We start from the raw sequence: 56,855 nt of genomic DNA, 5'->3' as shown, positions 1-56,855 counted from the left end.
CGTAGGCGGCGTCCAGGTATTCCGGACGCACCTCCAGCAGCGGCCGGGCCACCGCCGGGTCCAGGTCCGGCCGGCGCTGGATCATCGCGGACAGCAGCACCTCGCGCAGGCTCTCGGTCAGCTCGTTGTGCACCAGGTAGTCGGCGCGGATCGCCTCCTCCTGCACCCCCAGCGCGGTCAGCAGCACCACCGACAGCCAGCCGGTGCGGTCCTTGCCGGCCGAGCAGTGGAACAGCAGCGGCAGGTTCGGCCCGTCCGCGGCCAGCCGCACCGCCGCGCCGAAACCGGCCCGCGCCGACTCCCCGGTGACGAACCAGCGGTAGATCGCCGTCATCGCCCCCGGCATGCCCTCGCGGGCCAGTGCCGCGTACGCGTCCAGGTCGTGGCCCTGCAACACCGCCGAGACGTACGTGAACACCGGGTGGGCCGCGTCGTAGACCGGCAGGTGCACCGTGCGGGGTTCCCCCACCAACCGGTCCGGCGGGGCCACCGCCTGCTCGTGGACGTCGCGCAGGTCCACCACGCAGGCCGGGCCGAGCTTGCCCAGCACCGGCAGGTCCTCGTCGGTGAGACGGCCCAGCGCGGGCGTGCGGATGAGCCGCCCCGCCCGTACCCGCCGCCCGTCGGTCGTCGGCAGTCCACCCAGGTCACGCGCGTTCGGCGCGCCCACCAGCTCCCATTCCCGCCCGGCCATCGGCCCTCCCCTGCTCGCCGCCAGTTGGCTATAGGGTGCCCCACATGACGATCGCCGCGGTACGCACCCACCGGCTCTCGGCCCCCTTACACACCCCGTTCGTCACCGCGCTGCGCCGCACCACCACCGTGGAGACGCTGGTCGTGGAGGTGATCGACGGTGACGGGCGCCCTGGTTTCGGGGAGGCACCGCAGGTCTGGCAGGTTACCGGCGCGTCGGTGGCGGGCGCGGAGGCGTGCGTACGCGAACTGCTCGCCCCGCTGCTGATCGGCCGCGACGCCGACGACCTCCAGGCCGCCTGTGCCCTGGTGCGCCGCGCCGTGGTGAGCAACGAGTCGGCGAAGGCGGCGGTCGACGTGGCGCTGCACGACCTGGCGGCGCGGCGGCTCGGCGTACCCCTGGTGCGTCTGCTCGGCGGCACGGCGCTGCGCGTGCCGACCGACGTCACGCTGGCCGCCGGCGACGCGGTGGACCTGGCCGCGACGGCGGCGCGGCGCGGCGGCGAGGGGTTCACCGTGCTCAAGCTCAAGGTCGGCACCGATGCCCGCGGCGACCTGGACCGGGTCCGCTCGGTGCGGGCCGCGGTCGGCCCGGACGTGCGGATCCGGCTGGACGCCAACCAGGGCTGGACGCCCCGGGAGGCGGTGCGGGTCATCCGCGCGATCGAGGACGCGGGGCTCGACGTGGAGCTGGTCGAGCAGCCGGTGCACCGCCGGGACCTGGACGGGCTGGCCTGGGTCTGCGACCGGGTGGACCTGCCGATCCTGGCCGACGAGTCCGTCTTCGACGTGCGCGACCTGGTCGAGGTGATCCGGCGGCGGGCCGCCGACATGGTCAACGTGAAGCTGGCCAAGTGCGGCGGCCTGCAGCCGGCGCGCACGCTGCTCGACCTGGCCGCCGCGCACGGCATGGGCACCATCGTCGGCTCGATGATGGAGGGCCCGGTGGGGGTCGGCGCCGCCGCCAGCCTGGTCGCCGCCTACGGCACCACGGCCGTGTCGGATCTCGACGCCGCCTGGTGGCTGGCCTGGTCGCCGGTCGCCGGGGGCATCCGGTACGAGGGCGCGAGCGTGCTGCTGCCGGACGCGCCGGGCCTGGGCGTCACCGGACTGCGTGAAGCTAAAATTCAGACACTTGCTTGAGCATTGTCAGAATTTTTCATATCGTCGCCCCGACGACCACCGCAGAGAGGGGTACGCGTGGCGCCTCTGCCCGGCCACCGGGCCGTCGTACGGGTACCGGTGGCGACCCTCTGGACCGCGCCCGAGGCGGTACGCCCGATCGACTGCCCCGCCCTCGCCGGCTCCCCCGACGTCGCCGCCTGGATCGCCGGCATGGACCGCGACCAGCTCGTCGGTGACTGCGTCCTGACCCAACTGCTGCTCGGCGAGCCGGTGCGCGTCACCGAGACCCGCCCGGACGGCTGGGTGCGGGTGGTGGCACTGGGCCAGCCCGCGGCGAAGCTCGGCGCCGACGGTTATCCGGGCTGGCTGCGCGCCGCCCACCTGGCCGACGCCGACCCGACCTCCCCGGTTCCGGCCGACGTCGCCTCAGCCGGCTCCGCTCCGTCCGGCACCGCTCCGGCCGGGCCGGTCGGTACCGGCCCATCCGATCCTGGTCCGTCCGGTTCGAGCCCGTCCGATACCGGTCCGTCCGATACCGGTCCGTCCGATACCGGTCCGTCCGATACCGGTCCGGCCGGTACCGGTCCGGCGGCCGCCGACGGCCCGCTGACCGTCGACGTCGCCCGCACCGCGTTGCGCGCCGGGCCGGACGGCGACGCCACGCTCACCGGCGTGGTCCTCGGCACCCGGCTCACGCCGACCGGGCCTGCGGTGGACGGCAGGCGTCCGGTCCGCGTACCCGGGCGGGCCGACCCGCTCTGGGCCACGGAGGACGACCTGGTGCCGCTGCCCGCCGAGCGCCCCGAGGCCGAGAACGTGCTCGCGGTCGCCGAGCGGCTGCGCGATCTGGTCTACGTCTGGGGCGGCATGTCCACCGACGGCATCGACTGCTCCGGGCTGGTGCACCTGGCCTGGCGGCGGTACGGGGTCACGCTTCCGCGCGACGCCGACGACCAGGCGGCGGCGACGTCGCGGGTGCCACTGGACGCCGAACGCCCCGGCGACCTCTACTTCTTCGCCCGGCCCGGCCGGCACATCCACCACGTCGGGATCGTGTCGGCGGAGCCGCGCGGCGGCCGACGCCGGATGCTGCACGCCTGCTACCTGACCCGCCGGGTGGTCGAGGAGGAACTGCCGGCCGACCGGACCGCCACCCTCGTCGGCGCCCGTCGCGTCTGACCCCGGACGCGCCGAGGGGCGCCCCGGGAATGGGAGCGCCCCTCGCGGTGACGGGTGGGTCAGCGTCGGGCCTCGACCAGTGCCCGGCGCCGGTCCCGGGACGACTTCGCCAGGCTGGCGGCCGTGGCCACGGCCAGGGTGCCGAGGATGACGGCGAGCGAGAGCCAGATCGGGATGTGCGGGGCCCACGCCACGTGCTCCCCGCCGTTGATGAACGGCAGCTTGTTGTCGGCAAGCGCCTCCAGCACCAGCTTCACGCCGATGAAGCCGAGCACCACGGCCAGCCCGTAGCTGAGGTAGATCAGCCGGTCCAGCAGGCCACCGAGCAGGAAGTAGAGCTGCCGCAGCCCCATCAGCGCGAACACGTTGGCGGTGAAGACCAGGTACGGCTCCTGGGTGATGCCGAAGATCGCCGGGATCGAGTCCAGCGCGAAGATCAGGTCGGTGGTGCCGATCGCGATCATGACGATCAGCATCGGGGTGAACAGGCGCCGCCCGTGCTCCTGGGTGGTGATCTTCGCCCCGTCGTAGTCCCGGGACAGCGGCAGCGCGCGGCGGCTCCACCGGATCAGCACGTTCTCGCTGAACTCGTCCTCGTCCGGCTCGCCCTGCCGGGCCAGGTTCACCGCGGTGTAGATGAGGAACGCGCCGAAGATGTAGAACACCCAGGAGAACTGGGAGATCAGCGCCGCGCCGGCCGCGATGAAACCACCGCGCATGACCAGGGCCAGGATGATGCCGACGAGAAGCACCTTCTGCTGGTACTGCCGGGGCACCCCGAACCGGGCCATGATGATCACGAAGACGAAGAGGTTGTCGACCGAGAGGCTGTACTCGGTGAGCCAGCCGGTGTAGAACTCGCCGGCCACGCGACCACCCGCGGTCAGCCAGAGCGCGCCGCCGAAGATCAACGCCAAGCCGACGTAGAAGCCCACCCACAGGCTGGACTCACGGACGCTGGGCTCGTGGGGTCGTCGGCCGATGATGAACAGGTCGGCGAGCAGGATCGCGATCATCGCGATCAGCGTTACCGCCCACACCAATGCGGACACGTTCAAATTCATCCTCCGGCAGACACGCTGCGTCGGAACACACCGAACGCCGGGTGGGGTGCCGGGGTGCGTCGACACTGACAGGGGTGACTGACGGAGGTCTCTTCCGCCGGAGCCCGGTGACCGGTTCCGACCGCGGAGCCGGGTCGGGCGACCGGGGGTGCCGGGCGCTCTTCCGTGCTGACGACTCCGTCGCGGGGGAATACTCCCCTCCTCGATCGCCATTGTTCACCATCGCACCGAGGTGGCGCATCTCCGGACCGCTCGTCGATCTCCCGACGTGCTGCGGCTCACGTTGGGCGGGGCGTCCTAGGAGGCTAGCCACCCGATCCCGACGCGGCTCTCCCGACGTCACCCGGGACGTACCCGCGATGCGACGGCATGGCAGGCTGCCAGCATGGTTCTTGAGGTCGCGCTGATCGATGTCACGCCCGGACACGAGGACGAGTTCGCCGCCGCCTACACGCGGGCGCGCCCGATCCTCGCCGGCGCCGAAGGCTGCCGCTCCGTGCGGATGACCCGGGGCGTGGAGTCCCCCACCCGGTTCGTGCTGCTCGTCGAGTGGGACTCGGTCGAGGCGCACGACGTGAACTTCCGCCAGACCGAGCGGTTCGCGCAGTGGCGCGGCCTGATCGGGCCGCACTTCGCCGGCCCGCCGCTGGTCGAGCACTTCATCGACGTTCCGGCCTGAACTGTCGTACCCCTGCCATAGCCTGCGCGCTGCGCGGCCACCGGTCCCGACGGGCATCGGGGGCACCGGGCCCGGTGGCCGCGCCTCGCCGGGAGCGGGCCGCGCGGCTCACTCCAGCTCGTGCGGATCCCGCGGCCGGGGCACCGACGCCGCACCGAGCCGCCGGGCCACCAGCTCGGCGGAGGCGTCCGCCGGCAGCGCCGAGGCCAGCAGTCGTTCGACGACCCGCTCGTAGTGGGCCACCTCCGCCTCGGCGACCAGCCGCAGGTCGGTGGTGAGCGTCTCCACCAGCACGGTGCGCGGGTCCTCGGGGTCGGGGTAGGCGTAGTACGAGAACGGCGCCAGCGGGTGCGGTCCGTCGCCGCCCGACGCCGCGGACGGCAACACCCGGACCGTGACGCGGGGCCGTTCGGCGAGCGCGGCCAGATGGCGCATCTGGTCGCGCCACACGTCGGCGGGCAGGCCGCCCGGGTCGCAGACACGCTCGTCCAGCAGCGCGGTGTAGTGCGGCGGGTCCGGCCGGATCAGCAACTCCTGGCGTGCGACGCGGCCGCGGACGTCGGCCTCCACGTCCACCTCCCCGGTCAGCGCCGCGCCGGCCGACACGCGCAACCGGGCGTACGCCGGGGTCTGAAGCAGACCGGGCACGAGCACGCACTGGTACTCGACGATGCGCGCCGCACCCGCCTCCAGCTCGGCGTACGCCCGCTGGCGCTCCCCCATCTCACCGAGCGCCTTCGACCAGCCCCGGCCGGTGGCGGCGTCGCGGGCGATGACGATCAGCTCGTCGCGCTGCGGCGACGGCACCTCGTAGACGTCGAGCAGGTCGAGCACGTCGGCCAGGTCGGGCCGACTCTGCCCCAGCTCGATGCGGGACAGCTTCGAGGTGGACGCCCAACCCAGCCGGGCGCAGACCTGTTCGAGCGTGAGCGACTCGCGGCGACGCAGCCGGCGCAGCTCCACGCCGAGCCTCGCCCTGCGGACCACGGGACTTGCTGACAACGGCATGTACGCCTCCCGGGAGGGAGCGTACGCATCGCCGTCACTCTCGGCAATACCTCGCCCACACAGCGCAACCGCGCGGGCCGGCCCGTCAGGGGCGGTAGGTGCCGAACGACCAGACCAGCCCGATCAGGTCGCGGGCGACGTAGTCGCGGGAGCCGTAGTCGGTGTCGGACGGCGCCCGGACGATGTCCGCACCGGCCGCCCGGGCCCGCTCGTGATGCGCGTCGACGTCGTCGATCGCCAGGTAGACGACGTAGTCGTCGTCGGCCGGGCGGGACCGCGGCGCCGGCCCCGGGCCGAGCATCACCAGGTCGCCAGCGAACTCCAGCTCCACGTGGACGACGGCGCCGTCGGGCAACTCGTGCACCTCTCGCACGGTCAGGCCGAACGCGGAACAGAGGAAGTCGACGGCGGCTCGCACGTCGGGATACCGCAAGACGGGATACACGCTCTGCATGCCCTCAGTCTGCCGCCGGGGCGGTCAGGCCGGATTGGACGAATGGGATCCCGGCCCGGCCAGCGCGGCCGGGGTGGCGCCGGCGAACTCGTGGAACTCCCTGATCAGATGCGACTGGTCGTAGTAACCCCACCGGACGGCCCGTTCCGCCCACCCGGCGTCGTCCGGCCCGGCGGCCCCGGCGGTGAGCAGCGTCCGGCCCAGGCTCGCGTACGCCCGCTCGAAGCGCAGCAGGCGGGCGACGGTCTTCGGCGGCAGGCCGAACTCCCGCCGGAACCGGACCGACAGGTGGCGGCGGGACCAGCCCAGTTCCCCGGCGAGCGTGGCCACGCCGACCGCTCCCCCGCTGCCGTCCAGACGCCGCCAGGCCGCCAGCAGGTGCGGGTCCGGCGGCGCGGTCGACACCAACCGTGCGGCCAGGGCGGCGTCGAGCCGGGCGAAGCGCTCCGGCCAGCCCCGCTCGCCGGCCAGCTCGTCGCGCAGCCGGGCCAGCCAGCCCGCCACCGCGTCGACCGGCACCACCCGGTTGGTCAGCTCGGCCAGCGGCAGCCCGAGCAGGCGGCGGGCTGCCGGGGCGGTCAGCAACACCTGCACTCCGGTGCCGGTCCCGGTCGTCCGGGTGGCGCACCAGCCGTCGGACGGACCGGCCAGGAAGGCGTTCGCGTACGCGCCCCGGGCCGGGGCACGCGGATCGGTCACGTCCAGCGGGTCGCCCCAGCCGAGGATCAGCACCACGAACGCGCCCGCCGCCTCCCGCCGGACCAGCGGGACGGGCGCCTCCTCGCGGTAGCCGAGGTAGCGGTCCACCCACCGGCGCAGCAGCGGATCGGGGCGCGCGGTGACGACCTCGGTCAGCATCGCGCCGCCTCGGCCGTCGCGCCGGTCACCGGACCCCTGCGGCGTCCATCCCGCGCAGCTCCTTCTTGAGGTCGGCGACCTCGTCGCGGATCCGCGCGGCCAGCTCGAACTGCAACTCGCGCGCGGCGGCGAGCATCTGGTCGTTGAGTTCCTGGATGAGGTTGGCCAGGTCCGCCCGGGCCATCCCCTCGCGCGACGGGGTCGCCGCGGCGCCCCGGCGGCTGCGCGTCTCCTTGACCGGCGCCTTGCCCCGGGAGAGCTGCCGCACGGCCCCGCCGACGTTGCTGTTCTCGGTGTCCTCCGCCTCGCGGTAGATGTCGTCGAGGATGTCGTGGATCTTCTTGCGCAGCGGTTCCGGCTTGATGCCGTTCGCCTCGTTGTGCGCGATCTGCTTGGCCCGGCGCCGGTTGGTCTCGTCGATCGCGTCCGCCATCGACGGCGTGATCTTGTCGGCGTACATGTGGACCTGGCCGGAGACGTTACGGGCCGCACGGCCGATGGTCTGGATCAGTGACCGGCCGCTGCGCAGGAAACCCTCCTTGTCCGCGTCGAGGATCGCCACGAGCGACACCTCGGGCAGGTCGAGACCCTCCCGGAGCAGGTTGATGCCGACCAGCACGTCGTAGTCGCCCTTGCGCAGCTCGCGCAGCAGCTCGACGCGGCGCAGCGTGTCGACCTCGGAGTGCAGGTAGCGCACCCGGATGCCGTTCTCCAGCAGGTAGTCGGAGAGGTCCTCGGCCATCTTCTTGGTGAGCGTGGTGACCAGCACCCGCTCGTCCCGCTCGGTACGCAGCTTGATCTCGTGCATGAGATCGTCGATCTGCCCCTTTGTCGGCTTGACCACCACCTCGGGGTCGATCAGGCCGGTGGGCCGGATCACCTGCTCGACGAACTCACCCTGCGCCTGCTCCAGCTCCCACGGGCCGGGGGTGGCGGAGAGGAAGACCATCTGGCCCACCCGCTCCAGGAACTCGTCGAAGCGCAGCGGCCGGTTGTCGGCCGCGCTGGGGAGCCGGAAGCCGTGGTCGATGAGCATCCGCTTGCGGGAGGCGTCGCCCTCGTACATGCCGCCGATCTGCGGGATGGTCACGTGCGACTCGTCGACCACTGTGAGGAAGTCGTCGGGGAAGTAGTCGAGCAGGCAGTGCGGCGGGCTGCCCGGCAGCCGGCCGTCGATGTGCATGGAGTAGTTCTCGATGCCGGAGCAGAAGCCCACCTGGCGCATCATCTCGATGTCGTAGGTGGTGCGCATGCGCAGCCGCTGGGCCTCCAGCAGCTTGCCCTGCCGTTCCAGCTCGGCCAGCCGCTCGCCCAGCTCGGCCTCGATGTCGCGGATCGCCCGTTCCATCCGCTCCGGGCCGGCGGCGTAGTGCGTGGCCGGGAAGATCATCAGGCTGTCGACCTCGCGGACCACGTCACCGGTCAGCGGGTTCAGGTAGTAGAGCTTCTCGATCTCGTCACCGAACAGCTCGATCCGGACCGCCAGCTCCTCGTACGCCGGGATGATCTCCAGCGTGTCGCCGCGGACCCGGAAGGTGCCGCGCTGGAAGGCCATGTCGTTGCGCGCGTACTGGATGTCGACCAGACGGCGCAACAACTGGTCGCGGTCCAGCTCCTGCCCGACCTTGACCCGCACGGCCCGGTCGAGGTATTCCTCCGGCGTGCCCAGGCCGTAGATCGCCGAGACGGTGGCGACGACGATGACGTCCCGCCGGGTGAGCAGCGACATCGTGGCCGAGTGCCGCAGCCGCTCGACCTCCTCGTTGATCGAGGAGTCCTTCTCGATGTAGGTGTCGGTCTGCGGGATGTAGGCCTCGGGCTGGTAGTAGTCGTAGTAGGAGACGAAGTATTCGACCGCGTTCTGCGGCAGCAGCTCGCCGAACTCCTTCGCGAGCTGGGCGGCGAGGGTCTTGTTGGGGGCGAGCACCAGGGTCGGCCGCTGGAGCCGCTCGACCAGCCACGCCGTGGTGGCGCTCTTGCCCGTGCCGGTCGCGCCGAGCAACACCGTGTTGCGGTCGCCGCGCCGCACGCGACGCTCAAGCTCGTCGATGGCAGCCGGCTGGTCACCGGCCGGCTGGAACTCACTGACGACCTGGAAGCGGCCGTCGAGCCGGGGAATGTCGAGCGCCATGACACCAACGGTACGCCCGAGGTCCGACACTTCCGGCCACGACCACCGACCGTCCCTGATCAGCTTCGATATTCCCATTGTGTGGCTCATCTCACCGGTCTACCCTCGTACCGTAGGCCGCTCGCGGCGGCCGACCGGGCCGGTGATCGCCCCACGCGGGGCCGGTCGCCCCCGGCGCCAGGGCCGCAGCACCCGGGACGACCGGCGTGCGCGCCGACGGTGGTCGCGCGCAGCGCTGACCGGCCGCCGCGAGCGCCCCTGCTCGTCACCGAAACCCCGCTACCGCGTTCTCCACTCGTGGGGACCTCTCCCGAGCGCCGGCCGCGACGCGAGCCCGACACCGGCATGCCCCAGCCCGACACCGGCACGCCCCCGCCCGCCGACGAGCCGGGAGGCCAGCGCGGGGTGAGCCGCCCCCACCGGCTCTCCGCGCGAGGCGACGGCGACCAGGCCGTACCCCGCGAACCGGGCCGGGGCCACCGGCGGGGCCGCACCAGCACACCGACCCGTCCCGCCACCGTGGCCGGCCGGCGCCGGCGCGCCGGCCTGCTCGCCGGCCGCCGTCCCACGCTCACCACCCGGCCGGACGGCGACCCGGAACTGGACGGCGCCGACGACCCGCCGGACGGGCCGGACCGGCGCCGGATCGCGCTCGCCGCACTCGTGGCGGCGGCCGCGATCTCCGCCGCGACGCTCGTCGCCGGCCTGCTCACCTGGATCCCCGGCCGGACGGACGAGACCGGGACGGCACGCCCGCTCACCGCCGCCGAGGCCGACCGGGTGGCCGCGCTGCGGGTCACCAACCTGCGCGACGTACGCGCCGGCGTCCGGGTCACCGTCGGTGCCGGCACCGCCCGTACCGAACTGGTCGGCTGGGTCGACTGGGCCCGCCCCCTGGTCTATCTCGACGTCGGCGGTCCGGGCGCGGGCGGTGACCGCGGCCTGGTCCAGGCCACCGCTTCCGCGCTGCTGGTGCGGCCCGACCCCGGCGCGCTCCCCACCCCGGCCCGGCCCCCGCTGGTGCCGCCGGCGGACCGGTGGCGGATGCGGTCCCCGGCCGGCGGGCACGGCCTCGGTGCGGTACGCGACCTGCTGATCGGGCTCGGCGCCGACCGGGTCGACCCGCCCGCCGAAGGCCGGTGGCTACGCGGCGACCGGGCCGGCGGCGTCCCGGTGGACGTGCTCCAGGCGCCCCTCGCACCGCTCGGTGACCCGCGCCCGGCGCTGTGGGTCGACGCGGACGCCCGGCTGCACCGGCTCACCGGGCGGCTGGCCGACAGCACACCCGTCACCGTCGACCTGACCCGCGCCGACCGGGCCACAGTGCACCCGGTGGACGCCCTCGGCGGCCGGGCCGGGCAGCCCCGGGCGCCCACCGACGACGAAGCCGCCCGGCTGGCCGCGCTGCCCGCCCGGCTCCGGGCACTGCGCGGCGCGCCGGTGGCGGTGGACGCCCCGCTCGCCCCGTCGGCCAACCTGCGGGCCACCGGCACGGTGAACTGGGCGAGCCCGTCGGCGTACCTCGCGGTGAGCGAGGAGGGCAGCGGCCGGCGTACCCTGCGGTGGGTCCGGCCGGGCCGGGTGGCCGAGGTGCCGCGCTCCTCCGACGGGCCCGCGACGCCCCCGGCGCCGGTGCCGGCCGCGCTGCTCGCGGCACCCGCGGGCCCGCCCGGCGACGACCTGGACCGGCTGCTCGACGCGGCACTGCGGGCGGCCCGGCGCGCGCCCGCCGGCGACGCCGTCCGGGTCCGCGAGGACCGGCTCGGCGGCCGGACGACGGTCGACGTGTTCGAGGTGCCGGGCGGCAGACGCTGGTGGCTGGACCGGGGCGGCCTGCCGCACCGGCTGGAACTGCGGACCGGGCCGGGGGTCTGGATCCGGCTCGACCTCACCGCGGGGCGCGCGGCGGGCAGCGGCGGATCCGCGGCCTCGACGGCCCGCTGAACCGGGCCCGGTGCGGTCCCGACGGCCCGGTCAGGGCCGCCAGCCGGTCTGCGCGGCCCACGCCTCGGCGCGCAGGTGTTCCTCGTCGAACCAGGGATCGGTCACCGTGCCCCAGGCGGCGTGTTCCGGCGCGGCCGCCGCCAGATCCCGCTTCACCTGGAGGTAGTCGGCCCGCCGCGCCGGGTCGGCGCGCAGGTGGTCGCGCATCAGCAGCGCGTACCGCCAGCCGGGTGAACCGGCCTCCCGCAGGTGCAGGCGCACCGGACGTCCCGGGTCCGCGCCGCCGTGCAGCCGCTTGGCCCAGCGCACCGGCTCCGGCTGCCGCGGGGCGTCCCACCAGTCGCCCGGAAGTCGCGGGAAACCCGCCTCGGCCAGCCGCTGCGCGAGCGGCCCGTCCGCCTCGTCGAGCGAGGACACCGTCACCTGGATGTCGATCACGTCCGGGGCGGCCAGCCCTGGCACCGCGGTGGAGCCGACGTGGTCGACCCGGACGTCACCGCCTGCCGCGTGGCGGATCCGGGCGGCCAGCCGGGCGTACTGCTCCGGCCACGCCGGGTCCGGCCCGCCGAACGCCGGGCCGGGCGGGACGGCGCGGCCCTCGCGGACGTTGCGCTCGTAGGGCAGCAGGCGGTCCCGCCACAGGGCGTCCACGGCGGCGTGCAGCTCGGTCAGTGTGCCGTCGTTCGTCAGCAGCACGTCGGCGACCGTGCCGCGGGTGGCGTCGTCGGCCTGCGCGGCGATGCGCCGCTGCGCCTCCTCCGGGGCCATGCCCCGGTCCCGGGTCAGCCGGGCCATCCGGGTCGGCACGGCCGTCCGCACCACGACCACCAGGTGGTACGTCGGCGCGAGCCCCACCTCGGCCAGCAGCGGTACGTCGTTCACGACGATCGCGTCGGCGGGAGCGGCGGCGACCAGTTCGGCGCTGCGTGCGCGTACCCGGGGATGGGTGATCCCTTCGAGCGTGCGGCGGGCGGCCTCGTCGCCGAAGACCAGCGCGCCGAGGGCGGCCCGGTCCAGCGCCCCGTCGGCGTCCACGACCTTGCCGGAGAAGGCGGCGACCACCTCGGCCAGCCCGTCGGTGCCGGGCGCGACGACCTCACGGGCGATGCGGTCCGCGTCGACGACCACCGCGCCCAGCGCGTCGAGGCGGCTCGCCACCGCGCTCTTGCCCGATCCGATCCCGCCGGTCAGCCCCACTTTCAGCACCCGGACAGTCAACCGGATCCGGCGCAGGCATGCCAAACCCGCCCGGCACACGACGCGGGCCCCGCCCCCGGCGCTCCGCTGGTGCGGAACGCGGGGACGGGGCCCGTCGTCAGAGGCAGTCGCCGGTTCGTCCGGTGGGACGGACAGGCGTCAGCGTCCGGTCACTTGCCGCCGGCGAGCTTCTCCCGCAGCGCGGCGAGCGCCTCGTCGGTCGCGAGCGTGCCGGCCGGCTCCTCGGCCTGACGGCTCGGGGCCGAGGTAGAGGTTGAGGTGGTGCCGCTGGTGGCGGGCGGAGCCGGGTTGGCAGCGGCCTCGGCGTCGGCGGCGCGGGAGGTCTGCACCTGCTTGGTGTGGGCCTCCCAGCGCTGACGCGCCTCGGCGTACTGCTGCTCCCAGGTCTCGCGCTGCTTGTCGTAGCCCTCGAGCCACTCGCCCGTCTCCGGGTCGAAGCCCTCCGGGTAGATGTAGTTGCCCTGCTCGTCGTACGTCGCGGCCATGCCGTAGAGGGTCGGGTCGAAGTGCTCCTCGCCCTCGACGAAGCCCTCGTTGGCCTGCTTGAGCGACAGCGAGATCCGGCGGCGCTCCAGGTCGATGTCGATGACCTTGACCATGACCTCGGAGCCGACCTGCACGACCTGCTCCGGGATCTCCACGTGGCGCTCGGCCAGCTCGGAGATGTGGACCAGGCCCTCGATGCCGTCGTCCACGCGGACGAACGCACCGAACGGCACCAGCTTGGTGACCTTACCCGGCACGATCTGCTGGATCGCGTGGGTGCGGGCGAACTGACGCCACGGGTCCTCCTGCGTCGCCTTCAGCGACAGCGAGACCCGCTCGCGGTCCAGGTCGACGTCCAGGACCTCGACCTCGACCTCCTGGCCCACCTCGACGACCTCGGACGGGTGGTCGATGTGCTTCCAGGACAGCTCGGAGACGTGCACGAGGCCGTCCACGCCGCCCAGGTCGACGAACGCGCCGAAGTTGACGATCGAGGAGACGACGCCCTTGCGGACCTGCCCCTTCTGGAGCTTGTTGAGGAACTCGGTGCGCACCTCGGACTGCGTCTGCTCCAGCCAGGCACGGCGGGACAGGACCACGTTGTTGCGGTTCTTGTCCAGCTCGATGATCTTGGCTTCGAGCTCGCGGCCGACGTACGGCTGCAGGTCACGCACACGCCGCATCTCGACGAGCGACGCGGGCAGGAAGCCACGCAGGCCGATGTCGAGGATGAGACCACCCTTGACGACCTCGATGACCGAGCCGCGGACGACGCCGTCCTCGTCCTTGATCTTCTCGATCGTGCCCCAGGCCCGCTCGTACTGCGCCCGCTTCTTGGAGAGGATCAGCCGACCCTCCTTGTCCTCCTTCTGGAGGACGAGGGCCTCGATGTGGTCACCCACCGAAACGACCTCGGCCGGGTCCACGTCGTGCTTGATCGACAGCTCCCGAGAGGGGATGACGCCCTCGGTCTTGTAGCCGATGTCGAGCAGGACCTCGTCCCGATCGACCTTGACGACGGTGCCTTCGACAATGTCGCCGTCGTTGAAGTACTTGATGGTCTCGTCGATCGCGGCGAGGAAAGCTTCCTCAGAGCCGAGGTCGTCGACGGTGACCTTGTTGGCGCTCGAGGTGGCCTCGATGCTGCTCGTCATGTGGGCGGTTGCTCCGGTCGGATGGGTTGTCACAGCGGGCATGGGTGTCGCGGTGACTCTTCCGCGCCAGCGGATCCGCCGCCGGGCACACCGAACGATCGACGCGAGAAGATCATTAGTGGCTCCGGTGACCGCGCACCTGCTCCCTGCCGAGGCACACGATCCGCGAGCGCATCGTCTAGCCTACCCGCTGCATTACCACAGCGTGCAAGCCCTCCCGGGTCCGTGCGAACTCATCCGCTGCGAAAGCGGAGATTTTGCTCGGTAAGGTGCCACAGCTGTCTCGTCCGTCACACCTGTCCCGGCCGCCACCCCCACCGCACCGGTCCGGGCCGTACGGACCTAGCGTGAACCCGTGGACGACGACAGGGTGACCCGCCGACGGGTCGACGCCGGCGAGATCCGCCGCGCCAACCGCGGATGGTGGGACACCGACGCCGACGCGTACCAGGCCGAGCACGGCGCGTTCCTCGGCGACGCCGACTTCGTCTGGTGCCCGGAGGGGCTGCGCGAGGCCGACGCCCGGCTGCTCGGCGACGTGGCCGGCCGACGGATCCTCGAACTCGGCGCCGGGGCCGCCGCCGCAGCCCGCTGGCTCGCCGCCCAGGGTGCCCGGCCGGTCGCGCTCGACCTGTCCGCCGGCATGTTGCGGCACGCCGCCGGGGCCGCCGGCCGCACCGGGGTACGCGTGCCACTGGTGCAGGCCGACGCGCTCGCGCTGCCCTTCGCCGACGAGGCGTTCGACACCGTCTGCACGGCGTTCGGCGCGATCCCGTTCGTGGACGACTCGGCGGCGGCGATGCGCGAGGTGGCCCGGGTGCTGCGCCCCGGCGGCCGGTGGGTCTTCTCGGTCACCCACCCGATGCGCTGGATCTTCCTGGACGACCCGGGCGAGGGCGGACTGACCGCCGTGCACTCGTACTTCGACCGCTCCCCCTACGTCGAGCAGGACGAGCACGGCGTGGCCACGTACGTCGAGCAGCACCGCACCCTGGGCGACCGGATCCGGGAGCTGGTCGGCGCCGGGTTCCGCCTGCTGGACCTGGTGGAGCCGGAGTGGCCGGCCGGGCACGAGGGGGTCTGGGGCCAGTGGAGCCCGCTGCGCGGACGGCTGTTCCCCGGCACGGCCATCTTCGTCACCGAGAAGCCGGCCGGCTGACGCCGGACGGACGCGCGGTGCGATCGGGCCGGCGATGACGCCCCCATGCTGCCCTGGTGAGCGCCGAGCCGATCGCGACCCCATCCTCTCCATGGCGTCCGGACCCGCTTCGGCAACAGCGTGCCGACCACATGGTGGAGGAGTTGCTGACGCTGCCGCCCGACGCACCCCGCGTCGAACTGGTCGACGGCATCATCCACGTGACGCCCTTGCCTACTCTCCACCACCAGGACGTCGCCTGCCTGCTGACCTGGTGGCTACGATCCCACGTGCCGGCGCATCTGCGTGCGACCCAGGCGGTGAGCGTCGGGTTGGACATCGACGCCAGCCGCCGACCCGACGTCCTGCTCCACCGCGCCGAACTGCCGTCCGACTGCTGGCTGCTACGACCGGCGGACGTCGTCCTGGCCGTCGAGATCGTCTCCCCCGGCACCCGGCGGGTCGACCGGTTCGCCAAGCCGGGCGAGTACGCCGCCGCCGGGATCCCGTTCTACTGGCGGATCGAGCAGGATCCGGTGCACCTCTACGCGTACCGCCTCGGTGACCGGATCGGCCCGGGCGGCGAGCGGCAGTACGAACTGGTGGACGACGGCAGCGAGGTGATCGAGTTGTCCGAGCCCTTCGCGATCAAGCTGCCGGTCGCGGAGATCCGGCCCTGACGACGCCGTTACTCGGTATCCGCTCCGGGTAACCGCCCGGCATGGCCGAGAAGGAATTCCGCGCCGGCGACCACGTCTCCTGGGCCAGCCACAGCGGCCGGGCGTACGGCGTCGTCAAGGAGAAGCTGACCGAGCGCACCCACGTCCGCGGGCACACCGTGAACGCCTCGCCCGAGCAGCCGCAGTACCGGATCACCAACGACGACTCGGGCCGCGACGTGGCCCACCGCCCGGAGGTGCTTCGCCATGACTCGCGCTGAGGACCCGCAGCAGACGTACCGGGAGTTCACCGACGCGGTGAACATGAAGCCCGCCGAGCTGACCCGCTGGCTGGAGACCGACGAGTCCAAGCACGTCGGCTGGCACAAGCCGGGCACCAAGGGCGGCGAGTCGGTCGGCCACGACTCCGGCCGGCGCATCGTCGACCTGCTGCGCCGCAAGCGCGCCGACCTCACCGCCGCCGACTACAAGCACATGCGCAAGGTGATCGGGTACGTGCACCGCCACCTGGCGCAACGCCCCGCGGGCGACGTCCGGGACACCAGGTGGCGCTGGTCGTTGATGAACTGGGGACACGACCCGCTCAAGGGCTGAGCAGCCGGTCCGTTCGCGGCGCGTTGGTACCGTGCCGGTGATGACGACAGACGTCTCGACCGCCGGCCGTCATCCCCGCGCCGGACAGGTGGTCCTCCTGGCCGGCCTCGGGCTCGTCGTCGTCTCGGCGGTCCTCCTGGTGGTCACCGGCAACACCGGCATCAGGTACAGCGCCGACCACGACGGCACCGTACCGATGTGGAGCCGGTGGATCCCGGCGCTGGCCGGGATCGCGCTGATCCGGCTGATCCCACCCACCTCCGATCCGAGGTGGCCGGACCCGGTCGCGCCGTACCGCGAGGCGGTGCCGCTGCTGCTGGCCGGGATCGCGTTCGCCGCCGTCATGCCGCTGCTCGGCGGCGAACCGGCGTACACCGTGTTGAAGCTCGCGCTGCTGCTCGGCGTACCGGCGGGGGTGTTCCTGGCCGCGCGCCGGTGGCCGCCGCGGTGGCGGCCGGGGCCGGCCCCGCCGGACGCCGCCCACCGGTGGGGTCCGGCGCTGCCGGTGGCGGTGTGGCTGGTGCTCAGCTACGCCACGCCGCTGGCCGTGCCGGCCAGCGACTGGGGGCGGACCTTCAGACCGGTGACGCTCGTCGTCATCCTGCTGGCCGGCTTCGCGGTGAACGCGCTGCTGGAGGAGGTCTTCTACCGGCGGTGGCTGCAGACCCGGTGGGAGTCGCTGCTGGGCCGCTGGCCGGCGATCGTGCTCGCGTCGCTGGTGTGGGCGGCCTGGCACGTGGCCATCCAGGGCACCGGACGGCCCGGAGTCGACCTGGCCACTGTGGTCGTCAACCACGGCGTGCTCGGGTTGTTCCTCGGTTACCTGTGGTCCCGGTACCGCCGGATGTGGCCGCTGCTCGTGGTGCACGGCGCGGTAAACGCGATGCCCGCACTGATCGGTCTCTGACTTGACCATGCCGCAGGCGGCAGGGTCGGACGATGCCGGCATGGAACGCAGCACGCCACGCGCCGCCGTGGTCACCGGTGCGGGCACCGGCATCGGCCGGGCCACCGCACGCTCCCTCGCCACCTCCGGGTACGCCGTGCTCGCCGTCGGCCGGCGCGCCGCGCCGCTGTCGGAGACCGCCGCCGGCCGGCCGGACATCACCCCGCTGACCGCCGACGTCACCGCTCCCGACGGGCCGGACCGGGTCGTCCGCGCCGCGCTCGACCGGTACGGCCGCCTCGACGTCCTGGTCAACAACGCGGGCGTGGCAGGTGGAGGCCTGCTGGCCGAGCTGGACGAGGACGCCGCCCGGCGGCAGCTGGAGACGAACCTGTTCGCGCCGATCCGGCTGGCGCACGCCGCCGTCGAGGCGCTCGCCGCGACCCGTGGCGTGATCGTCAACGTCACCACGTCGGTCGGCCTGCGCGCCTGGCCGGGCAGTTCGGTGTACGCGGCGGGCAAGGCCGCGCTGGACTCGCTGACCCGTAGCTGGGCGGTGGAACTCGCGCCGCGCGGCGTCCGGGTGGTGGCGGTGGCGCCCGGCGCGATCGACACCCCCATCGGCGTGCACAGTGGCCTCTCCCCCGAGCAGCGCGCGGCGGTGCGGGACTGGCAGCTCGCGCACACCCCGGCGGGTCGGATCGGCCGGCCGGAGGACGTAGCCTGGGCGATCCGGCGACTCTGCGAGCCGGAGGCGGGCTTCGTCACCGGTGTGGTGCTGCCGGTGGACGGGGGCGCGGTGGTCGCGTGAGAGGACGGTGGCGGCGGTGCGGATCGGCGCGGTGGCGACGGCGACGGGCTGCACGCCGCGTGCCCTGCGGCACTACGAGGAACACGGGCTGATCACGTCGACCCGGGCGGCGAACGGCTACCGCGAGTACGACGACGGGGTCGTCACCCGGGTCCGCAACATCCGCCACCTGCTCGACGCCGGGCTGACGTTGGACGACGTGCGGGTCTTCCTGCCCTGCCTGGACGGGGACGTGGCGTCGGCGTCGCCGTCTCCGGCCGGGCTGCGGGTCGGCTGGGAGCGGCTGGCCGTGCTGGACGCCCGGATCGCGGCCCAGGTGGCCGTCCGCGACCGTCTGGCCGCCGCCCTCCAGGCCGCCGCCCCGGCGCCCCAGCCTCTGCTCTCGCCGCCGTCGCCTCCGGTGCGGTGATCAAGGAGTTTGTGTCCCGCCCGAGGCCGTTCGGGGACACAAACTCCTTGATCACCGCCGGGGCGGGCGGGTGGTGGCCGGCGCGGGTGGGCTGACCGGGGGGGGTCAGTGGTCGGCGCTGTTCCAGTCGTGGCCCTCGCCCACCGACACCTCAAGCGGCACCGACAGCGGGTACGCCTCGCCCATCTGCTTGCGCACCAGCGCCTCCAGCGTCTCCCGCTCGCCCGGGGCGACCTCGAATACCAGTTCGTCGTGCACCTGCAGCAGCATCCGCGAGCGCAGCCCCGCGTCGCGCAGCGCGCTGTCGACGTGCAGCATCGCGACCTTGATGATGTCGGCCGCCGAACCCTGGATCGGGGCGTTGAGCGCCATCCGCTCGGCCATCTCGCGACGCTGCCGGTTGTCGCTGACCAGGTCGGGCAGGTAGCGGCGGCGGCCCAGGATGGTGGAGGTGTAGCCGTCCTGGCGGGCGCGGGCCACCACTTCCTGGAGGTAGTCGCGGACCCCGCCGAACCCGGCGAAGTAGTTCTCCATCAGCCCGCGCGCCTCCTCGGCGCTGATGCCGAGCTGCTGGGACAGGCCGAACGCGCTGAGCCCGTACGCCAGGCCGTAGTTCATCGCCTTGATCTTGCGGCGTTGGTCGGCGGTGACGTCGCCGACCTCGACCGTGAAGACCGAGGACGCGGTGGCGGCGTGGAAGTCGTGCCCGGAGTTGAACGCCTCGATCAGCGCGTCGTCCGACGACAGGTGCGCCATGATCCGCATCTCGATCTGGCTGTAGTCGGCGGTCAGCAGGCACTCGTAGCCCTCACCGACCACGAACGCGCGCCGGATCCGCCGCCCCTCCTCGGTGCGGATCGGGATGTTCTGCAGGTTCGGCTCGGTGGAGGACAGCCGGCCGGTCGCGGCCACCGTCTGGTTGAACGTGGTGTGGATGCGGCCGTCGTCGGAGACGGACTTGAGCAGCCCGTCGACAGTCGACTTGAGCTTCGCCACGTCGCGGTGGCGCAGCAGGTGGTGCAGCAGCGGGTGCTCGGTCTGCGCGTAGAGCCACTGGAGCGCGTCGGCGTCGGTGGTGTAGCCGGTCTTGATCCGCTTGGTCTTGGGCAGGCCCAGCTCGGTGAAGAGGATCTCCTGCAACTGCTTCGGCGAGCCCAGGTTGAACTCCCGGCCGACCACCTCGTACGCGCCCTGGGCGGCGGCCTTCACCTCGGCGGCGAAGTGCGCCTCCAGCTCGGAGAGGTAGTCGGTGTCGGCGGCGATGCCGGTGCGTTCCATGGTGGCGAGCACCCGCATCAGCGGCAGCTCCACGCCGGCCATCAGCCGCGCCGACTGCTCCCCGTCGCGGGACAGCTCGGCGTCGATCGCGTCGGCCAGGTCGAGCGTGGCGCGGGCCTGGAGCATCAGGTTCTGCTCGGCCACCCCCTCGTCGCCGAGCCCGTCCAGGGTGAGCTGGCCGGTCTCCGGCGCGTCGACGCGCAGCTCCCGGTGCAGGTAGCGCAGCGCCAGGTCGGTGAGGTCGTAGGAGCGCTGGTCGGGGCGGGCCAGGTAGGCGGCGATCTGGGTGTCGCGGGCGATGCCGTGCAGCTCCCAACCGTGCGCGGCGAACGCCAGCACCGCCGGTTTGCTGTCGTGCAGCACCTTCGGGCGCTCCGCGTCGGCCAGCCACCCGGCCAGCGCGGCCTCGTCGTCGGCGTCCAGCCGACTCGGGTCGAACCAGGCACCCGCGCCGGCGGCGGTGGCCAGCGCCATCCCGGTCACCGTGGCGGTGTGCCGGCGGTTGGGGCCGGTGTCGAGCGTCACCGCCAGGCCCACCGGTGCGCCCGCCGGTGCGTGCGTGCCGAGCCAGCCCGCGAGCGCACCCGGCTCGGTGAGCACCTCGCCGGCCAGGTCGAAGCCCGCCTCGGCCTCCGGCTCGACCGCTTCGAGGTATTGGTAGAGCCGGTCGCGCAGGATGCGGAACTGGAGGGTGTCGAAGACCTGGTGCACCGCTTCGCGGTCCCAGCCCTGCCAGCGGGCGTCCTCGGGGCGGACCGGCAGCTCCAGGTCGGAGACCAGGCAGTTGATCTCGTAGTTGCGGATCACGTCGGCCAGCCGCTCACGCAGGCTGTCGCCGGCCTTGCCCTTGATCTCGTCGGCGCGGGCCACCACGCCCTCGACGCCGCCGTACAGGTTGATCCACTTGGCCGCGGTCTTCGGGCCGACGCCGGGCACGCCCGGCAGGTTGTCGCTGGTCTCGCCGACCAGCGCGGCCAGGTCGCGGTAGCGATCAGGGGTGACGCCGTACTTCGCCTCGACCGCGGCCGGGTCCATCCGGGCCAGGTCGGAGACGCCCTTGCGCGGATAGAGCACCGTCACCCGCTCCCCGACGAGCTGGAACGCGTCCCGGTCGCCGGTGGTGATCAGCACGTCCATGCCCTGGTCGCGGGCCTGGCAGGCGAGCGTCGCGATGACGTCGTCGGCCTCGTAGCCCTCCTTCTCGACCACCGGCACGCGCAGCGCGGCGAGGACCTCCTTGACCAGGCTGACCTGGCCCTTGAAGTCGGTCGGGGTCTCGCTGCGGCCGGCCTTGTACTCGGAGTATCTCTCCGTGCGGAAGGAGCGGCGGGAGACGTCGAACGCCACGACGATGTGCGTGGGCTGCTCGTCGCGCAGCACGTTGATCAGCATCGAGGTGAAGCCGTAGACGGCGTTCGTCGGCTGCCCCGTGGTGGTGGAGAAGTTCTCCACCGGCAGGGCGAAGAACGCCCGGTATGCCAGGGAATGTCCGTCGACGAGAAGCAGGCGCGGCGTCGTAGCTGTCACGGCTGCGACTCTAGTCCGTACGCCCGACAACTCCGGCCTCCGGTGCGGCGCGCGCCGCACCGGAGGCCGAGGTCAGAGAACCTTGGCCAGGAACGCCTTGGTCCGCTCGTGCTGCGGCGCCGAGATCACCTCGCGCGGGTCGCCCTGCTCGACCACCACGCCGCCGTCCATGAACACGAGGTGGTCGCCCACCTCCCGGGCGAAACCGATCTCGTGGGTCACCACGATCATCGTCATGCCGTCGCGGGCCAGGTCCTTCATCGTGTCCAGCACCTCGCCCACCAGCTCCGGGTCGAGCGCGCTGGTCGGCTCGTCGAACAGCATCAGCTTCGGCCGCATGGCCAGCGCCCGGGCGATCGCCACCCGCTGCTGCTGGCCGCCGGAGAGCTGACCGGGGTACGCGCCGAGCTTGTCGCCCAGCCCCACCCGGTCCAGCAGCTGCGCGGCGTGCTCCCGGGCCTGCGCCTTCTTCGCCTGGCGCAGCAGCACCGGCGCCTCGGTGACGTTCTGCAGCACCGTCATGTGCGGGAACAGGTTGAACCGCTGGAACACCATGCCGATGGCGCGGCGCTGCGCAGCCACCTCCTTGTCCCGCATCTCGTAGAGCTTGCCGCCGCGCTCCCGGTAGCCGATCAGGTCGCCGTCGACCCAGATCCGGCCGGCGTCGATCTTCTCCAGGTGGTTGATGCAGCGCAGGAACGTCGACTTGCCGGAGCCGGAGGGCCCCAGCAGGCAGCACACCTCGCCGGAGCGGACCTCCAGGTCGATGCCCTTGAGCACCTCCAGCGGCCCGAACGACTTGTGCACCTGCTCGGCCCGCACCATCAGCCCGGACTCGGCCGACGGTGCGGTGGTCTGCGCGGGCACGATCAGCTCGGTCACTTCACCACCCCCGCGCCGCCGCCGGTCTCGGCCGTCATACCCCGCAGCTTCAGCCGGGCCCGGCCGCTCACGCCGTAGCCCTTACCGAAGTGGCGTTCCAGGTAGTACTGCCCGACCAGCAGGATGCTGGTCAGGAACAGGTACCACAGACACGCCGCGACGTACATCGGGAAGATCTGGAACGTCCGTTTGCCGACCGCGTCGAGCTGGAAGAACAGCTCCACGCTCACCGGCACGTAGAGCAACAGGGATGTGTCCTTGAGCATGGCGATGGTCTCGTTGCCGGTCGGCGGGATGATCACCCGCATCGCCTGCGGCAGCACCACCCGGCGAAGCAACTGGGCGCGGCTCAGGCCGAGCGCCTGGGCGGCCTCGGTCTGGCCGGGATCGACCGACTGGATGCCGGCCCGGACGATCTCCGCCATGTATGCGGCCTCGGAGAGCGCGAGGCCGAGCAGACCGGCCATGAAGCCGGTGAGGATGTCCCGGGAGGAGAAACCGAACAGCCGCAGTTGCAGGTTGTCGATGCCGAACAGCTGGCCGATCTGGGTGTCGAACGGCACCCCGAATTCGACCCGGCTCCACAGGATGCCGATGTTGCCGAAGACGGCCAGCAGCACCAGCCGGGGCACCGCCCGGAAGAACCAGGTGTAGAGCCAGGCCACGCCGCGCAGGATCGGGTTGTCCGACAGCCGCATCACCGCGATCACCACGCCGAGCGTGACGCCGATCAGCATTGCGCTGACGGTCATCAGCACGGTGCCGCGAAGCAGGCCCTCGATGATCGGCGGCCGGAACATCTTGTCGACCATGAAGGACCAGTTGAAGGCCTCGTTTGTGACCAGCAGGTGGACGAACATCGCGGCCAGGACGGATAGCACCGCCACCGCGACCCATCGTCCGGGGTGCCGCACGGGCACGGCCTTGATCGGTTCCGGCCGTGCCCGTGCGGTTGTCGCTTCCTCGGTGGTCATGTCGTCACGGGTTGATCGCGGGGTCCGTGATCGCGCCGTCTCCCACCTTCCACTTGTCGAGCACCTGCTTGTAGGAGCCGTCGGCGATCACGGCCTTGGTCGCGTCGCGCACCGCCTCGGCCAGCTCCGTCTGCTCCTTGGCCAGCACGTAGCCGTACGGCGCCGCTTCGTACTGCTTGTCCAGCAGTTCCAGGGCGTCGTTGGACTTCGTCACCGCGTACACGCCGACCGGGTAGTCGGCCAGCATCGCGTCGTCCTTGCCGGACACGACGGCGGCGGTGGCGGCGTCCTGACCCGGGAACTGGTCGATGGTGATCGCCGGCTTGCCCGCATCGGTGCACGCCTTGGACCGCTTCTGGATGTCCTCGACCTGGACCGTGTCCTTCTGCACCGCGATCTTCTTGCCGCAGGCGTTGTCGAGGGTGACGCCGGCCGGGTTGCCCTTCTTGGTCACCCACTGGGTGCCGACCTGGAAGTAGCTGACCATGTTCGCCTGGGCCTTGCGGTCGTCGTTGATGGTGAACGACGAGACGCCAGCCTCGTACTTGCCCGAGTTGACGCCGTTGATGATGTCGCCGAACGGCGCCGAGACGAACTCCGCCTTGAGGCCCAGCTTGGCTGCCACCGCGGTGAACAGCTCGACGTCGAAGCCGATCACGGTCTTGCCGTCGGTGTCCAGGAACTCCGCCGGGGCATACGTGGAGTCGGTGCCCACCACGATCTTGCCGTCCGACTTGATCGCGTCCGGGACCTTCGCGGCCAGCGCGGCGTCGACCGACGACGAGACGCTGGGGCCGCCGCCGGGCTGGTCGGTGCTCTCCTCCTCGCCGCACGCGGCGAGGGAGAGCAGCAGGACGGCCGCACCGGCGACGCCGAGCGCCGCCCGCCGTCCGGGGTTGGGGTGGAACATGGCTGTACTCCTAAGGTGCGAGGGGTCGGTCGGTCAGGCCACGCCGAGGTATGCCTCTTTGACCGAGGGGTCGTGCAGCAGGTCCGTGCCGGTGCCGCTCTTGACGATCCGGCCGGTCTCCAGCACGTACGCCCGGTGGGCGCGCGCCAGCGCCTGCTGGGCGTTCTGCTCCACCAGCAGGATCGTGGTGCCCTGCTGGTTGATCTCCGTGATGATCGTGAAGATCTGCTGGATCAGCATCGGCGCGAGACCCATCGACGGCTCGTCGAGCAGCAGCAGCTTCGGCCGGCTCATCAGCGCCCGGCCGACCGCGAGCATCTGCTGCTCGCCGCCGGAGAGCGTGCCGCCGGCCTGCTTGCGCCGCTCGGCCAGCCGCGGGAACAGGTCCAGCACCCGGGCCAGGTCCTGGGCGATACCGGCCTTGTCGCGCCGGGTGTACGCGCCCATGTCCAGGTTCTCCAGCACCGACATACCGGGGAAGATGCCCCGGCCCTCGGGTGCCTGGCACAGCCCGCGCCGGACCCGCAGGTCGGCCCGGAGCTTGGTGATGTCCTCACCGGCGAACTTGATCGTGCCGGAGGCGACCGGCCGGATGCCGGAGATCGCCCGCATGGTGGTGGACTTGCCGGCGCCGTTCGCGCCGATCAGCGCGACGATCTCCCCCTCGTCCACGGTCAGGCTGATGCCGTGCAGCGCCTGGATCCGCCCGTAGAGCAGGCTCACGTCCTCGATCTCAAGCAGCATCGTCCGGCACCCCCAGGTACGCCGCGACCACCTTCGGGTTGTCCCGCACCTCGGCGGGCAGCCCTTCGGCGATCTTCTTTCCGAACTCCAGGACCACGATCCGGTCGGTCACGCCCATCACCAGGCGCATGTCGTGCTCGATCAGCAGCACCGTGACGCCCTGATCCCGGATCTGCCGGATGAGCTGGAGCAGCTCCTCCTTCTCCGCCGGGTTGAAGCCGGCGGCCGGCTCGTCCAGGCAGAGCAGCGCCGGGTCGGTGGCCAGCGCGCGGGCGATCTCCAGCCGCCGCTGCTCGCCGTAGGACAGGTTGCGGGCGAACTCGTGCATCCGGTTGCTGATGCCGACGAACTCCAGGAGGCGCTCGGCCTTCTCCCGGCCCTCGCGCTCCTCCTTCCAGTGCCGCGGCAGGCGCAGCAGCGCGGAGATCACGCTCGTCTTGTGGTGCGCGTCCGCGCCCACCTGGACGTTCTCCAGCGCGGTCATCTCCGGGAAGAGGCGGATGTTCTGGAACGTACGGGCCATGCCCATCCGGGTGATCTGGTGGCGCTTCTTGCCACTGATTTTCTGGCCCCGGAACCGGATCTGCCCCTCGGTGGGCTGGTAGATGCCGGTCATCGCGTTGAAGCAGGTGGTCTTGCCGGCGCCGTTCGGGCCGATCAGCCCGAGGATCTCACCCTTGTAGAGGGTGAAGTCCACGTCGTTGAGGGCCACCACGCCGCCGAAGCGCAGCGTGACGTGGTCGACCTCCAGCAACGGCTCCCGCTCGTCGACCGTCTCGACGGCGGGGGCCGCCGCCTGGGCCGGAACGGCCGGGGTCTGCTCGGTGTCACTCACCGACGATCACCTCCTTGCGGCGGTCCTTGAACTCCGCCGCCCGTCGCCGGTTCGGGATCAGGCCCTGCGGCCGGAAGATCATCATTACCACGAGCACCAGACCGAAGAAGAGGAACCGGTACTCGTACAGCTCCACGCCGAACAGCTCGATGCCGCGGAACCGCTCGATCATGTACGCCACCAGGCCGCCACCGACGATCGCGCCGACGATGTTGCCCGAGCCGCCGAAGATGACAGCGGCCAGGATGATGATCGAGTTGAGCAGCTCGAAGTTCTGCGAGTTGACGAAGTTCTGCTTACCGGCGAACAACGCGCCGGCCAGGCCGGCGATGGCCGCGCCGGAGGCGAACGCCCACAGCTTGAACTTGAACGTCGGCACGCCCATCAGCTGGGCCGCGTCCTCGTCCTCCCGGATCGAGATCCAGGCCCGGCCGACGCGGCTGTGGGTCAGGTTCCGCACCCCGATCACGACCAGGATGATCAGCGTGAGCACCAGCCAGTAGTACGGGCGGGCGTCGAGCACGCCGAACCACGGCCGGCCGTCGGCGTACTCGCCGGGCGGGTGCGGGATCTGGTTGAAGCCGCGCTGTCCCTTGAGGAACTCGGAGCTGACCGCCGCGATCCGGATCATCTCGGCGAAGCCGAGCGTCACCAGCGCCAGGTAGTCGCCGCGCAGGCGCAGCGTCGGCGTACCGAGCATGACGCCGGAGACCATGGTCAGGGCGATCGCGATCGGCACCACCAGCAGCCACGGCCACAGCGTCTTGACGTCGCTGCTCGGCGACGTCAGCACCGCGACCGTGTACGCGCCGACGGCGAAGAAGCCGAAGTAGCCCAGGTCGAGCAGGCCGGCGAAGCCGACCACGATGTTGAGCCCGACCGCCAGCAGCACGTAGATCGAGACCGTGAACATCACCTGGGTGAAGTTCGCTCCCGGGGTCGGGATGGGCCCGAGGTACTGGTAGAACTCCTTGTTCGGCAGCGCGTAGAAGAACGCGATGACCGCGACGAGCAACACCCAGCGCACCCAACGCGGCGCGTGGTGCCAGCGCTCCGAGATCGCGTGCCGGCCCTGCCGCAGCTTGTCCGCCGCCGTCTCCCGCCGCTCCGGCGGGTCGATGGTGGTCGTCATGCGCGTGCCCTCCCCAGTGATTCGCCGAGCAGACCGGTCGGCCGGAACATCAGCAGCACGACCAGCACCGCGAACGCGGCGAAGTCCTTCCACTGACTGCCGAACAGGCCCGCGGCGTAGTTCTCCACGACGCCGAGCAGCAGGCCGCCGACGAGCGCGCCGCGCAGGTTGCCGATACCGCCGAGCACCGCCGCGGTGAACGCCTTGAGGCCCAGCAGGAAGCCGACGCTGTAGGTGAGCGTCTGGATCCGCACGTCGTAGAGCAGGCCCGCGACGCCGGCCATGCTGCCACCGGCGATGAAGACCATCAGGATGATGCGGTCCTTGTTGACGCCCATCAGGGCCGCCGTGTTGGCGTCCTGGGCCACCGCGCGGATGCCACGGCCGGTACGGCTGCGGTTGATGAACTGGTCCAGCGCGAACATCATCACCAGCGCGGAACCGACGGTCAGCAGCTGCACCGCGTCGATCGGCACCCCGGCGATGTGGAACAGCGGCTTCGAGCTGACCAGGATGGGCGCGCCCTCCGGAAGGCGGCGGGTGTAGACGCCGAACGCCTCGGAGATGGCGATCGACGCACCGATGGCGGTGATGAGGAACGCCAGCGGCGGCGCGTTGCGCTTGCGCAGCGGCCGGTACGCGACCCGCTCGATCACCGTGGCGGTCCCCGCCGAGGCGATGGCCGCCACGATCATCGCCACCAGCAGGTAGAACAGGATCGAGCCGATGCCGCTGACCTGCGAGTTCTGGTCGAGCCCGAAGCCGTTCCAGGTCCAGATCGCGGCGAACGCGCCGGCGATGAAGACCTCGGAGTGGGCGAAGTTGATGAGCCTTAGCACGCCGTACACGAGCGTGTAGCCGAGCGCGACCAGGGCGTAGATGGCGCCCTGCGTCAAGCCGGTCGTGGTGAGTTCTCCGAAGTTGGAGAACAATCCGTCGAAGTCCAAGGGAGGGACGCTCCGTCGCTCAAGAGAAAAAGAGGGTGCGGCCGGGAGCCAGCTCCCGGCCGCACCCGCGATCACTACTCAAATCGCCAGTCCAGCGATCGACCGATCAGGACTTGGGGATCTCCTGGTCCGGGACGACCTTGCCGCCCTGCACCTTGAACGCCCAGACCTTGACCTGCGCCGGGTCGAGCTCGCCGCCCTCGACGAACTTGTAGCTGGCGGCCACGCCCTCGCCGCTGTAGCCCTTCACGAACTCCAGCAGGTCGGCGCGGGTGGTCTTGCCGTCCTTGATGCCCGCCAGCAGGATGTTCGCCGCGTCGTAGGCGGTGTCGCTGTAGGTGCCCGGGTCGGTGCCGTTGAGCGCCTTGAAGTCGGCGGCGAAGGTGCCGCGGGCCTCGGTGGACGGCTGGCACGGGCAGGTGAGGATGGTGCCCTCGGCGGCGGCCGCACCGGCGGAGGTGATGTACGCGCCGTCGTTCACGCCGTCACCGGCGACCAGCGGAGCGGTGACCCCGGCAGCGGTGAGCTGCTTACGGATCAGGCCGGCCTCCTGGTAGTAGCCGCCGTAGAAGACCGCCTTGACGTTGGCGGCCTTGACCTTGGTGATCACACCGGAGAACTCGGTCTGCTTGCCCTCGCCCTGGACCTTGTCGCTGCCCACGACCGAGGCGCCGAGGACCTTCTTGACCTCGTCGGCCAGGCCGGCGCCGTACGCGGACTGGTCGTCGATGACGTAGACCCGGTCGGCCTTCATCACGTTCTTGATGTAGTTACCGGCGGCGGGGCCCTGGCTCAGGTCGTTGCCGACCGCGCGGAAGAAGGTCTTCCAGCCCTGCTCGGCGAGGCTGGGACGGGTCGCGGAGGGGGTGATGGTGACCAGGCCCGCCTCGTTGAACAGCGGACCGGCGGCCTCGGACTCGCCCGAGTAGGCCGGACCCACGACACCCAGGATCTTGGTGTCGTCGATCGCCTTCTGGGCCAGACCCGGAGCCTGGTCCGGGCTGCCCTGCGAGTCGAGCTCGGCGAGCTCGACCGTGCAGTCCGGGTTCTCCTTGTTGTACTTGTCGACGGCCAGCTTGACGCCGTTCTTCTCGTTGATGCCCAGCGCGGCCGAGCTACCGGTCAGCGCGCCGAAGAAAGCGATCTTGCTCCCGCAGGCGCTGCCCCCGGAACCCTCATCGTCGCTGCCGCTGGAACAAGCGGTGCCACCGGCGACGAGCGCCAGCATGGCGACCCCGCCGATCACGCGTGCGAGCTTCTGCCTCAAGGCCCGAACCCTCCTCCGTCCATGATCCGAACCACCCGCCGCTGATTGGCCCTTGCGGGGTGGACGAACCAAGACCGTCGTCGCCGGTCTGGGGCGGGACGTTATCCCACCGCGAGCGGTGGCGTAAGACCTGTAAAGCCGGGTTGACCGAACCGTTACACGCCGTGGCGGATTCAAGCCGATCGCCGTAAGAACCGTAGGCGCGGCAGGGCTTTCACCGAATATTCCTCGGTAACGGGCCATGCCCTCTTCACCCGCTACCGATCGACGACTGACAACACCCCCCACCAGGCACGGGACGCCTTCCCGTCATCGACGACCATGAGCATCCCGTCGTCGCGGACGGCCACCGCCAGCGCGGCGTCACCCCCGTCCGGCGCCGGCACCGGCGTGATCACCGGAAGCCACGACGCGCCGCCGTCGCCCGACATCCAGAGCCGTCGCGAAGCGCCGTCGCCGGTCACCGCGACGAGCCGCCCACCGGAGGCCGCGAGCGCATCCACCGACGACACCCCGGGGCCCGCCGAGCCGAACCCGCCGACCCGCCGCCACCCCTGCCCCGTACCGGCCGAGCCGCCGGACGACGGCCCGCAGCCGTCGCACGCGCGCCACACCGCGAACCGGTCACCCACCGGACCGGCCGCCACCGGACCGCCGTCGGCAGCCACCACCCGCTCCGCCGCCCCGGCGGCCCCCGCCGGCACCGGCAGAGCCACCCGCCGCCACACCCGGCCGTCGGCCGAGAACCAGGAGAGCGGCGTCCGGGCCGTCGCGCCGGGCGGCAGCAGCGACCCCACCACCAGCCAGCCCGGCCCCACCGCCGTCACGTCGTACGCCGCCGTCCGGCCCCGGCCGTCACCGGCCAGCTCCGCGACCCCCTCGCGCAGGACGAACCCCTCCGCGTCCGGCGACGACCACACCGCCGCACCGTCCGCGCGCGCCCCGGCGACCAGCCAGCCGCCCGGCCCCGCCGCCAGCCGGGACGCGCTCACCGCGCGCGGGCCGCCGAACAACTCGAACGCCGCCGGCACCTCCCGCAACGGCCCACCAGGACGCCACACCCACGTTCCGGTACGCGGATTGCCGTGCACGCCACCGGTCTTCGCACCCAGCGCGGCCATCCCGTCGTCGCGGCAGGCCACCGCGTAGAGCACGTGCTGGCGGCCGTAGAACGTCTGCGCCCGCACCGAAATCGGCGACCAGGTCACGCCGTCCGATGAGGACCACGCCGCCGGTCGGGTCTCCCCCGCCGGATCGACCAGCCCGCCCACCACGTACCACCGGCCGCCGCACCGCGTCGCGTCGCGCGGCACCGGCCGTCCGTTGGCACCGGCGGGCAGAACCAGCTCGACGGGCTGCCACCGCGGGCTCACCGGCGCGGGCTGCGGCAGCGGTCGCGGGGTGGCGTGGCACGCCGCCAGCAGCAGCGCGGCGGCAGCGGCGACGAGGACCGGCCGGACGCGCGCGGGAGACATGGATCCGATCCTATCGATCGGACGCCTTCCGGGCGGGTCAGGACGCGGGCTGCTCCACCTCGCCGCCGGCGGTCTCGGCGAGGATCCGCTCGGCGACCTCCTTCATGGTCATCCGGTGGTCCATCGCGGTGCGCTGGATCCACTTGAACGCCTGCGGCTCGCTCATTCCGTACGTGGTCATCAGCGCGCCCTTGGCACGCTCGACGGTCTTGCGGATCTCCAGCCGGTCGGTGAGACCGGCCACCTCCGACTCCAGCGCGGCGATCTCCGAGTAGCGGGACAGCGCGATCTCCACCGCCGGCACCAGGTCGCTCTTCTGGAACGGCTTGACCAGGTAGGCCATCGCGCCCGCCGCGCGCGCCCGCTCCACCAGGTCACGCTGACTGAACGCGGTCAGGATGATCACCGGGGCGATCCGCGCGCCGGCGATCCGCTCGGCGGCGGCCAGCCCGTCCATGATCGGCATCTTGATGTCGAGGATGACGAGATCCGGCTTGAGCTCCTCGGCGAGCTTGACGGCGGTCTCGCCGTCACCGGCCTCGCCGGCCACCTCATAGCCCTCTTCGACGAGCATCTCGGCCAGGTCCAGCCGGATGAGCGCCTCGTCCTCGGCGATCAGAACGCGCTTGCGCTCGGCGTCCGCCTGCATCTCGCCCACGAGCCACTCCCACCGGTTCGAGCCCGACACCCGCCGTGCCGGGTGTCGCCGCCCCTAGCCTAGTAGGTAACCTATGGCTCGACGCGAGAGCGTGGCGTGAGCTCGTCCCCGTATTCCAATGGCAGAGAAGCGGAGCTCAAACCTCCGACAGTGTGGGTTCGAATCCCACCGGGGACACCCGAACTTGTCATACAGGCGTTCGACAATGCCTCTGTGCACTCGACCGTCCTTCGGGCACGAGCCCGTGAACTTCGTTCCAGGGGTGGCAGCATCCAGTCTGTCGCCCGGGCATTGTCGCTCCCCTACACGACCGTCTGGCACTGGTGCGTCGATCGCCCCGAGCGAGCAGTCGTAGGCACCGCCGCGCGTTGCTTCCGCTGCCAGAAGGGGGTGACGCATCCGCCGGACCCAGCTGCTTATGCATACCTGCTCGGCCTCTATCTGGGTGACGGGCACCTCGCAGTTACCCCGAAGGTGCCTGTTCTCCGCATCGCTTGCACCAGCACCTATCCGGATCTGGTCGACGCATGCGCCGAGGCGATGCTCGCCACGCTAGCTCTGAAGGTACAGCGGATCCCGAAAGAGGGCTGCATCTCGGTCGAAAGCAGCGGTCAGCACTGGCCATGCCTATTTCCGCAGCACGGGCCGGGCAAGAAGCACAAGCGCCCGATCGTCCTGGCCGACTGGCAGCGGGCCATCGTCGAGGCTCACCCGGGCGACTTCCTGCGCGGCCTGTTCCACTCTGACGGCTGTCGCTTCGCCAACCGGGTCGTGGTGCGCGGAAAGGAGTACGTCTATCCCCGCTACATGTTCTCCAACCGCTCCGCCGACATCATGGCGCTCTGTCAGTGGGCCCTCGACCTGCTCGGGATCGCATGGCGGATGAATCTGCCGTGGTCCCTGTCAGTCGCCCGCCGGGAGGCGGTCGCCGTGCTGGACCAACACGTCGGCCCGAAGTCCTGAGCAGCCTCAAATCCGCGACAGCGCCCGCGCGAGATCCGCCCGCAGGTCCTCCGGGTCCTCCAGGCCGACCGAGACCCGCAGCAGCCCGCCGCAGGGCTTGGCGTCGCCCTCGACCGGCCGGTGGGTGAGCGACGCCGGGTGCTGGATCAGCGTGTCGACGCCGCCGAGCGACACCGCGTGCGTGATCAGCTCGCAGGCGCCGGCGACCTCGGCCGCGGCGGGCGCGCCGCCGCGTACCTCGAAGGCGAGCAGGCTGCCGGTGCCGGACATCTGACGGCCGACCAGCCCGGCCGGGTCGTGCAGCGACGGGTGGTGGACGCGCTCGACGGCGGGGTGCCCGGCGAGCCAGGCGGCGAGTTTCTCCGCGCCGGCCTGCTGGGCGCGGACGCGCAGCGGGAGGGTCTGGATGCCGCGGTGCAGCAGGTACGCGCCGAGCGGGTGCAGGACGGCGCCGGTGACGGCGCGGACCTGGCGCAGCCGGGCGGCCCACTCGGGTGCGCAGGCGACGACGCCGGCGAGGACGTCGCCGTGGCCGCCGATGCTCTTGGTGGCGCTGTGCAGCACGAGCGCGGCGCCGTGGCGGGCGGGCTGCTGGAGCACCGGCGTGGCGACTGTGTTGTCGACGAGCAGCGGGACGTCACCGGCGGCGTCGGCGAGCGCGGCGATGTCGACCAGGTCGAGGCTGGGGTTGGCCGGCGTCTCGACCACGACCAGGGCGGTGTCGGGGCGGATCGCGGCGGCCACGTCGGCGGTGGTGGCCCAGGTGACTGTGGTGCCGAGCAGCCCGGTGGCGAGGACGTGGTCGGTGCCGCCGTAGAGCGGGCGGACGGCGACGACGTGCCGCTTGCCGTCGCGGGTGGCGGCGAGCAGGGTGGCGGTGAGCGCAGCCATGCCGCTGGCGAACGCGACGGCCTCGGCGGTGCCTTCGAGCTGGGCGAGGGCGGTTTCGAACCGGGCCACCGTGGGGTTCCAGAGGCGCTGGTAGACGGCGCTGCCGCCGGCCGGGAGGGTGCCGCCGGTGGCGAGTGTCTCGTAGTCGTCACCGCCGCCGGCCACCGAGGGCAGCGGGTTGGTGGTGGACAGGTCGATCGGCGGGACGTGGACGCCGAGCCCGGCGAGGTCGGCGCGCCCGGCGTGTACGGCTGCGGTGTCCACGGAAGTCATGCCGGAAGCGTCGAACATGACGATGGCGGGAGGCAAGAGCAACGAACAAGATTCTGCGAGATACACTTCCATCCGGCTTTCCTTCGGTGAAGGATGGTCGCATGCCTGCCGCACCGAATGATGTACGGCCGTTCGCCGGCCTGGACGACGTCGACCGCGCGATCCTCACCGAACTGGCGGCCGACGGCCGGCTGCCGAACAACGCGCTGGCCGATCGCGTCGGGGTGGCGCCGTCGACGTGCCTGACGCGTACCCGGGCGCTGCGCGAGTGCGGGGCGATCCGCGGGTTCCACGCCGAGGTGGACCCGGCGGCGGTGGGGCTGCCGTTGCAGGCGCTGGTCTCGGTGCGGCTGACCGCGCACGAGCGGGCCGCCGTGGACGCGTTCCGGGCCCGGTCGGTGCGGCTGCCCGGGGTGGTGTCGGTGTTCCACGTGGCGGGCGCGGAGGACTACGTGCTGCACGTGCGGGCCGCCTCCGGGGACGCGCTGCGGGACTTCGTCCTGGACCATCTCGCTGTCGATCCGGCGGTGCAGCACACCCAGACCAGCCTGATCTTCGAGCAGGCCCGGGGTATGGGGTAGCGCACCCGACGGAACAATTCCGGCACGTGGCCTGTTGCACCCCGCTGTGATCGACGTACCCGTGTCTGTTCTTGATCTTGCCCCGGTGGCGGCGACCGGCAACGCCGGTGAGGCGCTGCGGTACACCACGGAGCTGGCCCGCCGCACCGAGGAGCTGGGCTACCGCCGGTTCTGGGTGGCCGAGCACCACAACATGCCCGCCATCGCGAGTTCCGCCCCGGCGGTGCTGCTCGCGCACCTGGCGGCGAACACCAGCTCGATCCGGCTCGGCTCGGGCGGCGTGATGCTGCCCAACCACGCGCCGCTTGTGGTGGCCGAGCAGTTCGGCACGCTGGAGGCCCTGCACCCGGGCCGGATCGACCTGGGCATCGGCCGGGCGCCCGGCACCGACCAGGTGACCGCGCTGGCGCTGCGCCGCACCATGGAGGGCCTGTCCGCGGAGCACTTCCCGCGCGAGCTGGCCGACCTGATGAACTACTTCTCCGGCGCCGAGCCGGGCCCGATCACCGCGACGCCGGGCCGCGGCCAGTCGCCGCAGGTGTGGCTGCTCGGCTCCAGCGGGTTCAGCGCGCAGCTGGCCGGTCTGCTCGGGCTGCCGTTCTCGTTCGCGCACCACTTCAGCTCGCAGAACACGATCCCGGCGTTGCAGCTCTACCGGCAGAACTTCCGGCCGTCGCAGTGGCTGGACCGGCCGTACGCGATGGTGGCGGTCAACGCGGTCTGCGCGGAGACCGACGAGCGGGCCGAGTGGCTGGCCGGGCCGGCCGGGCTGTCGTTCCTGAAGCTACGGTCGGGGCGGCCGGAGCCGCTGGTCACGCCGGAGGAGGCAGCGGCGTACCCGTACTCGGAGTTCGAGCGGGAGTTCCTCGCCCAGCGCCGCGACGGCCAGGCGACCGGTTCGCCGGAAACGGTGGCCCGGCAGCTCGGTGGGTTGCTGGAGCGCACCGGCGCGGACGAGCTGATGCTCACCACGATGGTGTACGACGTGGCCGACCGGGTCCGCTCGTTCGAGCTGATCGCCGAGAAGGCGGCGGGCGGGCTGCGCCGGGAGGCTGAAACACGCTCTTCATAGCCACGTCACCGCGTCGTCGCGCGGGACGCATAACTTTGTCCTCGGTGGTGGTACGGCATTCCCGGTCGGGACGGGTCGGGAATGCTGCGGTGTGGTGCACCGGGTCGCCGGCGGAGCGGATTCCGCGGCCGGCGACCCGGTGTCTGCCGTTTCAGCGCAGGTAGACGCCGCGGAACGCCCTGCGGGTGTGGGGGCGCGCCCCGGGGAGAGCTGAGGGCTCAGCCTTCGACGGCGGCGGCGAGCTTCCGCGACTCCGCCACCTCGGCGGACTCCCCCGGCGCCGCCGCGGCGGGCTCTCCCGCCGGAGCAGGGCCGCCGGCGAGGGCCGCGTCGACGGTGGCGCGGGCCCGGCGGGTACGGCGCAGCGCCCGCACCGCCAGCCCGACGGCGACCAGCCAGGCGGCGGCGAGCAGCACGTACACCACCACCGGCACCGAGCCGCCCACGCCGCCGGCGCTCAGCAGCGTGCGGGCGTTCGTCAGCACGATCACGCCCCCGATCACCGCGCCGAGCAGCTGGGCGGGGACGATGCGGACCAGCCAGGCCGCGATCGGCGCGGCGATCAGGCCGCCGACCAGGAGAGCGGCCACAGTGGGCAGCAGGAAACCCTCGGAGCCCAGGCCGATGAGGAAGCCGATGCTGGCCGCGCCGGCCACCACGAACTCGGAGGTGTCCACCGAGCCGATGACCTTGCGGGGTTCCATCCGGCCGGAGACCAGCAGCGCCGGGGTGGCGACCGGCCCCCAGCCACCGCCGCCGGTGGCGTCGACGAAACCGGCGACCAGGCCGAGCGGGGCGAGGAAGCGGCTGCGCAGCCGGCCGGCGGCGCGGTTGGCGCGCAGCGGCCGGGAGAAGCGCACCAGCAGGTACGCGCCGAGGGTGAACAGGATGGCGGCCATCCACGGTGCCGCCGTCTCGGTGGAGATGGAGCTGAGGAACGTCGCCCCGGCGAACGCGCCGACCGCGCCCGGGAGCGCGATGCGGCCGACCACCTTCCAGTCGACGTTGCCGAACCGCCAGTGCGAGAACCCGGCGGCGAGCGTGGTGCCGATCTCGGCCAGGTGCACCGAGGCGGACGCGGCGGCCGGTGCCACGCCGGCGAACAGGAGAAGCGTCGAGGAGGTCAGCCCGTACGCCATGCCGAGCGCGCCGTCGACGAGTTGCGCGGCGAGCCCGACGAGGGCGAGGACCAGCAGCTTGCGCACGAGCGCCCCCTGACTTTTCGGTATCTCCTATCGGCTTGGTCGACAATGCGGTACGAAGGCGCCCCGGGTCAAGTCCCCCATCCGGTTGATCAGAGACGCCGGACGGTGTGGTCAGCTCCAGGCGCGCGGGTCGGCGGCCAGCTCGTTGACCCGGCCCGGCAGCGAGCCGGCGGCGACGTCGGCGATGGTGACCAGTTCGAGGATCTCCCGCTCGCTGGCCCGCAACGCGATCCAGACGTCCTGCAACGCGCGGGCCGCACCCTGGTAGCCGAGCTGTTCCGGGCGCTGCCCGCGCACGTGCGCGAGTGGACCGTCGATGACGCGGATCACCTCGGCCAGGGAGATCTCCCCGGCCGGCCGGGCGAGCCAGTAGCCGCCCTCGGGGCCACGCTGGGCGTGCACGATGCCGCCCCGGCGCAGTTGCAGCAGGATGCTCTCGAGGAACTTCGGCGGGATGTCCTGCGCACGGGCGATCTGCTCGGCGGTCACCGGCCGGCTCCGCCCGGTCGTCCCCCGGTCCGCGACCGAGGCCAGCTCAGCGGCCGCGCGGAGGGCGTAGTCGACCCGGGCGGAGAGACGCATAGGGCCAGGTTAGTCCGCTGCGGCGCGGACCGGCCCGCCGACCCGCGCCCGCACGATCACCGACCGGCGTTCAGCCGCCGACGCGCCGCAGCAGCCCCTCCTGGACGGCGCTGGCGATGTGCCGGCCGTCGGTGGTGAACATCCGGCCCGTGGCCAGGCCGCGGGCACCCGACGCGGACGGGCTCCAGCAGTCGTACAGGAACCACTCGTCGGCGCGGAACGACCTGTGGAACCACAGCGCGTGGTCGAGGCTCGCGCCGACCACGCCGCCCGGCCCCCACACCTCGCCGTGCACCGACAGCACCGAGTCCAGCAAGGTCAGGTCGGAGGCGTACGTGAGGGCGCACGCGTGCAGCAGCGGATCGTCCGGCAGCTTGCCGTCCAGGCGCATCCACACCCGCTGGTGCGGTTCGGCCGGGCGGTCGCCGGGGCGAACCCAGCCCGGCTCGCCGACGTAGCGCACGTCGATCGGGCGCGGGATCATCCCCCAGATGCCGAGCCGCTCCGGGTAGCGGGAGAGCCGGTCGGTCATGGTCGGCACGTCGTCCGGGCCGGGCACGTCCGGCGGGAGCGGGGCGTGGTGGTCCAGCCCCTCCTCCTGACGCTGGAACGACGCCGACATGAAGAAGATCGGCTTGTCGTGCTGCAACGCCACCGAGCGGCGCACCGAGAAGGAACGGCCGTCGCGGACGTTCTCCACCTGGTACTCGATCGGCTCGGCCGGGTCGCCGGGGCGCACGAAGTAGCCGTGCAACGAGTGCACGGCCCGCTCGGCGTCGACGGTCCGGCCGGCCGCGACCAGGGCCTGGCCTGCGACCTGGCCGCCGTAGACCCGCTGCGGGCCCACCGGCGGGCTCATCCCCCGGAAGGTCATCTCCCCGGTACGGGCGAGGTCGAGCACCTCCAGGAGCTGGTCGACCGCCGCCTGCCCGGTCGCCACCGCACTGTCACTCACTGCGTCACCTTCGTTCGCGACTGCGGGGCTCGCAAACCCGGCTCACTCCTCGCGCTCACTGGAGAGCCCGGGCCGAAGCGGCGTCGACCAGCGAACCGAGCTGGTGCACGCGCAGCGTGTTGGTCGAGCCGGGGGTGCCGGGCGGGCTGCCCGCCACGATCACCACGTAGTCGCCCGGGTTGGCCCGGTCGAGGCCGAGCAGCGCCTGGTCGACCTGGCGGAACATGTCGTCGGTGTGCTCGACGAACGGCATCAGGAACGTCTCGACGCCCCAGGACAGCGCGAGCTGGTTGCGTACCTCCGGCACCGGCGTGAACGCCAGCAGCGGCAGGTCGCAGTGCAGCCGGGCCAGCCGCTTGACGGTGTCACCTGTCTGCGAGAACGCGACCATGGCCTTGGCGCCGATGGCCCGGGCGATCGACGAGGCGGCGACGGTCAGCGCGCCGCCGTGCGTACGCGGATCGTGCTGCAGCCGGGGGACGGCGATCGAACCGGCCTCGGTGGTGGTGATGATCTTCGCCATGGTGCTGACGGTGAGCACCGGGTACTTGCCGACGCTGGTCTCGCCGGAGAGCATCACCGCGTCCGCGCCGTCGAGCACCGCGTTCGCCACGTCGGAGGCCTCGGCACGGGTCGGGCGGGAGTTCTCGATCATCGAGTCGAGCATCTGGGTGGCCACGATGACCGGCTTGGCGTTCTCCCGGCACAGCTGCACGGCGCGCTTCTGCACCAGCGGCACCTGGTCCAGCGGCAGTTCGACGCCGAGGTCGCCGCGGGCGACCATGACGCCGTCGAAGGAGAGCACGATCGCCTCCAGGTGGTCGACCGCCTCCGGCTTCTCGACCTTGGCCAGGACCGGGCGGCGCACGCCCTCCTCGTCCATGATCGAGTGGACGAGCTTGATGTCCTCCGGTGAGCGGACGAAGGAGAGCGCGACCAGGTCGACGCCGAGGCCGAGGGCGAAACGCAGGTCCTCGGCGTCCTTGTCGGACAGGGCCGGGACGCTCACCGCGACGTTCGGCAGCGAGACGCCCTTGTTGTTGGAGACCGGGCCGCCCTCGGTGACCAGGCACCGGATGTCGTTGCCGGTGACGTCGCTGACCTCGACCGCGACCCGGCCGTCGTCGATCAGCAGCCGGTCGCCCGGCTTCACCTCCTGCGGCAACTTGCGGTAGGTGCAGGAGACCCGCTCCTTGGTGCCCGTCACCTCGTCGCCGGTGATCACGACCGAGTCGCCGGTACGCCACTCGTGCGGGCCGTCGGCGAACCGGCCGAGACGGATCTTGGGGCCCTGGAGGTCGGCGAGCACGGCGACCGGCCGGCCGGCCGCCTCAGCCGCCTCGCGGACCAGCCGGTAGACCGACTCGTGGTCGGCGTGACTGCCGTGGCTGAAGTTGAGCCTCGCCACGTTCATACCGGCTTCGACAAGCCCGCGGATACGCTCCGGGGAGGCGGTTGCGGGGCCGAGAGTGCAGACGATCTTCGCGCGGCGTGTCACGCCCATCAGGCTAGTCTCTCCTCCGGATCGGCCTCCCGGCCGACCCCTTGCGGACTGCGGAACAGTTGTCCAACGACGCGCGTCAACCGCGTGGGCGGGCGGTAGGCGTACCGCACCGGAACGTCGTGTGGCGGGCATCGGCGACCGCGCGGTGAGAAATCGTACCGCTCGCCGTCACGGGCCGGCCGGGGGCAGGGCCGGGCCGCCGCGCCCGGCCGTACGGCCGTGGGCGGGCCGGGGGTACGCGGCAGCGCACGGCGCCGCCGGAGAAGGCTCGCGCGGAGCCTCAGCTCTCCGTCTTGACCAGCGGGAACTCCAGTGAGCCGGCCGGGCAGAGGAAGATGAGCACCTCGACCCGGTAGAGCCCGGCCTGCACCGCCGGGTCGGCCTCCATCACGCTGCGGACGTCGTCCACCGAGCCGGTCCGGGCCAGGCCGAAGCCGATCGGCGGGTCGGGCTCCCGGGCCGGACCGTCCACCGACCCGTCCACGAGCACGATGCCGCGCCGTTGCAGCGCCTGCATGTGCTGGAGGTGCTCGGCCTGCAACCGCTGCACGGTCTCGTCCGGCAGGGCCCGCCCCGAGGGCCCCGGGTAGAGCACGATGCACTCGTACGTGTCAAGCGCGAAGTCGAGCTGTGGCGTCGCGGCCATGCGCACCTCCTGACCCCCGTTCCGCCCAGCCTCCCACGGCGACCCGGTGCGCGGGGGCCGCTCGCCGCAACTGCCCGGGGATGCCGCCGATCCCATGGCGCCGTCGGGGCCGCCCGACCCGGACGCCCGGCCCCTTTCGCGGAATGTGATCGAGCAACTACTGTCAGAGGGATTCTCGCGAGTGGGGGTCCGCTGTGGAGGAGTTCGACTACGTCATCGTGGGGGCCGGCGCGGCGGGATGCGTGCTGGCCAACCGGCTCACCGAGGATCCGGGGACGCGGGTGCTGCTGCTGGAGGCGGGCGGCTGGGACCGCAGCCCGTACGTGCGGGTGCCGAAGGCGTTCTCCCGGCTGATGGACGACGAGCGCACCGCCTGGCACTACCCGGCCACCACCGGGCCCGGCCGCCAGGAGATCTGGCAGCGCGGACGGATGATCGGCGGCTCGACGTCGGTCAACGGCATGATCTGGAGCCGCGGCGCGGCCCGGGACTGGGCCGCCCTGGAACCGCTGGGCTGGGGCTGGTCGGCGATGCGGACGGTGTTCCCGCAACTGGAGGACCACCCGCTCGGGCCCGCGCCGCACCGGGGCACGGGCGGACCGGTGCGGCTGTCCATCGCCACCGGCACCGACCCGCTCGCCGAGGAGATGGTGGCCACCGGCGCCGAACTGGGCTGGCGCCGGGCCGACGACCTGGACGCCCACGACGACGAGCGGATCGGCTACCCCACCGCCACCATCCACGCCGGACGCCGGGTCAGCGCCGCGGACGCGTTCCTGCACCCGGTCCGGCGCCGGCCCAACCTGACCGTCGAGGTCGGCGCCGTCGTCCTGCGGGTGCTCGTCGAGGGCGGCCGGGCCACCGGCGTACGGGTGGCCCGGGGTGGCCGGGAGACCGAGTACCGGGCCGCCGGTGAGGTGATCCTCGCCGCTGGCGCCCTCGCCACCCCGCACCTGTTGCAGGTCTCCGGCATCGGCCCGGCGGACACGCTTCGCGCGGCCGGGGTGCCGGTGCTGCTCGACCGGCCCCGGGTCGGCGCCGGGCTGCGCGAGCACCGGTCGATGGTGCTCCAGTACCGCCTCGCCGGACCCGGCGGCCACAACATGACCATCGGCAGCCCACTCGGGCAGGCCCGGGCGACACTGCGCTGGCTGCTCACCCGGGGCGGCCCGCTCGCCCTGCCGGTGCTGGACGTGGCGGCCCACCTCAAGTCCCGGCCGGAGCTGGAACGCCCGGACGCGCACCTGCTGATGGCGCCGTTCTCGGCCGCCCCGCCGCGCCCCGGCAGGGCGCTGGTGCTGGAACGGGAGCCGGGCGTGATGTGTCTGGGCACCGTCACCAGGCCGGACAGCGAGGGCAGCCTGACGATCACCGACGCGGACCCGCGTACGGCGCCGGCCATCGTGGCGAACTACCTGACCGCCGAGCACGACCGGCGGGTGGCGGTGGACCTGTTCCGCCGGATGCGCGAGTTCTTCGGCACCGGGCCGATCGCGAAGCGGATCAAGGCCGAGACGGTGCCCGGCCCGGCGGCCACTACCGACGCGGAGATCGTCGACGCGGCGGTGGCACGCGGATACTGCGGCTACCACGCGGTCGGCACCTGCGCGATGGGCGACGGCGACGACCACGTGGTCGACCCCGAACTGCGGGTCCGCGGCGTGGACGGGCTGCGGGTCGTCGACGCCTCGGTGCTGCCGGTGATGGTGGCCGGCTGGACCAGCGCGCCGGTGAGCGCGCTGGCCTGGCGGGCCGCCGACGTGATCAGGGACGCGGACTGACCCGCCCGACGCCGCACCACAGGGCCGGGCGCGCCCGGGCGCGCGCGACGGCGGGCCCGGGCACGTCCGTCAGACCGCGAAGCAGTTCGGCCGGACCGTGGCGCCCGCGAGCACCTGGCGCACCGCCGTGTACGTGGTGCCGTCCAGCACCAGCCCGAGGTGGCCGACGACCCGTAGCGGGCACCACGCCTGTACGAGGATGTTCGTGGCGCCGTCGGCGAGCACGGCGTTGTCGACCGGCCGGACCAGTTCGTCCTGCCAGGTGCGTACCGTGGCCCAGCGCACCGGGCCGGGGGTGTCGTCCCCGGCGTTGAGGTCGGCAAGGAAGCTCGACCCGATGGTCATCTGCTGGCAGGCGATCACCCCGGCGCAGCTGCCCAGCCCCAGGACTGCGAGAAGGTTCGCGACGTAGGTGCCGTACTGCGGGCTGCCCAGGCTGACGTACTGGTCGACGGTGGCCGCGCCGCCGAGGTACTTGACGTACCAGCGGCTGACCAGGCCGCCCTCGGAGTGGCCGACCAGGTCGACGCGGGCCGCGCCGGTGGTGGCGCGCACCCGGTCCACGTAGGACGACAACGCCCGGGCCGACTCGCGGATGTCGCCGAGACCGAGGTTCGGCAACTGGAAGATCGAGACCCGGTAGCCGTCGGCGCGCAACCGGGCGGCGATCGGTCCGTAGGCGATGGCGATTCCACTCAGGCCACCGACCACGACGACCGGGTCGGCGGCAGCGGCGGCGGCCCGTTGCGCTGCGGTGACGGCGGTGGCCGTGGTCGACGGAGCGGGGGCTTCCGCGGCGGCGGCCCTGTTCGGCGGGGCGGGGGGTCTCGCGTCGGCGGCCTGGGCGGCGGCCGGTACGAGCAGGACGGTGGCGGCGGTGGTGGTGACGGCCAGGATCGTTCGGAGCAGCATGGGCTGCACCTCCGGAGGGGGGAGGCACCCGGGCGGGCCCGGGGGGACGGGTGGGATCCGATCGATCGTGGACACGATGATGCGTGTCCGATTTCACACACGTCAATGGAAAGTTACGCGGCGGTAACCCTTGTCGCGCCCTGCGCGCAAACCGGCATGCCGGACCGGGCTCAGTTGCCCAGCGCCTGAACCTTCGCGATGGTCTCCTGCACGTGCTGCCGGGCCGGCTCCCCGCCCTGCGCGGCCTGCGCCAGCGCCTGCCGGTAGGAGTCGATGACCCCGATCAGCGGGCCCGCCGTGGCTCCCTCCAGCGCACCCGCCACCAGCGCCCGCGCCTCAGCCGCGTCCTGCGCGGCAGCGGCGGTGCGCGCCTTGGCCTCGTCCAGCTTCCGTGCCGCCGCCGCCAGCCTGGCGATGATCTCCGCCGCGCTCACACGCCCTCCCCCAGCTCCACCCGTCCCCGCACCCTACCGTCCCACCCCACCCCACCACCTTCGCGATCTTGCACTGTCCGCCCGCCCACAAGCCACATATGCCGCACCGTCGGGGCCGCAACTCCATGATCGACGGAGGAAAGGGGCAGGGGTCAGCGGAGGAGGCGGAACAGGAGGAGGTAGAGGCAGAAGAAGGACGGGGAGACCAGCGCGCAGATCACGAAACCGAGCGGAACGTACCGCCCGGGCGGCGGTGCGTCACCCTCCAGCGCCGGGCGGCCCCAGCGGGCGAGCACGACCTGACCGGCCACGAAGGACAGCAGCGGCACACCCGCGCAGGACAGCGCCGCCACCAGGTCCAGCCCGGACACCGGCATCGACGAGCCCACGATCGCGATCAGCATCAGCAGCGAACCGGCGAGCGCGCAGCCCCCGTACACCGCCACCGCCCGGGCCGGCGCCGACCAGGTGGGCAGCAACACCGGCGTGCGGGCCAGCGCGTCGGCCTGCTGCCCGTACCCGTCGGCCTCCTCGGCGAGCCGGCCGGCCGCCGCCAGCTCCGCCGCCGGGTCACCGGCCCGCGGCGCCGGAACAACCCCCGAGGGGTACGCCCCGACCTCCGGCCGCCCCGGCGCGGCGGCTGCGCCGCCGGTCCCCCCGTCCCCCGGTCCGGGTGCGGGACCGGGCGCTCCCCCGCCGGCCGCCATCGCCGGTGCCGGCGCCTCCGCCGGGACCGACGTCATCGGCACGCCGATCGCCTGCCCGAGCCGGTCCAGGTGCTGCCCCTGGGCGGCGAGCCGCTGCCCGAGCGAGTCGACGGCGCTCTGCAGGCCACGGCGGCGCTCCGCCTCGGCGGCGATCTCCCGCTCCCCGCCCCGCTGCCGCGTCGACAGCTCCCGCAGCAGCGCCGCGTACTCGTCGAATCCGCTCATGTGTTGTCTTTCGTCAGCGACTGCGGGGCTCGCAAACCCGGCTCACTCCTCGCGCTCACGGGGAGCCATCACCCCCGGCGAACGGCACGATCAGCGCGGTGCGGTGCTCGTGCCGGTCGACGAGCAGAGCACGGCCGTCGCGCGGGACGTATGCGAGGTCGTGCACGCCGAGGTGCAGGCCCAGGTCGGCGGCGGGGACGTTGAGCGCGACCAGGCCGGTCACGTCGTCGCGGTGCCCGCTGCCGCCGAGGTCGTCGGCGAGCCGGCGCAGCCCGCGCCACCAGCCGAGCACGTGCACGCCGCGCGCCGGGCCGTGGCGCAGCACGGCGCGCAGGTCGTCGTACCCGGATCGGAACGTCGCCGGGTCGGAGGCGGCGAGCGTGGTGGCGGCGGCGTCCATCCCGAACACCACCAGGTAGGTGCGCCCGGTCGCCGGGGCGTCGCCGGTCGCGGCGTCGGCGAGCTGGGCGCGCAGCGCGCCGGCGTCGAGGCGCCGGACCGGGTGCCCGGCGGCGGCGAGCGTCATGGCCAGGTCGTCGGCGGCGTCGGTGGTGCCCGGCGCCAGTGGCGCGAACAGGAACCGGGCGGTGCCGGGGGCGTGCTGGCGGGCCAGGGCCAGGGTGGCCGACCGGAGCACGTCCGCGCCGGCCGGGGCGGTGCCGACCACTGCCAGGTGCCGGCCCGGGCTCGCGTCGAGCCCGAACCCGGCCGGGCTGCCGGGGACGTCGACCACGCGGCCGACGAGCGCGTACGGCGGGTCGGCGCCGGGCGTCAGCGCCGTCCAGGCGGGATCGTCGGTGAGCAGCGGCGTCTCGTGTCCCCGGAAGACGGCCGGCGGGCGCGACCCGGCCGGGCGGGCCGCGTGCAGTTCGTGGCGCAGTGCGGCGAGGTCGACCGAGGCGGCGTGCGCGTCGGGGAACCGCACCTCGACGTCGGAGCCGGGCGCGCCCGCGCCGGTGTTCACCACGGCGGCGCCGACGGTGAGCCCGCGTGCGGCGTCGTTGCGCGGGTCCAGCACGGCGTCGCCGCCGGGCAGCGCGATACGCAGCGGAAACTGCCCGAAGATGGCCTCGGCCCGGCCGTAGAGCGCCTCGATGCCGGTGGTGCTCTGGCTCGCCAGCACCAGGTGCAGGCCGTACGAGCGGCCCTTGCGGGCCAGCTCCTCGATCAGGTCGACCGCCTGCCGGGCGAGCGCGTCGTTGCCGGCGAACAGCACGTGGAACTCGTCGACCACTGTGACGATCCGGGGTGGCCGGGCGTCGGGCGGCAGGTCCGCCAGGCGGCTGACCCCGTGCCGCTTCAGCAGGTCGGCGCGGCGGCCCAGTTCGGCGCGCAGCTCGCGCAGGACCGCCACGCCGTACTCGCGGTCGGACTCGATGCCCACCGCGTCGGCGTGCGGCAGCCAGGACGGGTCGCGGCCGGTGGGCACGAACTCGGTGAAGCTGACGCCCTCCTTGAAGTCGAGCAGCATCAGCCGCAGCTCGGCCGGGGAGTAGCGGGCGGCCAGGCCGTAGAGCACGTCGAGCAGCAGGACCGTCTTGCCGGCGCCGGTACGCCCGCCGATCAGCCAGTGCGGGGTCACGTCGTCGAACGCCACGCTCAGCGGACGGCGTCCGGCCCGGCCGAGGACGGTACGCAGCCCGGAGGCGGCGGACCCGGCCCAGCGCTGCGCCGGGAGCAGGTCGGCGAACGTGACGCCGTCCTGGACGGCGGCCTCGGCGTACCGGCGGGCCAGCGCGGTGACAGAGGCGTGCGACGGGTCGCCGTCGAGCACCACGGGCGCGGCCAACCCGCTGCCGTCGGTGCTGAACGGACGCCCGGGCGGGTCGCCGACGAGGGTGTAGCGCTCGGTGACCCGGAGCTGGGTGGTGGCGCCCAGCGGCGGCGCGGCGCCCGGCCCGGCCGGTGGATGGCCGGCCAGCAGCACGCAGACGGCAGCGGCCGGGCCGGCGTGGGTGAGCGCGGCCAGACGGGCCAGTTCCCGGGGCGGCGGCGCGGACGCGGCGACCACCACCAGCAGCTCGCGGTCCTCCGGCGCGGACCGCTGGGCGGTGCGCGCGTGCCGCTCGGCCGCGTCGAGCAGGGCCGTCCTCTCCGCCTCGGTGGTCGCCGCCGGGGCGAGCACCCCGGCGTCCTGCAGCGGGCGCAGCGGCAGGAACACCGCGCCGAAGGCGGCCTGGTCGATCCCGGCCACCCGGATCGCGCCGGCCGGCGCGGCGGTCAGCAGCCGTACCACCACCGCGCGCAGCAGCTCGCCGACGCGCGGGTCACGGGCGTCCGCGTCGACCGCCAGGTGCGCGCCCGCACCCACCGGCACGAGCACCGGGAACGCGCCGTCGACTGTGGTCGCCGCGCCGAGGCGTACCGGAACGGGGTGGGTGGCGACGCGTGCGGTGCCGGGCACCGCGGCGGCCAGCTCACCGCCGAGCCGGGCCAGCCGCGCGACCAGTTCGGGGCTGCCCACCGGCGCCGGACCGGCGGCGCCCAGCAGCCGCCGGGCCGCCTCCCAGTGCCGCACCGCCCGTCGATGCCGATCGACCGCCTGCCGGTACGCCGTCGCGAGTCTGCCCACCGTCCGCCCTCCGACGTCTGCGATCGAAAGGGAACCCTAACGGACGCGCGCCGCACCGGCACGGGGCGCTCCGCACCGGGGATTCGTCAGCTGTTCACGCGCCGGCGGGCGGGCGCGCCGCCCGCCGTTCCCCCGGCCCGGCTTGCCTTCCCCCAGGCAATGTGTGCACAGGAAGGCGACGACGTGACCACCTCACCTCTTCCCCGGCGGTCCCTGCTGCGCGGCGGCGTGGCCGGCGGACTCGGCATCGTGGTGGCCGGCAGCCTGGAGGCCATCGCCGGCCCGGCCGCGGCCCGGCCCGCGTGCCGCCCCGCAGTCGGCTACGGCGACCTGGTGCCGGATCCGGCCGGTCTGCTGGCGCTGCCGCCGGGCTTCTCGTACACGGTCGTCGCACAGGCGGGCGCGACGCTGCTGGAGTCCGGGCAGCCCACCCCGAGCGACGCGGACGGCACCGGCTGCTTCCGCGGTCCGCACGGCTCGGTGCTGGTGAACAACCACGAGATCGGCGGCGACGAGCCCTACCCGGTGCCGGCGCTGTCAGGCCTCACCTACGACCCGGGCGCCCGCGGCGGCACCACCACCATCGAGGTGGACAAGCACGGGCGGCGGCTGCGCGAGTACGTCAGCGTGGCCGGCACGCACAACAACTGCGCCGGTGGCATCACCCCGTGGGGCACGTGGCTGACCTGCGAGGAGACCGAGCAACGGGCCGGTGGGCGGTTCCTGAAGGACCACGGGTACGTCTTCGAGGTCGACCCGCACGACCGGTCCGCCAACACCGATCCGGTGCCGCTGACGTTCCTCGGGCGGTACTCGCACGAGGCGGTTGCGGTCGACCCGTACACCCACTCGATCTACCTGACCGAGGACGCGAGCGGGCCCAACGGCCTGTACTTCCGGTGGACGCCACCGCCCGGCTTCCGGGCCGGCAAGGGCGCGCTGCGGGCGCTCGCCCAGCGGCCCGACGGCGCGACCGCCGGCAGCCTCGCCGCGATGCGCTGCCTGCGCGGCGACGGCCACGTGGCCGACCTGTCGGAGGCCACCACGCCCGGTACCCGCTACCGGGTGGAGTGGGTCGAGGTGCCCGACCGCGACGCCCGGACCGTGTCCGTGCGCAAGCAGTTCACCGATGACGAGGTGACCCGCAGCCGCAAGCTGGAGGGCGCCTGGTGGGGTGACGGCGGCGCCTACTTCGTGGCCAGCTACGCCCGGCTCGACGACGGCAGCACAAACGAGCACGACGGCCAGGTGTGGTTCTACGACCCGCGCCGGCAGACGGTGACGCTGAAGACCATCTTCGGGGTGAACACCGACCCGGAGGCCGACGACGGCAACTACGACGGGCCGGACAACATCACCGTCTCGCCGTACGGCGGGGTGATCCTGGCCGAGGACGGCGAGGGCGTGTCGCACCTGGTGGGCGTCACCGAGCAGGGCAAGGCGTACCCGCTGGCGCGCAACGAACTCAACGACAGCGAGTTCACCGGGCCGACGTTCAGCGCGGACGGGAAGACGTTGTTCGCCAACATCCAGTCGCCGGGGTACGTGTTCGCGATCACCGGTCCGTGGGGGCGGCCGAGCAACGCACACCGCTGAGGGGGCGGCCGGTGGTTCCCGGGCGGGAACCGCCGGCCGTCCGATCTGCTGTCACTGGCCTTCGCGTACGCCGATCTCCTTGGCCAGGTCGACGAAGCGCTGCCAGGCGACTGGTTCGAAGGCCAGCATTCCACCGGCACGGTCCTTGGTGTCTCGGACCAGCACGACGCTCGCGAGGTTGTCGGCGACCTCCACACAAGAGCCGCCGTTGTTGCCGCTCTTCGTGCTCTTGCGCCATCGCGCACCGGTCATGTCCATGATCCTGCCGCTTCCCTGATCAGGTCTAGTGACTGGGTTCGGGAGAGGGCCTCGCCCCTGATGCGCTCCCACCTACGGCTGAGCGTAGCAACGGCAGCAGCCTCATTAAGGAGCTGCGCGGACGCCTGGCTGTCGACGTGCGCGACATGCTCACCGGTGGGCAGTTCGGCGAGGATGAAGCCACCACCGAGCCCTGGGTACAGGCCGATGTCCCTCGGCACGACGTGTATCTGCATCCCGGGCAGGGCTGCGCAGCGGACCAGATGCTCAAGCTGCTCCCGCATCAGCTCACGGTCGCCGTAGGCCGACTGATGGAGCACGCCCTCGAAGATGACCGCCACGACCAGGGGCGGCCGATCCCGACGGAGGATCACCTGTCGTTCGATCCGCGAGGCGACCAGCTCATCGACCTCCGCCGAGGTCAGCGCCTCGCCCGTGAGGGTGGCCCGCGCGTACGCCTCCGTCTGCAACAGGCCGGGCACCCACGTGTGCTCGAACCAGCGGATCGCAACGGCATCCCGTTCCCAGTCGACCCACTCACGCAACCACGGCGGCTCGCGGCGCTTGAGGACATCGGGCCAAAGATCCCCAACGTCCCGGTGGAGGAGCGCGGCCACCTGGGCACGTCGGCGAGGTTGCGGAACACGTCCCGGAGAGATCCAACGGGCCGCCGTCTTCGGATCCACGCCGGTCTGAGCTGCGAGGCTCTCTGCCGTCTCGCCAGCTTCGGCCATCGCCACCTGGAGTGCGTGATTCATCCTTCCTCCCCTATGGACGTCCAGGACACCCCGACACCATACGACGACGCTGTGTATTGGTCCCGTAGCCGTCGGCAAGGTGGCGTACAGGTGATGCAGCCAACGTCCCAAGGGGGGAAGTCCGTGCCCGACGACAAGCTGAAGGCGAGGCATACCAGCGCACCGCCGACCACGCCGACGGATGCTCGCCCGATCAAGGCGGGGGATCTCCTACGCCTCGGCCGCACGGCGAGCGTGCAATTCTGTCGCCCGATCACCGTTCGCGTGATCCGGGAGATCGAGGATCGCCACACGTACGACGGCTGGACGTGGATCGAGGCGTACGAGCTGAACGCCAAAGGCGACGCGGTCAGCAAGCGAGAGCTGTTCGTCCAGCCGGCCGGGCTGCAGTGGCTGGACGTCAGGACCGGCGAAGACGCGGTCGTCGGCCACCGTCTGCAGATGGCCACGCGGACACGGGTGCCGGCGTGAGCACCGGCACCCGCCCTCATTTGCCAATGCGACCGCTCTGGATCTGCAAGCGCTGTGCTCACCCGTGGCCGTGCGCGGAGGCTCGGTTAGCGCTGCTCGCCGAGTACGCGGCTGATCGCCTCGCCCTGTCGGTCTATCTGTGCGGGCAGCTCTACGACGCGGCTCAGGAACTGCATCGCCTCAACCCGCACGAGGCCCCGAGCCCGCAGGCGCTGTTCGCCCGCTTCGTCGGCTGGGCTCCGTTGCGCTCGCCGCCGCTTCCATGAGGACGGATGCGCTACGCCTCCACGGCTCGATCCGTCGACCTCGACCCGAGCGCTTCGGCGATGGCGGCGAACTCCGCGAGAGCTGCTTGCAGATCGTCGACAATCTCCTGGGCGATCACCTCGGGTGGCAGTAGCGAGTCGGCGTCCTCCAGTGAGGCGTCCTTGAGCCAGGTGATGTCGAGGTTGACCTTGTCCCGGGCGATCAACTCGTCGTACGAGAACGCGCGGAAGCGCTCGGTTTCCACCCGCTCGGCACGGTCCTTGCCTGGCAGGTAGCAGTCGACGAAGTCCTGGAGGTGCTCGCGGCGCAGTGGGTTCTGCTTGAGAGTGAAGTGCTGGTTGGTACGGAAGTCGTACACCCAGAGCTTCTGGGTCCACGGCTCCTCACGGGCACGTTTGCGCTCGAAGAAGAGCACATTGGCCTTCACACCGCCCGCGTAGAAGATGCCGGTGGGCAGCCGCAGCAGGGTATGCAGGTCGTACTGCTTGAGCAGCCGACGGCGGATGGTCTCCCCCGCGCCGCCCTCGAAGAGCACGTTGTCGGGCAGCACGACGGCGGCGCGGCCGTCGATCTCCAGCAGGGAGGCGATGTGCTGGACGAAGTTGAGTTGCTTGTTGGCGGTGGTGGCCCAGAAGTCGCCCCGCTCGATCTCCCGTTCCTCGCGGCTGGACCGGCCGTCCTCACCGACGACCCGGATCGAGGAGCTACGGCCGAACGGCGGGTTGGCCAGCACGAGGCTCACCCGCCTGTCGGGCTCCTTGCCGAGTGCATCCCGGACGGCTATGAGGGATGGTCCGTTCGGCGTGCCGATGCCGTGCAGCAGCATGTTCATGGCGGCCAGTCGGGCGGTGCCGTCGACCAGCTCGGTCCCGGTGATCGCGCCATTGGCGAGTCGCCGCCGCTGGTCGGGGGTCAGCGCGCCGCCGTGGTGCCGCTGAATGTACTCAAAGGCGGCGAGCAGGAAGCCGCCGGTGCCGCAGGCCGGGTCGGTGATCGTGTCGTCCGGCGTAGGCAGCATGCAGTCGACCATCGCGGCGGTCAGCGCGCGGGGCGTGAAATATTGCCCCGCGCCGGACTTGGCGTCCTCCGCTCCCTTGGCGAGCAGTTCCTCGTAGGCGTCGCCCTTGACGTCGACACCGGTGCCCGACCAGGACTCCTTGCCGATCAGGTCCACGATCAGCCGCTTGAGCTTCGCCGGATCCTGAATCTTGTTCTGGGCCTTGCGGAAGATGGTGCCGAGGGTGCCGCCCTCCTTGCCCAGCCCGGTGAGGATCTGCCGGTACTGCGCCTCCAGGGCATCGCCTTCGGCATCGAGCAGGGTTTGCCAACTTAGCTCGTCCGGCACGATCTGTTCGGGCTTCATGGTCCGACGGGCGCGCTCGTCGGCCATCTTGAGGAACAGGAGGTAGGTCAACTGCTCGACGTAGTCGATGGTTGAGACGCCGTCGTCGCGCAGCACGTCGCAGTAGTTCCACAGCTTCTGCACCAACCGACGCGAATCCACAGTGTTCACAGCGGCAGTGCCTCCTGCTGATAGTTGTTGCCGGTCACCCTGGTCGGCGGTGCCGCCAGCTCTTTCCGGGTACGCGATGCGCGTGCTTTCTGCTTCGGCGCGGCGGCTGCCCGCTCGGCCCGAATCCGGGCAAGCAGCTCAGACGCCGGCTCGTCGTCCGGATCCTGCGGCACGAGCCGCCCGGCAAAAGCCTCCGCTAGCAGTGACGACCGAAGCAACCTGGCTCGGTGTTCAACTTCGGTGAGCAAGGCGTCCAGGCGCGAGATTTCCGCATCGAACCTTCCAAATAGCTCGACACGGCGTTGTTGCTCCTCAATCGGCGGGAGATCCAGCGTCACGGACTTCAAATCGCGACCCGATATCCCCGCCTGACCAGCGGTGGTCTTCACCATACCTCTGATCTGCTCACGCCCCCCGCCAACGCTACAAGCCATAGCAACATATTCCGGAAGCGCCTTGCCCCGATCAAGGACGACACGAATCAATTTGTCAGGATAGGTGAGATCACCAACGCCTTGGGGCACGAAAGCACACGCTCCGACATACTCCGGGTTCCCGTTGTAGCGCGTGAATAGCAGATCCCCCTCATGCAGCAGACTGCCCCGCGCCCTCAGGTCATCCGGACCTCGACCAGAATAACGAACGTCCGAGATGTCGAGCGAAAGTGGCCGGACGGATCCGATCCGTAGGATGGGAACGCCGCAAGGCTCGGAGCTGGGGCGCGACACGAACACCCCGTTGCGTACTGAGGTCGCCAGAGATGCGATCGAGGCAGACTCCACTGCTGCCCGCGCAGACTCCTGCTCGACAACCTTCTGAAGAACGCGACGGCGAAGCCGCGAAATCCTTTTCCGAGATTCTGCAATAAGGACTCCCGCCGCGATGTGCCGTGATAGGTATTCATCTAAGTTGGCGACGATCCGTCGCTGCTCCGCCAGCGGCGGCAGCGGCACAGGAAGCTGCCGAAGTTGCTCTTGGGGGAGATGTTTGATCGTGCTTCCGGTAGCCCAACGCGCCAGTAAGCCACGGAGGCTGAGATGCTCAAGCAGGTAGCGCAGGTAGCGCGAATCTATGCCACCGAGAGGGCGCACCCGGTGCAGCGCCTTCTGGAATGCCATATAGGCGTCGCCGCCACTCCATACCGCACACCGACCGATCTCGCCACCCTCACAAATCAGAAGGTCGCCGTTCCGGAGTCTAAAATGCTCTTCCTGCTCAGGCGGTATGTCCATTGTCAGGACGTCGGACGAGTCGATGCGCCCCCACTGAACGTTGACGTTACGTAGATATGGACGCAGATGATCGCCCGAGGATCTTGCACGATCGAGCATCTTGCCCAGAGATGTATCCGCGATCTGACCCAGCGCCGCTTCAACCCATCCAGCCGGCAGTTGCGTCACGCGGACAACTCCTGGTTCAGCTCCGTCAGCAGTGGCTCGGCGCGCTCACCGAATGCGCCCGCGTACCCGTCGATGCCACCCCGCTCGGTGAACGGCGCGCCCTCCAGGTCGTCCGGGCTGATCTCCACGCTGACCGCTATCACGTCTTTGATCCTCTCCAGCCACCACGCCTGATCGGCAGTGAACGTAGCGCCCGCCTGCTCCTGCCGCAGCAGCCACCCACGGAAGCGTTCCTCGACCAGGCTTCGGTACGGGCGCAGCTCCTGATCCAGCCCCAACTCATACCGTACGAGGCTGACAAGATCGGTGATGCCCCGGCTGCCGGGAGCCTCGGCGGTGCGCCCGAGCAGGACGTACGACTTCCACAGCGACTCCGGCGTCCACGCCTGCGGCGGCCGGGCGATCCGCGCGGCCAGTTCCTTGAGCTGCTCGTAACCCACCCGGCCCCGGCCCTCGTAGAAGACCTGCAACGCGGTGATCTCGTCGCGGTGCTCCTCCAGGTAGTCGTGCCAGCTCTTGACAGTGACCTGGGCGCGTTCCTCGGCCGGCACGCCCTGCGCCGAGATCAGGCGGTCGGCGTTCACTTCGTCGATGGTGATGTCGTGTGCCCGGCGGATCTCCAGGATGCGTTCCCGCAGAGGCGGGTTCGCGGCGAGCGGGCGCAGCGCGCCGGCCAGCAGATCCCGCACCGCAGCCGGGCCGGCCTGAGTCGCCGGGTTGAGCTGTTCCGGGGCCACCGCGTCGGTGAGGCCACGCACGATGTCCCTGAGCGGCTGACCGGCGAGGTCGGCCAGCTCGGCGCGTTCGTCGTCGGCGAGCTGCTGGTTGAGCCGGGCCAGCCGGGAGGCGAGCGTGGCCACCTCGTCGGCGTCGGCGGTCAGCGTGCCGGCCTTGCGGAGCAGGTCGCGCAGCGAGATCTGGCGTTCCGTATGGCGTTGCAGCGGGACCGCCTCGTCCAGGTCGGCCTCGGTGACACCGACCGCGTCGACGATGACGAAGCGGTCCTTGACCTCGGCGTCCGGCGTGACGGCCTGGAAGTCGGCGGCGTCGATGGTCCGGGCGCCGCGCCCCTTCATCTGCTCGAAGTAGGTGGAGCTGCGCACCGGGCGCAGGAAGAAGACGCACTCCAGGGGCCGGACGTCCGTGCCGGTGGCGATCATGTCCACGGTCACCGCGATCCGCAGCTCGGGGCTGTTGCGGAACGACTGGATCAGCGTGTCCGGGTTGTCGCCCTCGCGCCGCGAGGCGTACGTGATCTTCTTGACGAAGTCGTTGCCCCGGTTGAAGACGAGCCGGACCATCTGCACGATCTCCTCGGCGTGGTTGTCGTCCCGCGCGAAGATCAGTGTCTTCGGCACTGTCGACCGGCCCGGGAAGATCTCCTCGAAGAGCTTGTCCCGGAACGTCTCCAGCACCAGTTTGAGCTGGCCCTTCGAGATCACCGACCGCCCGACCTGGCTGCCGCCGTACGTGAAGTCGTCCTCCAGCTCCTGATAGCGCTCAGCGCGGGTACGCCGGTCCCGCAACGGCACGACGGTGCCGGCCTCAATGTCCGCGCCGCTCTCGGTGATCTCGGTCTTGATCCGGTAGACGTCGAAGTCAACGTTGACCCCGTCGGCGACGGCCTGCTCGTAGGTGTACTCGGAGACCAGGTTCTGCTGGAAAAAGCCGAGTGTCTGCTTGACCGGCGTGGCGGTCAGCCCGACCACGAACGCGTCGAAGTACTCGATGACCGCCCGCCACTTGCCGTAGATCGAGCGGTGGCACTCGTCCACCACGATCAGGTCGAACGTCTCCGGCGGAAGCTGCGGGTTGTAGGCCACCTCGGCCGGCTCGTCCAGGTCGTAGCTGTCGTAGTCGCGATCGTCCACGTCGACGTCGGGCAGCTCGACGCCACGCAGCGCGCCGTAGAGTCGCTGAATGGTGGAGATGACCACGGCTGACGAGTCGAGCATGCCGGTGCTGGAGAGCCGGTCCACGTTGTAGAGGTCGGTGAACTTCCGCCCGTCGTCGGGAGCCTGGTAACTGGCGTACTCCCGCAGCGTCTGCTTGCCGAGGTTGTTGCGGTCGACCAGGAAGAGGATCCGGGCGGCGCGGGCGTGCTTGAGCAGCCGGTAGCTGGCGGTCACCGCGGTGAAGGTCTTGCCCGCACCGGTCGCCATCTGGATCAGCGACCGCGGACGGTCCTCGGCCAGCGACCGTTCCAGCCCTGCGACGGCATCGACCTGCGCGGGTCGCAGACCGAGCCGGTCCAGCGCCGGCATCCGCCGCAGCCGGGCCCGCAGCGTCGGTGCGGCCCGGTCGTCGTCGGCCTCCCGCATCCACCGGGCGAGGGTCGCGGGCTGGTGGAAGGCGAAGACCTCCCGGGTACGCGGGAACGGGTCCAGCCGGTTGACGAAGGCGGTCTCCGTGCCGGTGGCGACGTACCCGAACGGCAACGGTTCGTCCCGCCGCCAGGCGCTGAGCTTCTGCGCCGGGGTCAGCCCGCTCAGGTAACGGTCGAGCTGCGCCTCGACTCCGCGCGGGGCGGTGCCCTCCCGCTTCGCCTCGATCACCCCGACAAGTCGCTGGTCCACGTAGAGCAGGTAGTCGGCGCGGCCGGTGGCGAGCGTCACCTCGCGGACGGCGACGCCGGTGGCCGCGAACAGGTTGATCTGGTTCTCGTCCTGCACCACCCAGCCGGCGGCTCGCAACTGCCTGTCGATCTCAGCCCGGGTCTGCACCTCGTTTAGTGGTTCGTGGGAGGCGCGGCGGGCACGGGCGATGAACTCCTCCCGCCGGGCGGCGGAGACCCGTGCCGGCTTCCGCTGCTCGGCGGCCCGCTGCGCCTCGTGCGCCGCCGGCTCCAGGCTCGCCACCAGGGCGGCGGCCTCGCCCTGGCGGGCGCTCGCCGCGTGGACCGCCTGTTCCGCCGCCGCCTGCGCGTCGGCCTGGGCCTGCACCAGGGACAGCTTGCCGTCGAGCAGCAGCTTGGTCTGCGCCAGCTCGTTCTTGTAGCGCTCAAGCTCGGCCGCAAGCGCCTCGGCGACGCTCTGGGGCACCTGCTGGGGAGGCGGCGTGGGCGGGACAAAACCGATCGGCGAGCGGTCGCCGGTCAGCGCGCGATGGAACCAGACGCCCAGCTCGAAACAGGTCCGCAGCAGCTCCAGCGCCGCGCGCACCTCACCCAGATGATCGTGTACGGCGCGGTTGCCCTGGTCACGCAACCGATCGAACGCACGGTAGATCTCCGGGACGAGAGTGCCGTTGGCCTGGAGCGCCTGCACCCGGTGGAAGAACTTCTCCGACTGCGGCCGGGCGTCGGTGCGGCGCACCAGGTCCTTCGCCAGCTCGTCGCCGAAGGCACGGATCTTGAACATCGCCGCCTGCGCGTCGACGTAGACGAGCAGCTCGGCTCCAGCGCCGTACCAGACCAGAAGCGGATGATCCTTGAGGAATCCGAAGTTGGCGGACTGCTCCGCCAGCCGTCGTACCTGTCGCTGATCCACAGCTCTCCACGCGCGTCGCCGGGAATGAACACGTCAGGATAGAAACGATCGATGCTTGACGCAGCACAATCGAACGCCGGAATCAGGTATCCGACAGAACCCGCTGAGCCCTTCGTTCCCATGAATCTTGGTACGCGCACGGCCCGCGAGGGGCGCCCACGTACCAAGATCTCGTCTAGCGTGGTGTGGCACGGCAGCCGGGGTCGGGGCCTGCGTCGGCCACCCCGCAGTGGAACACCTCGACCGGGGCGGCGTCCACATCGGGCACCTTCGCCACGGTGAGCAGCGCCAGCCGCTTCGCCACCGGTTCGCCGGAGTCCGGGGCGTACCGGATCAGGCCGCTGACCCCCGGGTAACCGCCGGCGGCGTTCTGCCGCAGCACCTCGGCGTGCACCCCGACCGGATTCACCGAGCGGGGCTCCCAGCGGCGGCCGGTGTCCGCGTGACGCAGCCGGGCGGCGAGGCTCTCCAGCGCGCGTACCGTCATCATTGTCGCGTCGTAGGCCAGGCTGACCCGCTCGCCGACCGGCGGGCCGGTCCCGGCGCGGCAGCGGGGCGGGTCGAGCAGTCCGTCCGCGCCGATCCAGGTGAGGAAACTGCCGCGGGCGTCGTCCCGCCCGGCCTGCGCGGTCCGCAGCGCCGCGCAGGTGGCCAGCGCGGC

52 protein-coding genes, 1 tRNA gene and 1 pseudogene (2 of these 54 running past the window's edge) are annotated in these 56,855 nt (G+C 71.9%); 19 read left to right on the top strand and 35 right to left on the bottom strand.

Going from position 1 to position 56,855, the window contains the following annotated elements; genetic code table 11:
• Nucleotides 1–694: the 5' portion of a tyrosine-protein phosphatase gene (locus GA0070215_RS12695; protein ID WP_018785150.1), read on the bottom strand. Its footprint begins 104 nt before the window's first position; only the first 694 of its 798 coding nucleotides appear in the window; the start codon lies at nucleotides 692–694; its stop codon lies beyond the left edge, outside the window.
• A 44-nt stretch (nucleotides 695–738) separates the two neighbouring features.
• On the opposite strand from GA0070215_RS12695, the gene GA0070215_RS12690 reads away from it, so the two are divergent.
• Nucleotides 739–1,836 (top strand): mandelate racemase/muconate lactonizing enzyme family protein, encoded by a 1,098-nt coding sequence (locus GA0070215_RS12690; protein ID WP_091045511.1) that lies wholly within the window; start codon nucleotides 739–741, stop codon nucleotides 1,834–1,836.
• A gap of 57 nt (nucleotides 1,837–1,893) precedes the next feature.
• Complete coding sequence (locus GA0070215_RS12685; RefSeq protein ID WP_091045507.1) at nucleotides 1,894–2,997, top strand: C40 family peptidase; 1,104 nt, start codon at nucleotides 1,894–1,896, stop codon at nucleotides 2,995–2,997.
• A gap of 59 nt (nucleotides 2,998–3,056) precedes the next feature.
• On the opposite strand, the gene GA0070215_RS12680 is transcribed toward GA0070215_RS12685, so the two are convergent.
• On the bottom strand, nucleotides 3,057–4,055 hold the full coding sequence (locus GA0070215_RS12680; protein ID WP_026267813.1) for a TerC family protein: 999 nt from the start codon (nucleotides 4,053–4,055) through the stop codon (nucleotides 3,057–3,059).
• 391 nt (nucleotides 4,056–4,446) lie between these two features.
• Here GA0070215_RS12680 and GA0070215_RS12675 point away from each other — a divergent pair, with 391 nt between their 5' ends.
• Nucleotides 4,447–4,740 carry an antibiotic biosynthesis monooxygenase family protein gene (locus tag GA0070215_RS12675; RefSeq protein ID WP_018785155.1) on the top strand — a complete coding sequence of 98 codons (294 nt, stop codon included), beginning with the start codon at nucleotides 4,447–4,449 and terminating at the stop codon, nucleotides 4,738–4,740.
• 108 nt (nucleotides 4,741–4,848) lie between these two features.
• Here the strand turns inward: GA0070215_RS12675 and GA0070215_RS12670 are convergent, their stop codons facing one another.
• From GA0070215_RS12670 to uvrB, 4 genes are all read right to left on the bottom strand, one after another.
• A complete protein-coding gene (locus tag GA0070215_RS12670) occupies nucleotides 4,849–5,748 on the bottom strand; it encodes a DUF5753 domain-containing protein (protein WP_026267814.1) in 900 nt (299 codons plus the stop codon).
• An 85-nt stretch (nucleotides 5,749–5,833) separates the two neighbouring features.
• Nucleotides 5,834–6,202 (bottom strand): VOC family protein, encoded by a 369-nt coding sequence (locus GA0070215_RS12665; protein WP_018785157.1) that lies wholly within the window; start codon nucleotides 6,200–6,202, stop codon nucleotides 5,834–5,836.
• A gap of 24 nt (nucleotides 6,203–6,226) precedes the next feature.
• Complete coding sequence (locus tag GA0070215_RS12660; protein ID WP_091045503.1) at nucleotides 6,227–7,060, bottom strand: helix-turn-helix domain-containing protein; 834 nt, start codon at nucleotides 7,058–7,060, stop codon at nucleotides 6,227–6,229.
• Nucleotides 7,061–7,085: 25 nt separating this feature from the next.
• Nucleotides 7,086–9,191 carry an excinuclease ABC subunit UvrB gene (uvrB, locus tag GA0070215_RS12655; protein WP_018785159.1) on the bottom strand — a complete coding sequence of 702 codons (2,106 nt, stop codon included), beginning with the start codon at nucleotides 9,189–9,191 and terminating at the stop codon, nucleotides 7,086–7,088.
• Between the two features lie 345 nt (nucleotides 9,192–9,536).
• On the opposite strand from uvrB, the gene GA0070215_RS12650 reads away from it, so the two are divergent.
• The gene (locus tag GA0070215_RS12650; RefSeq protein ID WP_244166972.1) at nucleotides 9,537–11,135 is read left to right on the top strand and encodes a hypothetical protein; all 1,599 of its coding nucleotides are present in this window, start codon (nucleotides 9,537–9,539) and stop codon (nucleotides 11,133–11,135) included.
• Between the two features lie 30 nt (nucleotides 11,136–11,165).
• On the opposite strand, the gene coaE is transcribed toward GA0070215_RS12650, so the two are convergent.
• Entirely contained in the window at nucleotides 11,166–12,341 is a 1,176-nt protein-coding gene (gene coaE, locus GA0070215_RS12645) for a dephospho-CoA kinase (RefSeq protein ID WP_091045499.1), read from the bottom strand.
• A gap of 161 nt (nucleotides 12,342–12,502) precedes the next feature.
• Nucleotides 12,503–14,035, bottom strand: a complete 1,533-nt coding sequence (gene rpsA / locus GA0070215_RS12640) for a 30S ribosomal protein S1 (RefSeq protein ID WP_051090457.1) — start codon at nucleotides 14,033–14,035, stop codon at nucleotides 12,503–12,505.
• Between the two features lie 313 nt (nucleotides 14,036–14,348).
• Between rpsA and GA0070215_RS12635 the strand changes: the two genes are divergently transcribed.
• From GA0070215_RS12635 to GA0070215_RS12605, 7 genes and pseudogenes are all read left to right on the top strand, one after another.
• Complete coding sequence (locus GA0070215_RS12635) at nucleotides 14,349–15,152, top strand: class I SAM-dependent methyltransferase (RefSeq protein ID WP_091045496.1); 804 nt, start codon at nucleotides 14,349–14,351, stop codon at nucleotides 15,150–15,152.
• Nucleotides 15,153–15,283: 131 nt separating this feature from the next.
• The gene (locus tag GA0070215_RS12630; protein ID WP_091045493.1) at nucleotides 15,284–15,811 is read left to right on the top strand and encodes a Uma2 family endonuclease; all 528 of its coding nucleotides are present in this window, start codon (nucleotides 15,284–15,286) and stop codon (nucleotides 15,809–15,811) included.
• 41 nt (nucleotides 15,812–15,852) lie between these two features.
• A complete protein-coding gene (locus GA0070215_RS12625; protein ID WP_091045490.1) occupies nucleotides 15,853–16,071 on the top strand; it encodes a hypervirulence associated TUDOR domain-containing protein in 219 nt (72 codons plus the stop codon).
• Nucleotides 16,058–16,402, top strand: a pseudogene (locus tag GA0070215_RS12620) (DUF3140 domain-containing protein); the annotation flags it as partial. The gene GA0070215_RS12625 and the pseudogene GA0070215_RS12620, both read left to right, overlap by 14 nt.
• A 43-nt stretch (nucleotides 16,403–16,445) precedes the next feature.
• Nucleotides 16,446–17,312: a CPBP family intramembrane glutamic endopeptidase gene (locus tag GA0070215_RS12615; RefSeq protein WP_091045569.1), complete on the top strand. Its 867-nt coding sequence runs from the start codon at nucleotides 16,446–16,448 to the stop codon at nucleotides 17,310–17,312.
• Nucleotides 17,313–17,352: 40 nt separating this feature from the next.
• Nucleotides 17,353–18,102, top strand: a complete 750-nt coding sequence (locus tag GA0070215_RS12610; RefSeq protein WP_091045482.1) for an SDR family NAD(P)-dependent oxidoreductase — start codon at nucleotides 17,353–17,355, stop codon at nucleotides 18,100–18,102.
• Between the two features lie 31 nt (nucleotides 18,103–18,133).
• Nucleotides 18,134–18,511: a MerR family transcriptional regulator gene (locus GA0070215_RS12605; protein ID WP_244166971.1), complete on the top strand. Its 378-nt coding sequence runs from the start codon at nucleotides 18,134–18,136 to the stop codon at nucleotides 18,509–18,511.
• 105 nt (nucleotides 18,512–18,616) lie between these two features.
• Here GA0070215_RS12605 and polA read toward each other — a convergent pair whose 3' ends face one another.
• The 11 genes from polA to GA0070215_RS12550 form a co-directional block, all read right to left on the bottom strand.
• Nucleotides 18,617–21,316, bottom strand: a complete 2,700-nt coding sequence (gene polA, locus GA0070215_RS12600; RefSeq protein WP_091045477.1) for a DNA polymerase I — start codon at nucleotides 21,314–21,316, stop codon at nucleotides 18,617–18,619.
• A 72-nt stretch (nucleotides 21,317–21,388) separates the two neighbouring features.
• Nucleotides 21,389–22,141, bottom strand: coding sequence for an amino acid ABC transporter ATP-binding protein (locus GA0070215_RS12595; RefSeq protein WP_167361513.1), 753 nt, complete (start codon nucleotides 22,139–22,141; stop codon nucleotides 21,389–21,391).
• A 53-nt stretch (nucleotides 22,142–22,194) separates the two neighbouring features.
• A complete protein-coding gene (locus GA0070215_RS12590) occupies nucleotides 22,195–23,172 on the bottom strand; it encodes an amino acid ABC transporter permease (RefSeq protein ID WP_018785172.1) in 978 nt (325 codons plus the stop codon).
• Nucleotides 23,173–23,176: 4 nt separating this feature from the next.
• Nucleotides 23,177–24,082, bottom strand: coding sequence for an ABC transporter substrate-binding protein (locus GA0070215_RS12585; protein ID WP_091045471.1), 906 nt, complete (start codon nucleotides 24,080–24,082; stop codon nucleotides 23,177–23,179).
• Between the two features lie 33 nt (nucleotides 24,083–24,115).
• Nucleotides 24,116–24,826, bottom strand: coding sequence for an ABC transporter ATP-binding protein (locus GA0070215_RS12580; RefSeq protein WP_018785174.1), 711 nt, complete (start codon nucleotides 24,824–24,826; stop codon nucleotides 24,116–24,118).
• Complete coding sequence (locus GA0070215_RS12575; RefSeq protein WP_018785175.1) at nucleotides 24,816–25,661, bottom strand: ABC transporter ATP-binding protein; 846 nt, start codon at nucleotides 25,659–25,661, stop codon at nucleotides 24,816–24,818. The genes GA0070215_RS12580 and GA0070215_RS12575 overlap by 11 nt, the downstream gene beginning before the upstream one ends.
• Entirely contained in the window at nucleotides 25,654–26,793 is a 1,140-nt protein-coding gene (locus tag GA0070215_RS12570) for a branched-chain amino acid ABC transporter permease (RefSeq protein WP_018785176.1), read from the bottom strand. The genes GA0070215_RS12575 and GA0070215_RS12570 overlap by 8 nt, the downstream gene beginning before the upstream one ends.
• Complete coding sequence (locus tag GA0070215_RS12565; RefSeq protein WP_018785177.1) at nucleotides 26,790–27,740, bottom strand: branched-chain amino acid ABC transporter permease; 951 nt, start codon at nucleotides 27,738–27,740, stop codon at nucleotides 26,790–26,792. The genes GA0070215_RS12570 and GA0070215_RS12565 overlap by 4 nt, the downstream gene beginning before the upstream one ends.
• A gap of 106 nt (nucleotides 27,741–27,846) precedes the next feature.
• Nucleotides 27,847–29,007, bottom strand: coding sequence for a branched-chain amino acid ABC transporter substrate-binding protein (locus tag GA0070215_RS12560; RefSeq protein ID WP_026267821.1), 1,161 nt, complete (start codon nucleotides 29,005–29,007; stop codon nucleotides 27,847–27,849).
• A gap of 257 nt (nucleotides 29,008–29,264) precedes the next feature.
• The gene (locus GA0070215_RS12555; protein ID WP_091045467.1) at nucleotides 29,265–30,482 is read right to left on the bottom strand and encodes a hypothetical protein; all 1,218 of its coding nucleotides are present in this window, start codon (nucleotides 30,480–30,482) and stop codon (nucleotides 29,265–29,267) included.
• A 37-nt stretch (nucleotides 30,483–30,519) separates the two neighbouring features.
• Nucleotides 30,520–31,140 (bottom strand): ANTAR domain-containing response regulator, encoded by a 621-nt coding sequence (locus GA0070215_RS12550; RefSeq protein ID WP_026267823.1) that lies wholly within the window; start codon nucleotides 31,138–31,140, stop codon nucleotides 30,520–30,522.
• A gap of 104 nt (nucleotides 31,141–31,244) precedes the next feature.
• On the opposite strand from GA0070215_RS12550, the gene GA0070215_RS12545 reads away from it, so the two are divergent.
• Nucleotides 31,245–31,317: transfer RNA gene (locus GA0070215_RS12545), tRNA-Leu, on the top strand.
• A 213-nt stretch (nucleotides 31,318–31,530) separates the two neighbouring features.
• Nucleotides 31,531–32,103 (top strand): hypothetical protein, encoded by a 573-nt coding sequence (locus GA0070215_RS12540; protein WP_244166970.1) that lies wholly within the window; start codon nucleotides 31,531–31,533, stop codon nucleotides 32,101–32,103.
• Between the two features lie 6 nt (nucleotides 32,104–32,109).
• Here GA0070215_RS12540 and GA0070215_RS12535 read toward each other — a convergent pair whose 3' ends face one another.
• A complete protein-coding gene (locus GA0070215_RS12535) occupies nucleotides 32,110–33,285 on the bottom strand; it encodes a trans-sulfuration enzyme family protein (RefSeq protein ID WP_091045460.1) in 1,176 nt (391 codons plus the stop codon).
• Nucleotides 33,286–33,368: 83 nt separating this feature from the next.
• Between GA0070215_RS12535 and GA0070215_RS12530 the strand changes: the two genes are divergently transcribed.
• Both GA0070215_RS12530 and GA0070215_RS12525 read left to right on the top strand, forming a co-directional pair.
• Nucleotides 33,369–33,848, top strand: a complete 480-nt coding sequence (locus tag GA0070215_RS12530; protein ID WP_091045456.1) for an Lrp/AsnC family transcriptional regulator — start codon at nucleotides 33,369–33,371, stop codon at nucleotides 33,846–33,848.
• Between the two features lie 46 nt (nucleotides 33,849–33,894).
• A complete protein-coding gene (locus GA0070215_RS12525) occupies nucleotides 33,895–34,920 on the top strand; it encodes an LLM class flavin-dependent oxidoreductase (protein WP_231394739.1) in 1,026 nt (341 codons plus the stop codon).
• Nucleotides 34,921–35,138: 218 nt separating this feature from the next.
• On the opposite strand, the gene GA0070215_RS12520 is transcribed toward GA0070215_RS12525, so the two are convergent.
• The 5 genes from GA0070215_RS12520 to GA0070215_RS12500 all read right to left on the bottom strand — a co-directional run bounded on the left by GA0070215_RS12520 (nucleotide 35,139) and on the right by GA0070215_RS12500 (nucleotide 39,812).
• A complete protein-coding gene (locus GA0070215_RS12520; protein WP_091045451.1) occupies nucleotides 35,139–36,125 on the bottom strand; it encodes a sulfite exporter TauE/SafE family protein in 987 nt (328 codons plus the stop codon).
• Between the two features lie 111 nt (nucleotides 36,126–36,236).
• Nucleotides 36,237–36,707 carry an RrF2 family transcriptional regulator gene (locus GA0070215_RS12515; RefSeq protein ID WP_018785185.1) on the bottom strand — a complete coding sequence of 157 codons (471 nt, stop codon included), beginning with the start codon at nucleotides 36,705–36,707 and terminating at the stop codon, nucleotides 36,237–36,239.
• Between the two features lie 70 nt (nucleotides 36,708–36,777).
• Nucleotides 36,778–37,662: an acyl-CoA thioesterase gene (locus GA0070215_RS12510; RefSeq protein WP_026267826.1), complete on the bottom strand. Its 885-nt coding sequence runs from the start codon at nucleotides 37,660–37,662 to the stop codon at nucleotides 36,778–36,780.
• Nucleotides 37,663–37,717: 55 nt separating this feature from the next.
• Complete coding sequence (pyk, locus tag GA0070215_RS12505) at nucleotides 37,718–39,166, bottom strand: pyruvate kinase (protein ID WP_026267827.1); 1,449 nt, start codon at nucleotides 39,164–39,166, stop codon at nucleotides 37,718–37,720.
• 280 nt (nucleotides 39,167–39,446) lie between these two features.
• Nucleotides 39,447–39,812, bottom strand: coding sequence for a YciI family protein (locus GA0070215_RS12500; RefSeq protein WP_018785188.1), 366 nt, complete (start codon nucleotides 39,810–39,812; stop codon nucleotides 39,447–39,449).
• Between the two features lie 194 nt (nucleotides 39,813–40,006).
• On the opposite strand from GA0070215_RS12500, the gene GA0070215_RS12495 reads away from it, so the two are divergent.
• Nucleotides 40,007–41,593 carry a GMC family oxidoreductase gene (locus GA0070215_RS12495; protein WP_091045449.1) on the top strand — a complete coding sequence of 529 codons (1,587 nt, stop codon included), beginning with the start codon at nucleotides 40,007–40,009 and terminating at the stop codon, nucleotides 41,591–41,593.
• 69 nt (nucleotides 41,594–41,662) lie between these two features.
• Here GA0070215_RS12495 and GA0070215_RS12490 read toward each other — a convergent pair whose 3' ends face one another.
• The 4 genes from GA0070215_RS12490 to GA0070215_RS12475 all read right to left on the bottom strand — a co-directional run bounded on the left by GA0070215_RS12490 (nucleotide 41,663) and on the right by GA0070215_RS12475 (nucleotide 46,443).
• Entirely contained in the window at nucleotides 41,663–42,505 is an 843-nt protein-coding gene (locus GA0070215_RS12490) for a lipase family alpha/beta hydrolase (protein ID WP_091045446.1), read from the bottom strand.
• Between the two features lie 170 nt (nucleotides 42,506–42,675).
• The gene (locus GA0070215_RS12485) at nucleotides 42,676–42,939 is read right to left on the bottom strand and encodes a DUF6244 family protein (protein ID WP_018785191.1); all 264 of its coding nucleotides are present in this window, start codon (nucleotides 42,937–42,939) and stop codon (nucleotides 42,676–42,678) included.
• Between the two features lie 152 nt (nucleotides 42,940–43,091).
• Nucleotides 43,092–43,871, bottom strand: a complete 780-nt coding sequence (locus GA0070215_RS12480) for a hypothetical protein (RefSeq protein WP_091045442.1) — start codon at nucleotides 43,869–43,871, stop codon at nucleotides 43,092–43,094.
• A 55-nt stretch (nucleotides 43,872–43,926) separates the two neighbouring features.
• The gene (locus GA0070215_RS12475; RefSeq protein ID WP_091045439.1) at nucleotides 43,927–46,443 is read right to left on the bottom strand and encodes an FtsK/SpoIIIE domain-containing protein; all 2,517 of its coding nucleotides are present in this window, start codon (nucleotides 46,441–46,443) and stop codon (nucleotides 43,927–43,929) included.
• A 183-nt stretch (nucleotides 46,444–46,626) separates the two neighbouring features.
• Here GA0070215_RS12475 and GA0070215_RS12470 point away from each other — a divergent pair, with 183 nt between their 5' ends.
• On the top strand, nucleotides 46,627–48,039 hold the full coding sequence (locus GA0070215_RS12470; protein ID WP_091045436.1) for an alkaline phosphatase PhoX: 1,413 nt from the start codon (nucleotides 46,627–46,629) through the stop codon (nucleotides 48,037–48,039).
• Nucleotides 48,040–48,090: 51 nt separating this feature from the next.
• Here the strand turns inward: GA0070215_RS12470 and GA0070215_RS12465 are convergent, their stop codons facing one another.
• On the bottom strand, nucleotides 48,091–48,291 hold the full coding sequence (locus tag GA0070215_RS12465; RefSeq protein ID WP_091045431.1) for a DUF397 domain-containing protein: 201 nt from the start codon (nucleotides 48,289–48,291) through the stop codon (nucleotides 48,091–48,093).
• On the bottom strand, nucleotides 48,288–49,055 hold the full coding sequence (locus tag GA0070215_RS12460; RefSeq protein WP_091045427.1) for a DUF5753 domain-containing protein: 768 nt from the start codon (nucleotides 49,053–49,055) through the stop codon (nucleotides 48,288–48,290). Before GA0070215_RS12460 ends, GA0070215_RS12465 begins: the two co-directional genes overlap by 4 nt.
• Nucleotides 49,056–49,178: 123 nt before the next feature.
• On the opposite strand from GA0070215_RS12460, the gene GA0070215_RS12455 reads away from it, so the two are divergent.
• Together GA0070215_RS12455 and GA0070215_RS12450 are read left to right on the top strand one after the other, a co-directional pair.
• Nucleotides 49,179–49,526 (top strand): hypothetical protein, encoded by a 348-nt coding sequence (locus GA0070215_RS12455; protein ID WP_377468759.1) that lies wholly within the window; start codon nucleotides 49,179–49,181, stop codon nucleotides 49,524–49,526.
• A 26-nt stretch (nucleotides 49,527–49,552) separates the two neighbouring features.
• A complete protein-coding gene (locus GA0070215_RS12450) occupies nucleotides 49,553–49,792 on the top strand; it encodes a hypothetical protein (RefSeq protein ID WP_091045424.1) in 240 nt (79 codons plus the stop codon).
• 11 nt (nucleotides 49,793–49,803) lie between these two features.
• On the opposite strand, the gene GA0070215_RS12445 is transcribed toward GA0070215_RS12450, so the two are convergent.
• The 4 genes from GA0070215_RS12445 to GA0070215_RS12430 form a co-directional block, all read right to left on the bottom strand.
• On the bottom strand, nucleotides 49,804–51,279 hold the full coding sequence (locus GA0070215_RS12445) for a type I restriction-modification system subunit M (protein WP_244166969.1): 1,476 nt from the start codon (nucleotides 51,277–51,279) through the stop codon (nucleotides 49,804–49,806).
• A gap of 23 nt (nucleotides 51,280–51,302) precedes the next feature.
• Nucleotides 51,303–52,706 carry a restriction endonuclease subunit S gene (locus tag GA0070215_RS12440; RefSeq protein WP_091045418.1) on the bottom strand — a complete coding sequence of 468 codons (1,404 nt, stop codon included), beginning with the start codon at nucleotides 52,704–52,706 and terminating at the stop codon, nucleotides 51,303–51,305.
• Nucleotides 52,703–56,194: a DEAD/DEAH box helicase family protein gene (locus GA0070215_RS12435; protein ID WP_141708187.1), complete on the bottom strand. Its 3,492-nt coding sequence runs from the start codon at nucleotides 56,192–56,194 to the stop codon at nucleotides 52,703–52,705. The genes GA0070215_RS12440 and GA0070215_RS12435 overlap by 4 nt, the downstream gene beginning before the upstream one ends.
• 175 nt (nucleotides 56,195–56,369) lie before the next feature.
• Nucleotides 56,370–56,855, bottom strand: the final stretch of a protein-coding gene (locus tag GA0070215_RS12430) for a type 1 periplasmic-binding domain-containing protein (RefSeq protein WP_091045558.1). Its footprint extends 2,193 nt past the window's final position; 486 of the gene's 2,679 nt are visible here — the last part of the coding sequence; its start codon lies beyond the right edge, outside the window; the stop codon is at nucleotides 56,370–56,372.

The sequence above is a fragment of the Micromonospora marina genome, from assembly GCF_900091565.1.
GTDB classification, from domain to species: Bacteria; Actinomycetota; Actinomycetes; order Mycobacteriales; family Micromonosporaceae; genus Micromonospora; species Micromonospora marina.
Note: the sequence above shows the minus strand (reverse complement) of the source record. Positions and strands in the feature narration are given on the sequence as shown.

Coding starts and splice junctions, on each gene's coding strand:
- GA0070215_RS12690 (WP_091045511.1), top strand. CDS start 739: ATGACGATCGCCGCGGTACGCACCCACCGGCTCTCGGCCCCCTTACAC.
- GA0070215_RS12675 (WP_018785155.1), top strand. CDS start 4,447: ATGGTTCTTGAGGTCGCGCTGATCGATGTCACGCCCGGACACGAGGAC.
- GA0070215_RS12670 (WP_026267814.1), bottom strand. CDS start 5,748: ATGCCGTTGTCAGCAAGTCCCGTGGTCCGCAGGGCGAGGCTCGGCGTG.
- GA0070215_RS12665 (WP_018785157.1), bottom strand. CDS start 6,202: ATGCAGAGCGTGTATCCCGTCTTGCGGTATCCCGACGTGCGAGCCGCC.
- GA0070215_RS12660 (WP_091045503.1), bottom strand. CDS start 7,060: ATGCTGACCGAGGTCGTCACCGCGCGCCCCGATCCGCTGCTGCGCCGG.
- uvrB (WP_018785159.1), bottom strand. CDS start 9,191: ATGGCGCTCGACATTCCCCGGCTCGACGGCCGCTTCCAGGTCGTCAGT.
- GA0070215_RS12650 (WP_244166972.1), top strand. CDS start 9,537: ATGCCCCAGCCCGACACCGGCACGCCCCCGCCCGCCGACGAGCCGGGA.
- rpsA (WP_051090457.1), bottom strand. CDS start 14,035: ATGCCCGCTGTGACAACCCATCCGACCGGAGCAACCGCCCACATGACG.
- GA0070215_RS12630 (WP_091045493.1), top strand. CDS start 15,284: ATGGTGGAGGAGTTGCTGACGCTGCCGCCCGACGCACCCCGCGTCGAA.
- GA0070215_RS12625 (WP_091045490.1), top strand. CDS start 15,853: ATGGCCGAGAAGGAATTCCGCGCCGGCGACCACGTCTCCTGGGCCAGC.
- GA0070215_RS12615 (WP_091045569.1), top strand. CDS start 16,446: ATGACGACAGACGTCTCGACCGCCGGCCGTCATCCCCGCGCCGGACAG.
- GA0070215_RS12610 (WP_091045482.1), top strand. CDS start 17,353: ATGGAACGCAGCACGCCACGCGCCGCCGTGGTCACCGGTGCGGGCACC.
- GA0070215_RS12595 (WP_167361513.1), bottom strand. CDS start 22,141: ATGGTGCGGGCCGAGCAGGTGCACAAGTCGTTCGGGCCGCTGGAGGTG.
- GA0070215_RS12590 (WP_018785172.1), bottom strand. CDS start 23,172: ATGACCACCGAGGAAGCGACAACCGCACGGGCACGGCCGGAACCGATC.
- GA0070215_RS12585 (WP_091045471.1), bottom strand. CDS start 24,082: ATGTTCCACCCCAACCCCGGACGGCGGGCGGCGCTCGGCGTCGCCGGT.
- GA0070215_RS12580 (WP_018785174.1), bottom strand. CDS start 24,826: ATGCTGCTTGAGATCGAGGACGTGAGCCTGCTCTACGGGCGGATCCAG.
- GA0070215_RS12570 (WP_018785176.1), bottom strand. CDS start 26,793: ATGACGACCACCATCGACCCGCCGGAGCGGCGGGAGACGGCGGCGGAC.
- GA0070215_RS12555 (WP_091045467.1), bottom strand. CDS start 30,482: ATGTCTCCCGCGCGCGTCCGGCCGGTCCTCGTCGCCGCTGCCGCCGCG.
- GA0070215_RS12535 (WP_091045460.1), bottom strand. CDS start 33,285: ATGTTCGACGCTTCCGGCATGACTTCCGTGGACACCGCAGCCGTACAC.
- GA0070215_RS12530 (WP_091045456.1), top strand. CDS start 33,369: ATGCCTGCCGCACCGAATGATGTACGGCCGTTCGCCGGCCTGGACGAC.
- GA0070215_RS12515 (WP_018785185.1), bottom strand. CDS start 36,707: ATGCGTCTCTCCGCCCGGGTCGACTACGCCCTCCGCGCGGCCGCTGAG.
- pyk (WP_026267827.1), bottom strand. CDS start 39,166: ATGGGCGTGACACGCCGCGCGAAGATCGTCTGCACTCTCGGCCCCGCA.
- GA0070215_RS12500 (WP_018785188.1), bottom strand. CDS start 39,812: ATGGCCGCGACGCCACAGCTCGACTTCGCGCTTGACACGTACGAGTGC.
- GA0070215_RS12490 (WP_091045446.1), bottom strand. CDS start 42,505: ATGCTGCTCCGAACGATCCTGGCCGTCACCACCACCGCCGCCACCGTC.
- GA0070215_RS12480 (WP_091045442.1), bottom strand. CDS start 43,871: ATGAGCGGATTCGACGAGTACGCGGCGCTGCTGCGGGAGCTGTCGACG.
- GA0070215_RS12465 (WP_091045431.1), bottom strand. CDS start 48,291: ATGACCGGTGCGCGATGGCGCAAGAGCACGAAGAGCGGCAACAACGGC.
- GA0070215_RS12460 (WP_091045427.1), bottom strand. CDS start 49,055: ATGAATCACGCACTCCAGGTGGCGATGGCCGAAGCTGGCGAGACGGCA.
- GA0070215_RS12450 (WP_091045424.1), top strand. CDS start 49,553: ATGCGACCGCTCTGGATCTGCAAGCGCTGTGCTCACCCGTGGCCGTGC.